Source organism: Pseudomonas sp. TWR2-1-1 (genome assembly GCF_049897045.1).
GTDB classification, from domain to species: domain Bacteria; phylum Pseudomonadota; class Gammaproteobacteria; order Pseudomonadales; family Pseudomonadaceae; genus Aquipseudomonas; species Aquipseudomonas versuta.
In genome coordinates this window covers 224,332-281,669 of record NZ_JAFCVM010000008.1, presented here as the reverse complement: position 1 = coordinate 281,669, position 57,338 = coordinate 224,332, and the positions used below count along the sequence as shown (strand labels likewise).

Below are 57,338 nucleotides of genomic sequence, written 5' to 3'. Positions count from 1 at the left end.
CTGGAAATGTTCAAGAAAAAAGCACCTAAAGCCAAAGAAGAGGTGCGCAAGCCATGAGCATGAACCTGGTTACTGTTCTTTATCTGGTTGCATCTATTTGTTTCATTCAGGCACTTAAAGGCCTGTCGCATCCAACCACTTCACGTCGCGGCAACTTCTTCGGCATGCTGGGCATGGGTCTGGCGGTCATTACCACCGTCGGCCTGATCTACAAATTGGGCGCAGAGATTGCGACCGCCGGCATCGGCTATGTGATTGTCGGCCTGCTGGTCGGCGGTACAGCTGGCTCGATCATGGCCAAGCGGGTCGAAATGACCAAAATGCCTGAACTGGTCGCCTTCATGCACAGCATGATCGGCCTCGCAGCCGTATTTATTGCCATCGCTGCCGTGGTAGAGCCGCAATCGCTGGGCATCGTCAAACATCTGGGCGACGCCATCCCTGCCGGTAACCGTCTGGAACTGTTCCTGGGCGCGGCCATTGGTGCAATCACCTTCTCCGGCTCGGTCATCGCCTTCGGCAAGCTCTCGGGCAAATACAAGTTCCGCCTGTTCCAGGGCGCACCGGTGCAGTTCAGCGGCCAACACAAACTGAACTTGGTACTGGGCCTGGCCACGCTGGCACTGGGCATCACCTTTATGCTGACCGGCAACCTCAATGCGTTTGCATTGATGCTGGCTCTGTCATTCGTGCTGGGCGTGCTGATCATCATCCCGATTGGCGGCGCCGACATGCCGGTCGTGGTCTCGATGCTTAACAGCTACTCCGGCTGGGCGGCTGCCGGCATCGGCTTCTCGCTGAACAACTCGATGCTGATCATTGCCGGCTCGCTGGTAGGTTCTTCGGGTGCGATCCTGTCGTACATCATGTGCAAGGCGATGAACCGCTCGTTCTTCAACGTGATCCTTGGCGGCTTCGGTGGCGCAGTGGATACGGCAGGTCCGGCGGGCTCGAAAGAAGCGCGCCCGGTGAAGTCCGGTTCGGCTGACGACGCCACGTTCCTGCTGATGAATGCTGACACCGTGATCATCGTCCCGGGTTATGGCCTGGCCGTGGCACGGGCTCAGCATGCACTTAAAGAGCTGACCGAGAAGCTGACCCATCGCGGCGTAACCGTGAAGTACGCCATTCACCCGGTGGCGGGTCGCATGCCCGGCCATATGAACGTACTGCTGGCCGAGGCAGAAGTGCCTTACGACCAGGTGTTCGAGATGGAAGACATCAACTCCGAGTTCGGCCAGGCCGACGTGGTGCTGGTACTGGGCGCCAACGACGTGGTCAACCCGGCAGCCAAGAACGATCCAAAATCGCCGATTGCAGGCATGCCGATCCTCGAAGCCTATAAAGCCAAAACCGTCATCGTCAACAAACGCTCCATGGCCAGCGGCTATGCCGGTCTGGATAACGAGTTGTTTTATCTGGATAAAACAATGATGGTCTTCGGCGACGCGAAGAAAGTTATTGAAGATATGGTTAAAGCGGTCGAGTAACATCCCCGCCACTGCAACACCGAGAACCCCGGCGCTGAATTGGCCGGGGTTTTTCTATTTATAAAGAACCCGACCAAAGGCTCTAAATCGGCCGCTGGCATTCGACCATGGTAGCGGGACGCAAGGCTCTGAAAATGAATAGACTGCGCCTCTTGCTTCCGTTGCCCGAGATAACAATCCATGTACCGTGAACGTATTCGCCTAAATTCCCTACACGATAAGGTCATGAGCGCCGCAGAAGCCGCCGCCCTTATCAAAGACGGCATGACCGTCGGCATGAGCGGTTTTACCCGTGCCGGCGAAGCCAAGGCCGTCCCTCAAGCATTGGCCGAACGCGCCAAGCTGTCGCCGTTGAAAATCACCCTGATGACCGGGGCCAGTCTGGGCAACGACCTCGACAAGCAATTGACCGAAGCAGGCGTACTGGCCCGGCGCATGCCGTTCCAGGTCGACAGCACCCTGCGCAAGGCCATTAACGCCGGCGAAGTGATGTTCATCGACCAGCATTTGTCCGAGACCGTCGAGCAACTGCGCAACAAGCAACTGCCCCTGCCGGACATCGCCGTTATCGAGGCCGTCGCGATTACCGAGCAAGGCCATATTGTTCCAACGACCTCCGTCGGCAACTCCGCCAGCTTTGCGATTTTCGCCAAACAGGTGATCGTCGAAATCAACATGGCGCACAACCCGAATCTGGAAGGTCTGCACGACATCTATATTCCGACCTACCGCCCGACACGCACACCGATTCCGCTGGTGAAAGTCGACGACCGCATCGGCAGCACCGCGATCCCGATACCGCCGGAAAAAATCGTCGCCATCGTGATCACCAACAAGCCGGACTCACCGTCCACGGTGTCCGAACCGGACAGCGAAACCGACGGTATCGCCTTCCACCTGATCAACTTCCTCAAGCAGGAAGTTGCAGAAGGCCGCATGTCCAACAACCTTGGTCCGCTGCAAGCAGGCATCGGCAACATCGCCAATGCGGTAATGTGCGGCCTGATCGACTCACCGTTCGAAAACCTGACCATGTACTCCGAAGTACTGCAGGACTCGACCTTCGACCTGATTGACGCCGGCAAGATGAGCTTTGCTTCGGGCAGCTCAATCACCCTGTCCAGCCGTCGCAATGCGGACGTGTTTGGCAACCTTGAGCGTTACAAGGACAAACTGGTACTGCGCCCGCAGGAAATCTCCAACCACCCGGAAATAGTCCGCCGCCTGGGCATCATCGGGATCAATACCGCGCTTGAGTTCGACATCTACGGCAACGTCAACTCCACCCACGTTTGCGGCACGCGGATGATGAACGGCATCGGCGGTTCGGGCGACTTCGCGCGCAACGCACACCTGGCAATCTTCGTTACCAAATCGATTGCCAAAGCCGGTGCGATCTCCAGCGTTGTGCCAATGGTCAGCCACGTCGACCATACCGAGCACGACGTCGACATCCTGGTCACCGAACAGGGTCTGGCTGACCTGCGCGGCCTGGCCCCGCGCGAGCGTGCTCGCGTCATCATCGACAACTGCGTACACCCTGACTTCCGTGAAGCGCTGAATGACTACTTCACCAAGGCCTGCGCAATTGGCGGCCACACACCGCATATCCTGCGTGAAGCCCTGAGCTGGCATATCAACCTGGAAGAAACCGGGAAAATGCTGCCGTAACACCCGTTCTAGACAGCCGCTGACAAACACACAGTTTTTCCGGCGGCTTTTTTAGGCATGAATTTCATAAAACTGTACTACTGTACCGGTCAATTACCCCTCACTCCCAGCCTTCTCTGTGCCGAAAACGCCAATTTCGCACCACTACAGTGCAGACAGGTACAGTTGTGCTCTTTTCTGGCCGTACAGCCCCCATAAACAGTTAACTGGCCCATCGCAATACAGTTGAACTGTATCTACTGCATCTAGACATGGAAGAGGATCATTGGCATCAGTTAAACCACTAGCCAATGCCGCCACAAGCGGAAGGATGCCGTCATGGAACGTACACTCAGTTCCGATCTGTTCAGCGAAAGCAACACTGTAAACACCCAGGCTTCCATGCCTTTGCGCGTACTTGCCAACCTGATGTTGTGGCAGCGCCGTATCTCCAGCCGCCATCAACTGGCTCGCCTGGACTCGCGTCTTCTGGCTGATGCCGGGATTAGCGAAGCACAGCGTTACGAAGAGCTGAGCAAGCCGTTCTGGCGCTAATGAGCGCTCGCTGGCCCTGACCACCGGTCCACTGCCAGCACCCAGAATTGAAAAACCAAAACCCGTCGCGGGTCACCGCTGACGGGTTTTGTCGTTTCCGGCACCTGGTTTAGAGCACGACGATGCCAACAGGTACAATTTGATAAAACCACAATTTATACCAGTACAGTTGCTCTATTGCCTGATCCAGAGCACTTGGCTTGCTCAAATAAGTAAAACGACCTTTGCTCTGCACACGCCTGCGCCTACTATTCGAGCCATAAACGTCTATTTTAATAAGCTCATGTTCTGGAGTATCACCATGTCCACTCTTCGCCTGCTTAGCGCCACCGCCTTGCTGACCCTTGCTGCAAGCGCCAATGCCTCCAGCTTTATCGTCACCACAGATGCTCTGGTAAACGCCCTCAAAGCCACGTCTGACCTGACGTCCGATGCCACCGGCTCATTCCGCGACAATAAAATCGTTCGTGCCGCCCGTGACGACGCTGCCAGCTTTGTTGCCAGCGAAGGAACCATCCGTGGCGTAAAACTCGAAAGCGCATTCGAAGCCATCCGCCAGCAAGCACCTCAGTTGCAAGCCACCGATGCCCAACTGGCTCAGGCCATCCTGACCATCTAAGCCAGCAGAAACCTTGTAGTCGCTGCCTCACGCTGCGATAGATTGCACAGCGCGCCCTGCCTTGAATAAAGAACCAAGGCCCTGCGGTCCTTACCGCAGCCTTCGCCAGCGACTACAAACCCCCGCCTCCCGCTGGCTCTACCCCGGCCATTACGCTAGCCTTGAGCCTCATTCAAACAGCCTCGAGACCCATGCGTTTTTCCTCTTTAGCTCTGCTTGTACTCTGCTGGACACACACCGCCCATGCCTTTGACCTGACCACGCAGAATGTGGTGCTCAGTGGCTACGTCACCAGTAAAGTGACGTCCGCGCCTTTTGATCACAAACTTATACGTGCCGCCCAGGATGATGCTGGCGTCTTTATTGCCAGTGACGGCCAACTGCGAGGCGCGCAGCTGGAATCTGCCTTGCGCTATCTGCGCCACCATCAGCCAGAATTGAGTGTCAGTGACCTTGAACTGGCAGAGGCAATTCTCGTCCAATAAACACCCGTGTCTTCTGGAGATATTTCATGCGTAGCCCTTTAATTGTCGCCACCCTGGGTCTGTTGCTGCTCGCCGATGTGGCGCAGGCTCAGACCGTTGTACAGACCAGTAACATCATCGTCCGCGCTTTTGGCCGAACCATCGACTTCACGTCGGACACCACCACCTCAATCCGCGACTCCAAAGTTGTGCGCGAGGCACATGACGACGCAGCTACCTTCGTTGCCAGTCAGGGTGACATCCGCGGTGCGCAGCTTGAGTCTGCCTTCAACACCCTGCGCGACCGTGTACCCGAAGCACGCAATGCCAGCGACCAGGTCCTTGCCGAAGCCATCCTCGCACTGTGAGCCGGCTAACGCGCTGGCTCGCCGTTTGTGGCCTGCTGCTTGCCAGCAGCGCCCAGGCCGCCTTGCATCTGCAACTCAAGACCGAAGGCCTGAGCCCGGCCGAACAGCAGGCCAGCCAGGCTCTGCTGGACGAAGCCATGCAGAGCTTGCCACCGCGTTTTATCGAGCAACTGGATCGGCAGATACTGGTGGGCTGGACCGATAACATGCCAAGCAACGCCTACGGCCAGGCGTCGCTGGTGTCAGAACTGGACCTCAATCGCAATCTGCTGACCGCGCTGACCGATGGCTCGGCAGCGACCCAACAGACCAACCGCCCCCACGGCACCGTGCGCCGGGAAATGCTCGCGACCGTGTTGCACGAACTGACGCACATCTACGACCGCGCCCGCCTCTGGCCCGCCGCAGAGCGCAGCCTGATCCAGCGCTGCACCCGGCAAAGCAGCAGCTCCGGGATCATTGGTCTGCCCGATCAATGCCGCGGTCAGACCGAACGCCGCTTTACCCTCAGTGATGACCCGCGACTGCTCGACCTGGCTGGCTGGCAGCAATATGTCGGGCGCCGTGGCGAACGCGAACAAGACAACCACCAGATCGTACGCAGCCCGGACCTTTACGAAGTCACCAACCCCAAAGAGTTCGTGGCGGTCAACATGGAGTACTTCCTCCTGGACCCGGCCTACGCCTGCCGTCGCCCTGCGCTCTATCGCTACTACAAGGAACATTTCGGCTGGGCCCCCACGGCCACGGACGAATGCCCCAAAGGCTTCGCCTTCCTCAATGCCGGCAACGACTTTGCCAAACAACCCCTGGGCACCGTCGACCCCGAGCGGGTCTACGCCGTCGACTACCTGCTGGCCGAAGCCAACCAGGAGTGGGCCAGCCGCTGGGGCCACAGCATGCTGCGCCTGGTGATCTGCGCCCCCGGCCGCCCGCGCGGTCCCGACTGCCGGCTCGACCTGCAAGAACACCTGGTCCTGTCCTACCGGGCATTCGTCAATGACGTACAGCTTTCAAGCTGGGACGGCCTGACAGGGGCCTACCCGTCACGGCTGTTTGTATTGCCACTGGCCCAGGTCATCGACGAATACACCAAGACCGAACTGCGCAGCCTGGCCTCGGTGCCGCTCAAGTTGAGCCGCCCTGAAATCGAAGAAGTGGTTGAGCACGCAGCCGAGATGCACTGGAGCTACGACGGCAACTATTACTTCATCTCCAACAACTGCGCGGTGGAAACCCTGAAACTGCTGCGCAGCGGTAGCGACAATAGCCAGCTCAAGGGCCTGGACAGCATCGTGCCCAATGGCCTGCTTGAAGTGCTCAAGGCGCGCGGGCTGGCCGACACCAGCGTGCTGGATGATCCGAAAGAGGCCCTGCGCCTGGGCTACCGGTTTGACTCCTACCGCGACCGCTATCAGGCGATGTTCGACGTGCTCAAAAGCCGTATGCCGATCAAACAGACCACAGTCGAAGACTGGCTGGCCCTGAACGCCGACGAACGCCGACCCTGGATCGAACAGGCTGATCTGCGCTCAAGTGCAGCACTGCTATTGCTTGAGCAAGCCAGCTTTCGTCGGCAACTGCTGCTGGCCCAGGACGAGGTCAAGCAAAAGTACCTGGGCGCACGCGGGCTAAAGGATGGCGGCATGGATAAAGCCAATAAAACGCTGCAGGAAATTCTCGCCAGCAGCGGCTTCCTCAGCCGTCCGGCCGAATTGCTCGGCAGCAGTGGTTATGGCCTGCCGCAAGCCAGGGAGTGGGAAATGCTCGAATCCGAAAGCAGCCAGCGCCAGCAGCAACTACTGCGCCTGACCACTGACCTGGACCAGGAAGTACGCAAGCTGCTTGAACCTGCCCGGGCCGCAGAAATTGCGGCCACCGAAGCCAACGTCAAACAGATTGGCGAGCACTTGCGGGCTATTCATAAAGCGTCGGGCGGGTTGCAACTGCCCTGATTCCCCCCTGTAGGAGCGAGCTGTTTTCAGCCACGCTGAAGAGCTCGCGAGCAAGCTCGCTCCTACAGGATTTGCCAGGCATGCATCTTACGCACCCGGCACAAAGTGCTTCTGAGCGGTGCCGTGGGCGATCAGGCGCGAGAGGTAGTTCATCTTTTGGGCATCCTGATCGACAAAGCGGAATGTCAGTTGCAACCAGTCACTGTCTGGCCTGGGCTCGTAAGCCACGATGGCATGCAGATACCCGTTCAGACGCGCAACCTCGGCGTTCTCGCCCTGCTCCAGGTCCAGCACTGCGCTGGCCAATACCTGTGGCAGCACTTCACCGCGTCGCACCACCAGCAGCGCCTCCTTAAGGCTCAGCGCCTTGATCACGCACGCCTGTGTACCGCTGGCCAGGCGCAGTTGCCCTTGACCCCGGCCTGTCGGGGTCTGAACCGCAGGCTTTGGTGCCGCCGCCACCGGACGCGCTACGGGAGCCGGCGAGACCACCTGGGCCTTGCCACCGGTCAATGCATTCAGCGAATCATTGCCCAGGGCGCTGCCCAACCGGGCCGGCGTACTGCTCATCGCGGCATCCAGCAAACCTGCCCTGGCAAAAGCCTTCTTCACCTTGGACAGCAATTGCTCGTTGGTGAAGGGCTTGCTGACGAAGTCTGACACCCCGGCCTGAATCGCCTGGATCACGTTCTCCTTGTCACCCCGGCTGGTGACCATGATGAACGGCAGTGTTCTCAGGTGGTCCTGTTCGCGGCACCAGGTCAGCAGCTCCAGACCGGACATCTCCGGCATTTCCCAGTCGCACAGCACCAGATCGAAAGTCTCGCGGGTCAACAAGGCCTGGGCTTTTCGGCCGTTGACGGCGTCTTCGATCCTGATGCCCGGAAAATAGTTACGCAGGCAGTTTTTAACCAGATCGCGAATAAACGACGCGTCATCCACCACCAGCACACGGGCCTTGCTCATCAGCTGCTCCTTTAAGATCCTGACAATCATGCGCGCAATAATGGCCATGCGCCACGATCGAGGGCTATCCCGGCGGCATTATCGTTGGCAAAGCGCCTGGAATATGAATGCCGAAAAGCAAAACGCCCGGCTCTTGGCCGGGCGTTTTTTTATCTCGGGCAATCTTATTTATCGTCAGGCGACTGCACAACATTAGCGTTATCAGCGCCGATGCCTTCAACTTCTTCGCGCATACGCTTGAGGCCCATGTGCCGCACGTCGGTGCCGCGCACCAGATAAATCACCAGCTCGGAGATATTGCGCGCGTGATCGCCAATACGCTCCAGCGAACGCAGGACCCAGATGATGCTCAGCACTCGCGAGATCGAACGCGGGTCTTCCATCATGTAAGTGGCCAATTCACGCAGTGCGGTCTTGTACTCGCGGTCGATGATTTTGTCGTACTGGGCGACCGACAGTGCAAGGTCAGCATCGAAGCGGGCAAACGCGTCCAGCGCATCGCGCACCATGTTGCGCACCTGATCGCCAATATGCCGCACCTCGACATAACCACGCGGTGCCTCGCCTTCTTCGCACAGCTGAATGGCACGGCGAGCGATCTTGGTCGCTTCGTCACCGATGCGTTCCAGGTCGATCACTGACTTGGAGATACTGATGATCAAGCGCAGATCAGATGCGGCCGGCTGACGACGGGCCAGAATGCGCAGGCACTCTTCGTCGATATTGCGCTCCATCTGATTGATCTGATCGTCAATCTCGCGCACCTGCTGCGCCAGGCCCGAGTCGGCCTCGATCAACGCCGTGACGGCATCATTGACCTGTTTCTCGACCAGGCCGCCCATCGCCAGCAAGTGACTGCGTACGTCTTCGAGTTCCGCATTGAACTGCGCGGAAATGTGATGGGTGAGGCCATCCTTTGAAATCATGTTTTGCTCCGCAGAAGCTGTGAGCCGCACGCTAGAAGCGGCTAGCCAAATGTGTCGTGTCGTCGAGCTGCCTTACCCGCAGCGCAAACTAGCCATACCGGCCCGTGATGTAGTCTTCGGTCTGTTTCTTGGCCGGGTTGGTGAACAAGGTGTCGGTGTCACCGTACTCAACCATCTTGCCCATGTACATGAACGCGGTGTAGTCCGAAACCCGGGCGGCCTGCTGCATGTTGTGGGTCACGATCACGATGGTGAACTTGGACTTGAGCTCATAGATCAGCTCTTCGACTTTGAGGGTCGAGATCGGGTCGAGTGCCGAGCACGGCTCATCGAGCAGCAGAACTTCAGGTTCCACTGCGATGGTACGGGCAATCACCAGACGCTGTTGCTGACCGCCGGACAAACCCAGCGCCGACTCGTGCAGACGGTCCTTGACCTCGTCCCACAGCGCCGCGCCCTTGAGCGCCCACTCAACCGCTTCGTCGAGCACGCGTTTTTTATTGATGCCCTGGATCCGCAGGCCGTAGACCACGTTTTCATAGATGGTCTTGGGGAACGGGTTGGGCTTCTGGAACACCATGCCGACGCGGCGACGCAGCTCGGCCACATCCTCGCCCTTGCGGTAAATGTTATTGCCGTACAGGTTGATCTCGCCTTCGACACGGCAGCCGTCCACCAGATCGTTCATCCGGTTGAAGGTGCGCAGCAGCGTGGACTTGCCGCAGCCCGACGGGCCGATAAACGCCGTCACCCGTTGCTTGGGGATGTTCAGGCTGACGTCGAACAGCGCCTGTTTTTCACCGTAGTAAAGATTCAGGCCCGGCACTTCAATGGCGACGGCTTCGTCAGCCAGGTTCAGGCTCTGCTTGCTGCGACCCAGGGCTGACATGTTGATGCCGTGGGTAGGGGATTCATGCTGCATGGGTTGCTCCATACGCTAAAAATTCATTTCGCTTACCTCTGGCCGCTTATCAGGGCCAGAGGTTTACATGATTATTGTGGGAGCCGGCTTGCCGGCGATCCGGACAACGCGGTGTACATCTGAACCGTCGCGATACCATCGCTGGCAAGCCAGCTCCCACATGACCCTTACGTGTATCAATCAGCTTTCCAGCGCCTTGTACTTCTCGCGCAGGTGGTTACGGATCCACACCGCCGACAGGTTAAGCGTTGCGATCACCAGTACCAGCAGCAGCGCGGTGGCGTACACCAGCGGGCGGGCGGCTTCGACGTTGGGGCTCTGGAAGCCCACGTCATAAATATGGAAGCCCAGGTGCATGATCTTCTGGTCAAGGTGCAGGTACGGGTAGTTGCCGTCCAGCGGCAGCGACGGCGCCAGCTTGACCACGCCCACCAGCATCAGCGGCGCCACTTCACCGGCCGCACGGGCCACGGCGAGGATCATGCCGGTCATCATGGCCGGGCTGGCCATCGGCAACACGATCTTCCACAAGGTTTCGGATTTGGTGGCACCCAGCGCCAGCGATCCTTCGCGAACGGTGCGTGGAATACGCGCCAGCCCTTCTTCAGTGGCCACGATCACCACCGGTACCGCCAGCAGTGCCAGGGTCAGCGAAGCCCACATCAGACCCGGCGTACCGAAGGTCGGCGCAGGCAATGCTTCAGCGAAGAACAACCGGTCAACCGAACCGCCCAGTACATACACAAAGAAACCCAGACCAAACACGCCGTACACAATGGCCGGGACCCCTGCCAGGTTGTTGACCGCAATGCGGATCACCCGGGTCAGGGTGTTTTGCTTGGCATATTCACGCAGATACACCGCCGCCAGCACACCGAACGGCGTCACGATCACGGCCATGATCAAGGTCATCATCACGGTGCCGAAAATCGCCGGGAAGATCCCGCCTTCGGTGTTGGCTTCACGCGGGTCCTGGCTGAGGAATTCCCAAATGTTGCTGAAATACATCCCCAGCTTCTGCCAGCTGTTCATCGCGTTCGGCTGGTAAGCCTTTACTACCTTGCCGATGCTGATTTCCAGCTCTTTACCATTGGCGTCGCGGGCCGTGAGGCTGTCGCGGTTGAACTGGGCATGCAAGTCACCCAACCGCTCCTCGATGGCCTTGTAACGGGCGTTCAGCTCGGCACGTTCGGACTCCATGTCCGCTTGCGCTTGAGGCGTGAGCTTGCCGTCCAGTTCCAGCTTGCGACCATGCAGGCGGATACGCTCCAGCCCGTAGTTGATCGCGCCGATGTCTTTCTTTTCCAGCTGGCTGAGTTGCGCCGCCAGCTCGTTGATCCGCTTGACCCGGCTTTGCAGCTCTGGCCAGGCCGCCGCACCTTCGGCGACCACCTTGCCGTTTTCTTTCACATTGACCAGGTAGCCGTAAAAGTTGCCCCACTCGCGGCGCTCGATGGCCATCAACTCCGGCGGCTTACTCTGGTTGGTCAGCCACTCACCGACCACCCATGTGAAGTCGTTGCCGTTCAGGTCACGGTTGCCGACCTTGATCAGCTCGCGCGTCATGAATTCAGGGCCTTGATCCGGCACTGGCAGACCGGCGCTTTTCAGCCGTTCGCGAGGCACTTCTTCCTTTTGCACCACTTCGCCGACCAGCACGTGATTGGCATCACCCGGCACGTTGTACTGCGCGTGCACCAGGTCCGCAGGCCAGAAATGACCCAGACCACGTACTGCGATGACCGACAGCAAGCCGATGGTCATGATGACCGCGATGGAAACCGCACCACCGCTGATCCAGACCCCGGGAGCGCCGCTCTTGAACCAACCTTTGAGGGAGTTCTGTTTCACAGACTTCTACCTTCCTTAAAGCGACGAATATTTCTTGCGCAGACGCTGACGAATCAGCTCGGCAACGGTGTTCATGACAAAGGTGAACAGCAGCAGCACCAGCGCCGAGAGGAACAGCACGCGGTAATGACTGCCACCCACTTCCGACTCCGGCATCTCCACCGCCACGTTTGCCGCCAATGTGCGCAAGCCTTCGAACAGGTTCATTTCCATGACCGGGGTGTTGCCGGTGGCCATCAACACAATCATGGTCTCGCCTACCGCACGGCCCATGCCGATCATCAGCGCCGAGAAGATCCCCGGGCTGGCAGTCAGGATGACGACGCGGGTCATGGTCTGCCACGGCGTGGCACCCAGCGCCAGCGAGCCCAGGGTCAGGCCGCGCGGCACGCTGAACACGGCGTCTTCGGCGATCGAGTAGATGTTGGGGATAACCGCGAAGCCCATCGCCAGACCCACCACCAGAGCGTTGCGCTGGTCGTAAGTGATGCCCAGGTCGTGGGAGATCCACAGGCGCATGTCACCGCCGAAGAACCAGGCTTCCATATACGGGCTCATGTACAGCGACAGCCAGCCCACAAACAGAATCACCGGGATCAGGATCATGCTTTCCCAGCCGTCCGGCACCCGCAGGCGGATCGACTCAGGCAAGCGGCTCCAGGTAAAGCCGGCCACCAGAATGCCGATTGGCATCAGCATCAGCAGGCTGAAAATCCCCGGCAAATGGCCCTCTACATAAGGCGCCAGGAACAGACCGGCGAAGAAGCCCAGGATCACCGTGGGCATCGCTTCCATCAGCTCGATCACCGGCTTGACCTTGCGGCGCAGGCTCGGAGCCATGAAGTAAGCGGTGTAGATCGCAGCAGCTACAGCCAGCGGTGCGGCCAGTAACATGGCGTAGAACGCCGCCTTCAACGTACCGAAGGTCAATGGCGCAAGGCTCATCTTCGGTTCGAAGTCAGTGTTGGCCGCCGTGGATTGCCACACGTATTTAGGCTCGTCGTAGTTCTCGTACCAGACCTTGCTCCACAACGCGCTCCAGGACACTTCCGGGTGCGGGTTTTTCAGGGTCAGTGGCAGCAGCTTGCCGCCCTCTTCCACAATGATGCGGTTGGCACGTGGCGACAACGCCATGATGCCCGGGCCTTCAGCAATTTTTTCGACCAGCAGGGTGCGATGCGCCGTGCTGTGGAACACGCCGATCTCTCCGGCAGCGTCCAGGGCCAGGAAGCCTTTGCGACGTTGTTCAGCCGTGATCTCGACAATCGGCGAGGTGCCCATCTGGAAGCTGCGGATGTGCTTGAAGCGTTGCTCGCCATCCGGGTCGCGCGCCATGAACCATTGGCTCAGTCCACCTTTGGAGTCGCCGAAGATCATCGAGATGCCCCCCACCAACTGGGTACTGGCCGTGATCTCGGTCGTTGCGTCGTCCGCCAGCTTGTAGCGCCCGTTAAGGCTCTTGTCGCGCAGGCTGAATACATCGGCTTGCGCCCTGCCGTTGACCACATACAGCCACTGTTGACGCGGGTCGACGTACAGCGCCTTGACCTGCTCGGTCATTTGCGGGAGGTCGATGCGGGTCTCGGAATTCGTGACCTCGCCGGTCATCATGTTTTCTTCGCGAGCCATCGACAGCACGTTCAACTGCGCACCGCTCGAACCCGCCAGCACCAGCGTCGAATCGTTAACGCTGAGGTTCACGTGATCCAGCGCACGGCCTTGGGGGTCGAGCGTAATTGGCGTTTCGCCATACGGGTATTCAATGGCCGGGGTGATGGTCTTTTTGTTATCCGGGTAGGTGACTCTGTAGCTATGACGGAACACCAGTGCCTGACCGTTGGACAAGCCCAGTACCACCACCGGATTACCCGGCTGGTCTTCACCGATCGACGTCACTTGCGTGCCCGCAGGCAACGGCAAGCTAACCCTCGACAGCTCATCGCCGGTCTTCGCGCTGAAGAACAGCACCAGGCCCTTGTCGGATACACGCATGCCGACCTGATTCTGCTCCTCAACGGAGAGCATCAGCGGCTTGCCGGCATCCTGCATCCACACCGGCGTCAGTGCCTGCCTGGCGTTCAGGTCTGCGCCCTGAAACAGCGGGAACACCACATAGCCGAGGAAGAAGAAAATCAGGGTGATTGCGCCGAGTACGGCAAGACCGCCGATAAATACATACCAGCGGGTCAGGTGATCTTTAAGCGCACGGATGCGGCGCTTGCGCTTGAGTTCGGGCGTATTGAAATCAATGCGCTTGGGAGCGGATGTCGTAGTCATTGGGGAATTGGCCAGATCATTCATGCGCACACCCTAGCGGTCCTGTATGACAGAAAGATGACAAAGCAGTGACGCAGAAAATCCGCCGCCCAATGGTGCTGGCAGCGGAGTGGAAATGAGGTGAATCAGGAACGCCTGTAGTCGCTGGCGCAGGCTGCGACGGGCTGCGTAGCAGACCCGTTTTTGAATATCGCAGCCTTCGTCAGCGACTACAGAGCTCTCGTTTATGCGCCTTCTTTCAAGCCCAGGTCAGCCAATGCTTTGGCAGCGACTTTGGCAGGCAGCGGGATGTAGCCGTCTTTCACGACCACTTCCTGGCCTTGCTTGGACAGAACCAGCTTGATGAACTCGGCTTCCAGCGGGTTCAGCGGCTTGTTCGGCGCCTTGTTCACGTACACGTAGAGGAAACGCGACAGCGGGTATTTGCCGTTCAGTGCGTTTTCTTCGCTGTCTTCAATGAACTCGGTGCTGCCCTTTTTAGCCAGAGGCACGGTCTTCACGCTGGCGGTTTTGTAACCGATGCCCGAGTAACCCACGCCGTTCAAGGAGCTGCTGATGGACTGCACCACCGAGGCCGAGCCCGGTTGTTCGTTCACGTTTGGCTTGTAGTCGCCTTTGCACAGGGCTTCTTCCTTGAAGTAGCCATAAGTGCCGGATACCGAGTTACGACCAAACAGCTGAACCGGCTTGTTCGCCAGATCGCCAGTCACACCCAGGTCGCCCCAGGTTTTTACGTCAGCTTTGGCACCGCACAAACGGGTCGACGAGAAAATCGCGTCAACCTGTTCCATGGTCAGGTGCTTGATCGGGTTGTCCTTGTGAACAAATACCGCCAGGGCATCAACAGCGACCGGAATAGCGGTCGGCTTGTAGCCGAACTTCTGCTCGAAGGCAGCCAGTTCGTTGTCCTTCATCTTGCGGCTCATCGGGCCCAGGTTAGCGGTGCCTTCAGTGATCGCAGGCGGTGCGGTCGAAGAACCGGCAGCCTGAATCTGGATGTTCACGTTCGGGTATTCTTTTTTGTAAGCCTCAGCCCACAGGGTCATCAGGTTCGCCAGGGTATCGGAACCAACGCTGGACAGGTTCCCCGACACACCGGTGGTCTTCACGTAGGGCTGAATAGCCGGGTCAACACCAGCGGCAACCGCATTGGCAGTCGCAACGCCAGCGGCAACAAAAGTCAGGGCCGCCATCACACGCTTCAGTTTCATGCCTTACTCCTAGCAAACGGGGTTAGATGAATCGGGGGCCAGTATCTTCAGGCCATGTGACTACTCTATGAACCGATTGTGACAATTGGATGAAAGGCCATCATTGGTTACAAATGATGGCCTTTTAAGGAGAGGCTAAAGATGTGGGGCGACGGGACCAACTCGATCAGCGGCCTTTCTTCCACAGGTAGGCGCCGACCAGCAGCCCCATGGTGCAGATGATTGCCACGTAGTACGCCGGGCCCATCGGGCTTTCTTTAAGCAGCAGGGTCACCGCCATCGGGGTCAGGCCACCGAAGATGGCGTAAGCCAGGTTGTAAGAAAACGACAGGCCGCTGAAACGCACTACCGCCGGAAAGGCTTTGACCATCACATAGGGCACAGCGCCGATGGTGCCTACAAACAAACCGCTCAAGGCGTACATAGGGAACAACCAGTCCGGGTGCTGCAACAGGCTGTGGTAGAAGGTCCACGAGGTGATCAGTAATCCGGCGCATCCCAGTACAAATACTCTGCCCGCCCCAAAGCGGTCGGCCAGTGCGCCCGAAGCAATGCAACCCAGGCTCAAAAACACGATGGCCAGGCTGTTGGCTTGCAACGAAGTCGTTGCAGAGAAGCCATACACGGTTTGCAGAACGGTAGGCGTCATCAAAATGACCACGATGATCCCGGCAGACAGCAACCAGGTCAGCAGCATCGAAACCACAATCGCGCTGCGATGATCACGCAACACGGTCTTGAGCGGCACCTCTGCAGCCAATGCCTTGCGCAGTTGCAACTCGGCGAACACCGGGGTTTCGTGCAACCAGCGCCGCAGATACACCGAGAACAGTCCGAACACACCGCCCATGAGGAAAGGAATCCGCCACGCGTAGTCGGCTACCTCAGCCGGGGTGTAGATCGTGTTGATCGCAGTGGCCATCAGCGAACCGAGCAAAATACCCGCCGTCAGGCCACAGGTCAGGGTGCCACAGGCGTAGCCCACATGGCGTGGCGGTACGTGCTCGGCCACAAACACCCAGGCGCCCGGCACCTCACCACCAATCGCCGCGCCCTGAATCACGCGCATCAGCAGCAACAGGATCGGCGCCCACATGCCGATCTGCGCATACGTGGGCAGCAAGCCCATGATTAGGGTCGGCACCGCCATCATGAAGATGCTCAGGGTGAACATCTTCTTGCGCCCCAGCAGGTCGCCGAAGTGCGCCATGACAATGCCACCCAGCGGCCGTGCCAGATAACCGGCAGCAAAGATGCCGAAGGTTTGCATCAGACGTAGCCACTCCGGCATGTCCGCCGGGAAAAACAGCTTGCCTACCACCGTGGCAAAAAATACAAAAATAATGAAATCGTAAAACTCCAGCGCACCGCCCAAGGCAGACAGCGACAAGGTTTTGTAGTCATTACGGGTTAACGGCCGCGATGGCGGTGCAGCACTGGAAGGCTCTGTGATCATGGGGTATTGCTTCTCTTATTAGGCTCGGCAAAATGCTGCAACGAAGCCGGCAGGGGCTGGGCAGGTTTTGAAAGATAACAAATTGTTTACAAAAGCACAGAGCTAGACGCACGCCGTGGTTAAAAAGCAGAATCCGGAGGTCGTCGGCCAAGCCCGTGATCGATATACTCGCTGGCCGCAAGAAACATTTTGAGACTTCTGAGGTTGCTGTGCGAAAACGTCCGCTGGGCATTCACTAGCCGATTTCGCAGAGTTTCCCTTGGCGCGGCTTATGAAGAACGTGACGAACGTAGTATGTTCGGGCTGAATCGTTTTTCTAAAGACGCTTATTCACCCGCAGTACACATGAAGAATCACGGGTCAGAGGCCCTCCGGCATGCTAGAGCTCGAACAGGAAGATCCAATCCCGCAAGGCGACCTGGCCTTGCAAATCACTGCCTTGCCACGTGAAACCAATGGTTTCGGCGATATTTTCGGCGGTTGGCTGGTTTCACAAATGGACCTGGCAGGCACCGCAATGGCCAGCAAGGTCGCCGGTGGCCGCGTGGCCACGGTTGCGATTGATCGCATGGCGTTTCTGGTGCCGGTGGCCGTCGGAGCCCAATTGTCGTTTTACACCCAGGCACTGGAAATCGGCCGTAGCTCGATCCAGATGATGGTTGAGGTGTGGAGCGATGACCCGCTGTCCAGCGAATGGCGCAAAGTGACCGAGGCTGTATTTGTGTTCGTTGCCATTGATGGCAGCGGCCGCACGCGCTCCGTTCCGCCGCGCCGTTAAACCTCGCCGCGCTTTGCCTGTCTACTGCTGCCCTAGCCACTGAAATAGAGAGCCTGCCATGCACCACATAGAGTCAGTCACCCTGGATGAACTGGAGTGCTGGCACTTCCAGCATGGTCAGGCCCAACTGTTGATCGCCAAACAGGGCGCGCAGGTACTCAGTTATCAGATTGGCGATGAGCCTCCGATCATCTGGCTCAACGAAAAAGCACAGTACAAAGCAGGCAAAGGCATCCGCACCGGTGTCCCCGTGTGCTGGCCGTGGTTTGGCAACTTTGAACGCAACCCGCAAAGCGTGAAGGCCATGCGTCAGTCTGACGAGCCGGCAACGGCCCATGGCCTGGTACGTACCCGAGAGTGGGAAGTGCTGGAGATCGATGATGCCGGCGAAGCCTTGCATATTGAGCTTGGCTTGCCCCAGATCGAAGGCGGCCTGCCCGGCTGGCCACACGATGTAGCACTGACCCTGAGCATTCGCCTGGACACGCAACTGCACATCAGCCTCACCAGCCATAACCGCAGTGACATTCCGGTGAGCATCAGCCAGGCGCTGCACAGTTACTTCGCCGTCAGCGACGTGCGCAAGGTGCATGTTGAAGGGCTGGACGCACTGACCTATATCGACACGCTGCAAGACTGGAAACAGATCCGCCAGAACGGCGATTTGACCTTCAGCGGCGAAACCGACCGCATCTACCTCGACGCCCCGCAACAGCTGAGCATTGTCGATCCCGACTGGCACCGCAGCCTCCAGCTCACCAGCCGCGGTTCACGCACGGCGGTAATCTGGAACCCGTGGATCGAGCGGGCCAGGCAGTTTGACGACATGGCCGATGATGGCTGGCAGCGCATGCTCTGCATCGAAACCGCCAACGTGATGGATGACGTCATTACCCTGGAGCCGGGGGCGAGTCATACGCTGGGTGTGAGCATTGCGAGCAAACGCCTGAAACCCTGAACCTGTAGGAGCGAGCTTGCTCGCGAGCTTTTTAAACAGCTCGCGAGCAAGCTCGCTCCTACAGTTAGGTTGCGACCCCCTTACAAATCCGCTTCAACCACTACCCGCACCTTGCTCGCGTCCAGCGCATAGGCTGCATCCGCCAGGTCATTACTGACCGTCTCAACCTTCAGCGTACCCATCACCCATAACGGCGTGTAGATGTCGTCCAGCTTCAAGCCTTTGGGGTAGCGCACCAGTACCAGCTGATTAGGCGGCGGTGGCGGTACATGGATGCAGGCGCCCGGGTATGGCACCAGGAAAAACAGGGTGCTACGCCCCTTGGCATCGGTTTCCAATGGCACGGGATAACCGCCCAGACGGATGTTTTTACCGTTCATGGCAGGCACAGTTTTGCTGGAATACATCACCGCCGGCAGGCCTTTGCTCTGCTTCAAACCACCCTTGGCGGTAAACGTACCATTGGCCTCGGGCGAGTCATGGTCGATTTCGGGCATTTGTTCGAGGGCTTTTTGATCCGACTTTGGCATCAGGTCGAGCCAGTCGGTTTCGGGCAGTTCTGCCGCATGTACCAGGCCACAGCCCAGCAAAAGAAAAGTCAGTAGAAAACGGCGCATGAAAGGCTCAATAAAAGAGGGATTAAAACGCCGGGTATTCTAGCCCTCTCTGCGTCTGACGCAGAGAGAACCCAAGCGTCTTGTCAGCTCTTTTTCGACACCATGCCGTAGATCACCAGCAGGATAACCGCACCGACCACCGCACCAATAAAGCCGGCACCCTCACCTGCCTTATAGATACCCAGTGCCTGGCCGCCGTAAGTTGCTGCCAGCGAACCGCCGATACCCAACAGGATGGTCATGATCCAGCCCATGCTGTCGTCACCCGGTTTCAGGAAACGGGCCAGCAGGCCAACGATCAAGCCGATAAAAATGGTTCCGATGATGCCCATGGACGCTTCCTCTCTGTAGATGGCGTAGACCCAAGCCTAGTCAGCACTTTGGGATCACGCCATCAGAGAGTGGCGGGCATCGAATGGTTCCCGCCAATTAACGATTTACGCCTGATCGATCAACGCTTCAACGCGCTGAATTTGCGCTTTGAGCGTGGCCATGTCCGCACAGCGCAGATTGGCGTGACCCACCTTGCGGCCGACCTTGAAGGCCTTGCCGTAGTGATGCAAATGGCAGTCGGCAATCGCGATCACCTTCTCAACCGGCGGCACGCTGCCAATAAAGTTGAGCATTGCGCTCTCACCGACTTTGGCCGTCGAACCCAACGGCAAACCGGCAATGGCCCGCAAATGGTTTTCGAACTGGCTGCACTCGGCGCCTTCAGTGGTCCAGTGCCCGGAGTTGTGTACACGCGGAGCAATTTCGTTGGCCTTGAGGCCACCGTCGACTTCAAAGAACTCGAACGCCATCACGCCGACGTAATCGAGTTGCTTGAGCACGCGGCTGGAGTAGTCTTCTGCCAGCGCTTGCAACGGGTGATCGGTGCTGGCGACGGACAGCTTGAGAATGCCGCTGTCGTGAGTGTTGTGAACCAGCGGATAGAACCGGGTCTCGCCATCACGACCGCGTACAGCGATCAGCGACACTTCGCCAGTGAAGGGTACAAAACCTTCCAGCAGGCAGGCGACACTGCCCAGCTCGGCAAACGTACCCTCGACATCGGCCGCAGTGCGCAGCACTTTCTGGCCCTTGCCGTCATAACCCAGGGTGCGGGTTTTGAGCACTGCCGGCAGACCGATGCTGGCCACCGCGGCGTCCAGATCCGCCTGGGACTGGATGTCGGCAAAGTCCGGAGTCGGAATCCCCAGATCCTTGAACATGCTCTTTTCGAACCAGCGATCACGGGCGATGCGCAGCGCTTCGGCACTCGGATACACCGGTACGAATTGCGACAGGAATGCCACGGTCTCGGCCGGAACGCTTTCGAACTCAAACGTCACCAGGTCGACTTCATCGGCCAGTTGGCGCAAATGATCCGGGTCGCTGTAGTCCGCACGCAGGTGTTCACCCAGTGCAGCTGCACAGGCATCAGGGGCCGGGTCGAGGAAAGCGAAGTTCATGCCCAGCGGAGTGCCCGCCAGAGCCAGCATGCGGCCCAGTTGGCCGCCACCGATTACACCGATTTTCATCGTCAAAAACCTCAGGCTTCGCGCGGGTCTGGATTGTCCAGAACGCTGTCTGTCTGCTCAGCACGGAATGCTTTCAATACGGTATGGAACTGCGGGTGCTTGGCGCCCAGGATGCTTGCCGACAATAGCGCCGCGTTGATCGCGCCCGCCTTGCCGATAGCCAGTGTGGCAACCGGAATGCCTGCAGGCATTTGCACGATCGACAGCAGCGAATCAACGCCCGACAACATCGCCGACTGCACCGGCACACCGAGTACAGGCAAGTGGGTTTTGGCCGCACACATGCCTGGCAAGTGAGCTGCGCCACCGGCCCCCGCGATGATGACCTCGATCCCGCGGCCTTCGGCCTCTTCGGCATACTGGAACAGCAAGTCCGGAGTGCGGTGGGCAGAGACCACTTTAACTTCGTAAGGAATGCCGAGTTTTTCCAGCATATCGGCGGTGTGGCTGAGGGTGGACCAATCGGACTTGGAGCCCATGATCACGCCTACCAGTGCACTCATCGTCGCGCCTCTTCTCTTGGGCGCCCGCAGGCGCGTCAAAAAACAACAAGCCACGTGGGGAAACCGACGTGGCTTGTTATAGGAATTAAGGCCGGTCAAGCCAGCCGAAGGCCGCGCAGTATACCCAAAAAGGTAAAGAAAACGCATATTCCCCGACCATATGTCTTTCACGGTGAAATCTGCTTCGACGCCCGGTTTTATTGACTTTAAGGTCAGACAATAAAACCCCTCGGGCACCGGCTAAATCGGCATTGGCGCGGGTGCCGTAGGGTTTTCCAGCTTGCGCCACAACAAGCGCACGTTGGCCTTGCGCACCAGGGCGCAGCGGTACAGGCGGATCTCCAGCGGCACGTGCCACTGCGGGCCACCGCAGATCACCAATTCACCACGCTCAAGCTCCGCCCGAACGCTTAACCGCGGCACCCAGGCTATGCCCAGCCCTTCAAGCGCCATGCTTTTAAGGCTGTCGGCCATGGCGGTCTCATAAATAGTGGTAAAGCGCAGGCTGCGCTGGCGCAGCAACAAATTTACCGAACGTCCCAGAAATGCTCCGGCGCTGTAGGCCAGCAACGGCACACTGGCTTCGCCTTCCAGGTCATACAGCGGGTTACCGTCGGCGTCGGCGGCACACACCGGCAGCATTTCGGTATTACCCAGGTGCAAGGACGGGAAAATCTCCGGATCCATCTGCAAAGCCGCATCGGGGTCGTAAAAAGCCAGCATCAAATCGCAGCCGCCCTCACGCAAAGCATGCACAGCATCTCCGACGTTAGTCGCAACAAGGCGTGTGGCGATGTTCAACCCTTCGTTACGCAACTGGGCGATCCAGCGCGGGAAAAACCCCAGCGCCAGGGAGTGTGCGGCAGCCACCTGCATGACCTCGCCCTGCCCGCCTTCCAGGTGATGCAAGTGACGCAAAACTTCGCCGAGCTGTTCGACCACGGTGCGCGCCGTGACCAAAAACAGCTGACCGGCCGCAGTCAACTCCACCGGGGTGCGGGAACGATTCACCAAGGTCAGGCCCAGTGCCGCTTCAAGGCTGCGAATACGCCTGCTGAAGGCTGGCTGGGTCACAAAGCGACGCTCCGCCGCCTGGGAAAAACTGCGAGTGGCGGCCAGGGCACTAAAGTCCTCTAACCATTTACTTTCGAGATTCATCGAGTCCTCCCGGACGCGCACCAAATTGGGTCACACGTTCGACGCGGCCGTCGCGTCACGTCGTCATTATGCCGTTTATGCATAGGATAGTGTTTAAAGGCATTGGCCCAATTTTGTCTGCAAGCCTAGCATTCGCAGCGTTCCGGCTCAGACCGGGTCCTTATCGAGATGATTTCTATCATGTCCTCCGCTGCATCTTTCCGCACTGAAAAAGACCTGCTTGGCGTACTCGAAGTACCCGCTCAAGCGTATTACGGCATCCAGACCCTGCGAGCGGTGAACAACTTCCGTCTCTCCGGCGTTCCGATTTCGCACTACCCGAAGCTGGTCGTGGCCCTGGCCATGGTCAAGCAAGCCGCAGCTGACGCGAACCGCGAGCTGGGCCATCTGAGCGAAGCCAAGCACGCTGCCATCAGCGAAGCCTGCGCCCGCCTGGTCCGCGGCGATTTCCACGATGAGTTCGTGGTGGACATGATTCAGGGCGGCGCTGGCACTTCAACCAACATGAATGCCAACGAAGTCATCGCCAACATCGCGCTGGAGGCCATGGGCCACCAGAAGGGCGAATACCAGTACCTGCACCCGAACAACGACGTGAACATGGCACAGTCGACCAACGACGCTTACCCGACGGCCATCCGTCTGGGCCTGCTGTTGGGTCACGATGCACTGCTGGCCAGCCTCGACAGCCTGATTCAGGCGTTCGCAGCCAAAGGCGTTGAGTTCAACCACGTATTGAAGATGGGCCGTACCCAGCTGCAAGACGCAGTACCCATGACCCTGGGTCAAGAGTTCCGCGCGTTTGCCACCACGTTGAGTGAAGACCTGGCCCGCCTGAAAACACTGGCACCAGAGTTGCTGACCGAAGTGAACCTGGGCGGTACTGCGATTGGTACCGGCATTAACGCCGACCCGCGCTACCAGCACCTGGCCGTGACCCGTCTGGCAACCATCAGCGGCCAGCCGCTGGTGCCTGCTGCCGACTTGATCGAAGCCACTTCAGACATGGGCGCCTTCGTCCTGTTCTCCGGCATGCTCAAGCGTACCGCGGTCAAACTGTCGAAGATCTGCAACGACTTGCGCCTGCTGTCCAGCGGCCCGCGTACCGGCATCAACGAAATCAACCTGCCGGCGCGTCAGCCAGGCAGTTCGATCATGCCAGGCAAGGTCAACCCGGTAATCCCGGAAGCCGTTAACCAGGTGGCCTTCCAGATCATCGGTAACGACCTGGCACTGACCATCGCGGCTGAAGGCGGCCAGCTGCAACTGAACGTGATGGAGCCGCTGATCGCGTTCAAGATCTTCGACTCGATCCGCCTGCTGCAACGCGCCATGGACATGCTGCGCGAGCATTGCATCGTCGGCATCACCGCCAACGAAGCTCGCTGCCGTGAACTGGTCGAACACTCGATTGGTCTAGTGACTGCGCTGAACCCTTACATCGGCTATGAAAACGCCACCCGCATCGCCCGTATCGCCCTTGAAAGCGGCCGCGGCGTGCTGGAACTGGTGCGCGAAGAAGGCTTGCTCGACGACGCCATGCTCGACGACATCCTGCGCCCGGAAAACATGATTGCTCCGCGTCTGGTGCCTCTCAAGGCCTGATGCAGTAACACGCTCAACGCTCACCAGGTCGAGGGACTAGACACCTCTCACCTTTTGAGGGCTTGCAGATACGTCTGCAGGCCCTTTTTTTTGCCCAGATTTTGTGGGAGCCGGCTTGCCGGCGATGGCATCACGTCGCTGCACCTGATAACTGCGCAACCTGCATCGCCGGCAAGCCGGCTCCCACAAAGGACAAACAAAGAGGGCAAAGACGACAGGATATGAGGCCTTTTCAGACGACTCGTACATGAAAAATCAATCACTTATGCAGACGCTTCAAAGACTCCTAGGTATAGTGCCGGCCCTCTTCCCGTGCGTGGGCCCTGCAACAGCGGCCACCGACAGTGCGGAAACAGCATCGTAAACCAAGCAGCAACATGGCCAGGGCCCCCTTGATCGCCTAGTTTTATGCCCTGTCTTGCCGGGCGTAATGCGCGATCCCGATCCAGCCGTGTTGCCTACAGATAAAAACAGCGAGGAATAATCCATGCTTGAAGTCATCAATGACTTCCTCTCAGGGAAAGTGCTAATCGTGCTTATGGTCGGGCTCGGTGGTTACTTCACGATCCGCTCGCGTTTCGTTCAGTTTCGCTACTTCCTGCACATGTTTTCGGTCTTCAAAGACAGCCTGCGCAGCAGCGCCGGCGAACTCAGCTCGTTTCAGGCATTGATGCTGAGCCTGGCGGGCCGTGTGGGTGCAGGCAACATCGCCGGCGTCGGCATTGCCGTGACCCTCGGTGGTCCGGGTGCCGTGTTCTGGATGTGGGTGACCGCGCTGGTCGGCATGTCCAGCAGCCTGATCGAATGTTCGCTGGGCCAGCTGTACAAGCGTCGCGACGCGGAAGGCCAACTGCGCGGTGGCCCGTCCTTCTATATGAAGTACGGCCTGGGCAAAGTCTGGATGGGCAAGCTGATGGCCGTCCTGCTGCTCATTACCTTCGGTTTTGCCTTTATGGGCCTGCAAGCCCACGCTGTGACTCACTCGCTGCAAGATGCCTTCGGCTTTGAGGTCAATTACTCCGGCCTGGCCATCGCCATCCTCCTGGGGCTGGTGTTTATCGGCGGTATCAAACGTATCGCTTCGGTAGCCGACCTGCTGGTACCGGTCAAAACCCTGGCCTACATTGCCGTCACCCTCTATGTGATCGTGCTGCAATTCGATCACGTGCCGGCCATGCTCGGCCACATCGTCAAGAGCGCCTTCGGTCTCGACCCGGTGTTCGGCGGTCTGATCGGCAGTGCGATCGTGATGGGCGTCAAACGTGGCGTATTCGCCAACGAAGCCGGTCTGGGCAGCGCGCCGAACGTAGCCGCCGTGGCCGATGTTGACCACCCGATCGCCCAGGGCGTGGTTCAGGCATTCAGCGTATTCCTCGATACTTTCGTGATCTGCACCTGCACCGCGCTGCTGATCCTGCTGTCCGGCTTCTATACCCCGGGCTTTGAAGGGGACGGCATTGCCCTGACCCAGAACTCCCTGGCTGCCGTTGTCGGCGAATGGGGCCGCGTGTTCATCAGCGTGGCACTGGCGTTGTTCGTCTTCACCTCGATGCTCTACAACTACTATCTGGGTGAAAACAACCTGCGCTTCCTGGTCGGTGAGAGCCGCAAGGCGCTGATCGGTTATCGCGTGCTGGTACTGGTGCTGATTTTTTGGGGGTCGATCGAAAACCTGCAAACCGTCTTCGCCTTCGCCGACATCGCCATGACCATGCTGGCGTTCGTCAACCTGGTTGCCCTGGCGATGCTGTTCAAGATCTGCATGCGCGTGCTCAAGGACTACGACGACCAGCGTCGCGCCGGGATCAAGACACCGGTGTTCGATTCCAGTAAATTCCCGGATCTGGATCTGGACCTCAAGGCCTGGCCGCCACGACCGGCCGCCACGAGCGAAGAAACAAAACGCTGACACTCACGCGGCGGTTCTTATCAGAACCGCCGCGTTTTTGCTTATGGAGACTCATAAATGACTGCAGCCACTCATCACATAGCCCAGCGCGTCATGGTGCTCTACACCGGCGGCACCATCGGCATGCAAGCCAGCGCCAACGGCCTGGCCCCGGCATCGGGCTTTGAAGCGCGCATGGCTGAACACCTTGCCAGCCAGCCACAGCTGCAAGTACCGCAGTGGCGCTTTCGCGAAATGAGCCCGCTGATCGACAGCGCCAACATGACGCCCGCCTACTGGCTGCGCCTGCGCACCGCGATCATCGAAGCTGTCGAACAGGATGACTGCGATTCAGTATTGGTCCTGCATGGCACCGATACCCTGGCCTACAGCGCTGCGGCGATGTGCTTTCAACTGCTGGGGTTGCCGGCACCGGTATTGTTCACCGGTTCCATGCTGCCAGCGGGCGTGCCCGACAGCGATGCCTGGGAAAACGTCAGCGGTGCCTTGAGCGCACTGGGACGAGGTCAGCCCCATGGCGTGCAGCTGTACTTCCATGGCGCGCTCCTGGCACCGACACGCTGCGCCAAAGTGCGCAGCTTCGGGCGCAACCCGTTTGTCGCGCTCAAGCGTAATGGCGGCGCACCCAAGGCCAATACCTTGCCGGGTGAGCTGCTGTACCGCCATCCACGGCACGAGGCCAGTGTCGGCGTGCTGCCGCTGGTGCCGGGGATTGGCGCGGCGCAACTGGATGCCCTGCTCAATAGCGGGATTGAGGCCCTGATACTCGAATGCTTCGGCAGCGGTACCGGCCCCAGCGACAACCCGGCCTTCCTCGCCAGCCTGCAACGGGCACAGCAAAACGGCATCGTGGTGGTCGCCATTACCCAATGCCATGAAGGTGGTGTGGAACTTGACGTGTACGAAGCAGGCAGCCGCTTGCGTGAAGCCGGCGTGCTCTCGGGCGGCGGCATGACTCGAGAAGCCGCGCTCGGCAAGCTGCACGCATTGCTGGGGGCAGACCTGCCCCTGGTAGAAGTACGCCAGCTGGTTGAACTGGATGTGTGCGGCGAGCTGGCGTAAACAGCCCCCTTCCATCTGTAGGAGCGAGCTTGCCTCGCGATCTTTTAAAAAATCAAAAGATCGCGAGGCAAGCTCGCTCCTACAGAGTCAGGGTACAGAGCTACATCGGGATCAATTTCACACCCCGGCACACAATTTGCTCACTTCCTGCACCCCCATGCAGGAAGCGAACATGCTGCACTCCCATCTCACCACCCTCAACGCTGTATCACTGGTGCTCAGTACCTTCGAGGCCGAAGGCCTGCCGTGCGAAGCATTGTTGGCAGGCAGCGGCATTCGGGCCGCCGATCTGAGCCGCGCCGACACACGTATTACCGCCAGCCAGGAAATGCAGGTGTGCGCCAACGCCGTGGCCTTACGCCGTGAAATAGGCCTTGAACTGGGGCGGCGCATGCACGTGTCGTCTTACGGCATGCTGGGCTATGCCCTGCTCACCAGTGCCACCTTAGGTGACGCTTTACGTCTGGCCCTGCGCTATCCGGCGCTGCTGGGAACACTTTTTGAGCTCAGCCTTAAGGTCGAGGGCGATCAGGTCTGGTTCTGCGCGGACCACTATCATGAAAATCCGCAGCTGGCCGTCTTCAATGCACAACTTTGCCTGGTGTCATTGACCGTTATTTGCCAGGACCTGCTGGGTCAGCCCTTACCGCTGCTGGCCGCCCGTTTCGCCCACAGCAAGCCGGACTATCACGCCAGCTACGCCAGCACCTTCGACTGCACGCGCACATTCGAGGCTCAGGACAATGGCTTTGCCTTTGCCAGACACTGGCTTGACCACCCTCTGCCGCTGGCCGATGCCATCACTCACCAAGCAATGGCTGAGCGCTGCCGTAAACAAAACCTGGAGTTCACCGGGCGCCAGTCCTGGCTGACACGCATCCGCCAGTTGCTCGCCGCCCAGCTGCATGCAGCACCGGGCCTCGAAGGCCTGGCAGAGCAAATGAACTGCTCGCCACGCACGTTGCGCCGGCACCTGCATGACGCCGGATGCAGCTATCAGGGGCTGCTCGACGAACTGCGTTTTGAGCGCGCCAAGCTGTTACTCCACGAAACCGAATGGCCGATTTATCAGATTGCCGAAACCCTGGGCTTTAGCGAAACCGCGAGTTTTCGCCACGCATTTGTACGCTGGAGCGGGGTCGCCCCCAGCCAGTTTCGCGCGTAAAAAACCGTAGGAGCGAGCTTGCTCGCGAGCTCTTCATCGCGACATGGAAGAGCTCGCGAGCAAGCTCGCTCCTACAGGTTGTGTGGGGTCAGGGGGCAATTGCGGTCAGTGATTTGGGCCATATCTATCCTCTTTTGGCCGTTCCTGCCGTTCTCTGAAACTTGCGGTGCCGCAAAACTGTAGAACACCGCCCGAGTCTACGGAGAACAAGGACAATGCTGACCATCTACTCAGACGATCATCATCTGCATCATGGCCGCTGTGAATTGATAGACGGGCAATTGATGCCCTGCTTTGAAATGCCCTCCCGCGCCGACCATATTCTGCAGCGCGTTCAAACCCGCGAGCTGGGGCCGGTGCAAGCCCCGCAAGACTTCGGACGTGAGCCGATCCTGCGTGTGCACAGTGCGGCGTATCTGGATTTTTTCGAAGGGGCCTGGGCGCGTTGGGCCGAGCATGGCCGTGACGGCGATTTGATGCCCTACACCTGGCCTGCCCGCACCCTGCGTGCCGTGGTGCCTGTCAGCCTGCATGGCCAGCTCGGCTATTACAGTTTCGACGGTGGCGCCCCGATTACTGCGGGTACCTGGCGCGCAGCCTATAGCGCCGCCCAGGTTGCACTCACCGCTCAAGCCGCCATCCAGAACGGTGTTCACTGCGCATTCGCCCTGTGCCGACCACCGGGACACCATGCCGCCAGCGACTTGATGGGCGGTTATTGCTACCTCAACAATGCTGCGATTGCCGCTCAGGCCTTCCTTGACCAGGGTCGTAAAAAGGTGGCGATCCTCGACGTGGACTATCACCACGGCAACGGCACGCAGTCGATTTTCTATGAGCGCAGCGACGTGTTGTTCACTTCAATCCACGGTCATCCCGAAGCCGAGTTTCCGTTCTTTCTGGGGTATGCAGACGAGCTGGGCGAAGGTGCAGGTGAAGGCTTCAACTTCAACTACCCGCTGGCGGCCGGTTCGGCATGGGATCGCTGGAGCGCGGCACTGGAACTGGCCTGCACCGAAATCGAAGGTTACGACGCCGATGTGCTGGTGATTTCCTTGGGTGTGGACACGTTCAAGAACGACCCCATTTCCCAGTTCAAGCTCGATAGCCCCGACTATCTGCGCATGGGCGAACGCATTGCACGCCTGGGCAAACCGACGCTGTTCGTGATGGAGGGCGGCTACGCGGTAGAAGAAATCGGGATTAATGCAGTCAATGTGCTTGAGGGTTTCGAAAGCGCCCGATGAGCCCCCGGACCTGTAGGAGCGAGCTTGCTCGCGAGCAAGCTCGCTCCTACATCCAGATCTTGCCCAGGCGGGCCAGCGCTGCCTTGATATCGGCCTCGGGTACCGCGGCAAAACCCAGCACCAGCCCCGCGCGTTTATCCACAGGCTCACTCGAGCCTTGCAACCAGTAACTACTCAAACCGTTGATTTCCACCTCGGCCTCTTTGGCATGAGCCAGCAGTTGCTGCTCGCGCTCAAGATTTATGACGGGCACGGTCACATGCAAGCCCGCGGCAATACCCGGCATCGGCCCCACCCCTGCGATCCCCTGAGGCCAGTCAGCCAGCAATGCATTACGCCGACTCAAGGCGGCACGACGCATGCGCCGGATATGTCGCTGAAAGTGCCCGGCAGCCATGAACTCCGCCATCACGGCCTGAGTACTGACTTCCGAATGCCGCATGTCCAGGGAGCGGCGCCGGGCAAATGGCTCAATCAAACCCTTGGGCAATACCAGATACCCCAGACGCAAGGCCGGGAACACCACCTTGCCGAAGGTGCCGACATAGATCACCCGCCCCTGACGGTCCAGTGCCGCCAACGGCGCCAGCGGGGCCCCGCAATAACGGTACTCGCCGTCGTAATCGTCTTCGATGATCCAGCCCTGATTACGCTCGGCCCAGTCCAGCAGTTCAAGGCGCCGGGCCAGGCTCATGGTCACTCCTGTCGGGTACTGATGGGACGGCGTCACGTAGGCCAGCCGACAATTGCTCAGGTGCGCCAGTGCCGAGCAATCCATACCATCCTGATCGACCGCGATGCCCTGCATTTTCGCCCCCGCAATCGCAAAGGCATGTGCCGCTGCGCGGTAGCCGGGATTCTCGACGGCCACCCCGTCGCCAGGCTCGACCAGCAGCTGTGCACAAAGGCTAATTCCCTGCTGCGCGCCACTGGTGATCAAAATTTGCTCAGATGAGCACGATAAACCGCGGGAGGTGCGCAAATAGGCCGCTATCAACTCGCGCAGGCGCTCATCCCCTGCCGGATCGCCATAACACAGTTGCTGCAAGTCCGGCTTACGCCAAAAAGCCGCCTGCAGCTTGCTCCAGACCTCGAAAGGGAATAAGTCAAAAGCTGGCACCCCCACCCGAAATGCCCGTGGAACGCCCCCCGGAGGAAGGTCAAGAGAGTGTTGGCCAACCCTCTCCAAAGCGGTGCTGTGGATAACTTTACTGGACGTAACCACAGGTAAATCACCCTGTTTTGTGGATAACCCTGGGGATAAGCCTGTTGAAAAGCCTGTGGACAAGTTGGTGGACAACTTTTTCCGGGGGAGTGCTTTTTCCGGCAGTTGCGCAACATAAGTGCCATCACCGATCCGCCCCTCGATAAAGCCCTCGGCATATAGCTGATCGTAAGCCCGTACCACGCTGTTTCGCGAAATACCAAGGGCCGCTGCCAGATCGCGACTCGCCGGCAACCGCGAGCCACTGCCCAGGCGGCCATCCAGTACTCGCTGGCGCAATGCCTGATAGAGCTGACGGCTCAGGCCTTTTTTTGGATCAAGCTCGATACCGGCAGGGTTGAAGGCGATGGACAGCGCTGAATCCGACATGAATTGGACCTACGAAAATGACCATTAATGGCTCTTACAACGAGCCATTAGCCTGCCTAGGATGCAGGCATTCGCCAAGGAAAATCTCTATGTACGTGCCCCGCGCCTTCGCAGAAAGTGATATCCGCATACTGCATCAACAGATGCAGGCCACGCCGTTGCCGGTGCTGGTCACCCATGGCAGCCAGGGCCTGCTCGCCAGCCATGTACCGCTGTTGTTAAACCCGGACGAAGGCCCCAACGGCACGCTGTATGGCCACCTTGCCCGCGCCAACCCCCATTGGCAGGTATTGGCAGAAGGTGCCGAGGCGCTGGTTATTTTTGCCGGGGAGCAGGCTTATATCAGCCCGTCCTTCTACCCCAGCAAAGCTGAGGACGGTAAATCCGTACCCACCTGGAACTACCTTGCCGTTCACGCCTACGGCCAGGCCGAGGTATTCGATGATGCCGAGCGCCTGCTGACGCTGGTCAGTCGCCTGAGCAGCAAGCACGAAGCCAGCCGACCCGAGCCGTGGGCCGTCAGCGACGCTCCCAGGGATTACATCGACAGCATGCTCAAGGCGATTGTGGGTTTCAGCCTGCCAATCTCACGCCTTAACGGTAAACGCAAACTCAGCCAGAACCGCAGCACCGCCGACCAGCTCGGCGTGCGTAATGGACTGCTGGCCACCAACAACCCGCAAGACCACGCCCTCGCTCAATTAATCGCTAAGGAATAGCAACATGGCTCAGCCACTGCAGATCAAACCCGCCACCGCCGCCGATCACGATCAATGGCTGCCGCTCTGGCAGGCGTATTTGAGCTTTTATAAAACCGAACTGCCCGCCGAGGTCAGCCAGTCAACCTGGGAGCGCTTTCTCGACCCGGCCGAGCCGACCCATCTGGCGCTGGCCTGGAAGGACGACGAGGCGGTGGGCATGGTGCAGTTTATTTATCACCGCTCCAACTGGAGCATTGGTCACTCCTGCTACCTTCAAGACCTGTTTGTCAGCCCCCAGGTACGCGGCACCGGTGCGGGGCGCCGGTTGATCGAGCATGTATACGCCGCGGCCAAAGACAATCAGTGCGCCAAAGTTTACTGGTTGACCCAAGAGAGCAACGCGACCGCCATTCAGCTTTATGAGCGAATGGCCGAGCGTCCGGGCTTTATTCTATTTCGCAAAGCCTTGTCATAAAAAGGAACGCGCAATGCCTGAAGATCTACAACATTGGCAGCCAGCCAGAACGCCGGATACACGAACACTTGAAGGGCGCTTCATTCGTCTGGAAAAGCTCGACCCGGCGCGTCATGGCGATGAATTATGGCTAGCCTTACAAGGCCCCGAAGGTGATCCCAAACTATGGGATTACTTGCCGTACGGACCTTTCAATGAACGCCCGGCATTTGATGCTTGGCTGCAGAACAACGCGGCAAGCCGCGATCCGCACTTCTATACCGTTGTCGACCAGATCAGTGGCCAGGCCCAGGGCACCATCAGCCTGATGTGCATAGTTGCCGAACACGGGCGCATAGAGATCGGCCACGTCACTTTCGGCGCCCCAATGCAGCGTTCGCCGAAAAGTACCGAAGCGGTCTACCTGCTGGCCAAGGAAGCCTTCGCGCTGGGCAATCGACGCCTGGAGTGGAAGTGCAACAATGACAACGCCAGATCCAAACGTACCGCAGTACGACTTGGGTACACATATGAAGGCGTATTTCGCCAGCATATGGTGGTCAAAGGCAAGAATCGTGATACCACGTGGTACAGCATTATCGGTACGGAATGGCCAGCTATAGCCGCCGGCTTCGAAAAATGGCTGGCACTGGATAACCAACCCGAAAGCGGCCAGATCAAGTCTCTGGAAGAATGCAGGGCAGCAACTGTATAAATTTTGATCAGAGCGCCCGACAAGGACTGCCGGGCATTTTTGTGTCTGGAAGGGGTTAAAACTTTGCGGGTTTTTGACAGGGTCATTTCTGCCCCCCCTTTTTTTGGCGGTGAGCTGACAAGCCTCGCGAGCAAGCTCGCTCCTACAGGGGGGGGACCTTGAATCCCGGGCAAAAAAAAGGGGAGCACATGCTCCCCCGAGGTTTAAAGCGTTTGGATCAAAGGCAGTATCAGGCTTCGATTTCGATCAGGATTTCGCCCGGGTTAACGCGATCGCCTTTGATCACATGAATGAGGAGGATCTTGCCGGCGATGGCGGCCTGTACTTCGGTCTCCATTTTCATCGCTTCGGTAATCAGTACCGATTGGCCAGCCTTGACGGTGTCGCCCACCTTGACCAGAACATCGACAATGTTGCCCGGCATGGCAGTGCTGACGTGCCCCGGCTCGCTGGCCTGCTTGCGCTTGCTGGAGGCGCTGCCGACGAACTGGTTGAGCGGCTCGAACACCACTTCTTCTGGCATGCCGTCGATGGACAGGTAGAAGTGGCGCTTGCCCTCAGCCTTGACGCCCACACCGGTGATGTCGACGCGGTAGCTCTCACCGTGCACGTCGATCACGAACTCGGTAGGTACGCCTTCACCGCCCGCACTGCTCACGCCACCCGCCTCAGGGATCGGCAGCAACACTTCCGGAGCCAGGGTGCCGGCTGCGCGTTCTTCAAGGAACTTGCGACCGATATCCGGGAACATCGCATAGGTCAGTACGTCTTCTTCGGACTGGGCCAGCGCACCGATTTCGCCACGCAACTTGACCATTTCCGGCTTGAGCAGATCCGCAGGACGCACGTCGATCAACTCTTCGTTACCGATGGCCTGACGACGCAGTTGCTCGTTGACCACGCCCGGCGCCTTGCCGTAGCCGCCCTGCAGGTAGAGCTTCACTTCGTTGGTGATGGTTTTGTAGCGCTCGCCGGCCAGTACGTTGAAGAACGCCTGGGTGCCGACGATTTGCGAGGTCGGGGTAACCAGCGGCGGGAAGCCCAGGTCTTCACGAACACGCGGGATTTCGGCCAGCACTTCGCTCATGCGATTCAGGGCGCCCTGCTCTTTGAGCTGGTTGGCAAGGTTGGAGATCATCCCGCCCGGCACCTGATTGACTTGAACGCGAGTGTCGACCGCGGTGAATTCGCTTTCAAACTGGTGGTACTTCTTACGGACGGCGTAGAAGTACAGACCGATTTCCTGCAGCAGTGCCAGGTCGAGACCGGTGTCGTATTCGCTGCCTTTAAGGGCGGCAACCATCGACTCGGTACCCGGGTGGCTGGTGCCCCATGCGAAGCTGGAGATCGCGGTGTCGATGTGGCTGGCACCGTTTTCGATGGCCTTGAGCTGGCACATGGCGGCCAGACCGGCGGTGTCGTGGGAGTGGATAAAGATCGGCAGGCCAATTTCAGCCTTCAGTGCCTTGACCAGTTCGCCCGTGGCGTATGGCGTCAGCAGGCCGGCCATGTCCTTGATCGCCACCGAGTCGCAACCCATGGCTTCCATCTGCTTGGCCTGGGCCACAAACGCTTCAGTGGTATGCACAGGGCTGGTGGTATAGGCGATGGTGCCCTGGGCATGCTTGCCGGCCGCTTTGACCGCCTCGATGGCCACGCGCAGGTTACGCACGTCGTTCATGGCATCAAAGATGCGGAATACGTCGATGCCATTAACGGCCGCTTTAGCGACAAAGGCTTTGACCACATCGTCGCTGTAGTGGCGGTAGCCCAGCAGGTTCTGGCCCCGCAACAGCATTTGCAGACGAGTGTTGGGCAAGGCTGCGCGCAGCTGGCGCAGACGCTCCCACGGGTCTTCTTTAAGGAAGCGTACGCAGGCATCAAAGGTAGCGCCGCCCCAGACTTCCAGGGACCAGTAGCCGACTTTGTCGAGCTTGTCGCAAATCGGCAGCATGTCTTCAGTGCGCATGCGGGTGGCCAGCAGCGACTGGTGGGCATCACGCAGGATGGTGTCGGTTACAAAGATCTTATTGGACATGAAAATATTCCTCACAGGCCTGCGTGGGCGGCAATGGCGGCGGCGATGGCCAGGGCCAGCTCTTCGGGTTTGCGCTTGATCGAGTAGTTGGTCAGTTCAGGATGGCTTTCTACGAAGCTGGTGTTGAACTGGCCACTGCGGAATTCCGGGTTACGCAGGATTTCCTGGTAGTACGCAGCGGTGGTTTTGACCCCTTGCAGACGCATGTCGTCGAGAGCGCGCAAACCACGGTCCATCGCTTCTTCCCAGGTCAGCGCCCATACCACCAGTTTCAGACACATGGAGTCGTAATACGGTGGAATGGTGTATCCGGTATAAATCGCCGTGTCAGTACGTACGCCAGGCCCGCCGGGTGCGTAGTAACGGGTGATCTTGCCGAAGCTGGGCAGGAAGTTGTTTTTCGGGTCTTCAGCATTGATCCGGAACTGCAGGGCAAAGCCGCGGTGCTGAATGTCTTCCTGCTTGATCGACAACGCCAGGCCGGAGGCGATGCGAATTTGTTCGCGAACAATGTCGATGCCGGTGATTTCTTCGGTGATGGTGTGTTCCACCTGCACCCGGGTGTTCATTTCCATGAAGTACACCTCGCCCTCAGCGAGCAGGAACTCCACGGTACCGGCGTTCTCGTAACCCACTGCCTTGGCCGCGCGCACGGACAGGTCGCCGATGTAGGCACGCTGTTCCGGGGTCAGTTGAGGGCTTGGGGCGATTTCGATCAGCTTCTGGTTGCGGCGCTGGATCGAGCAGTCGCGCTCGAACAGGTGCACCACGTTGCCGAAACTGTCGCCAAGAATCTGCGCCTCGATGTGCTTGGGGTTAACGATGCATTTTTCGAGGAACACTTCAGCCGAGCCAAAGGCCTTGGTGGCTTCGGAGATAACCCGGGGGAAAGCCTGTTCTAGCTCTTCGCGGCTGTTGCAGCGACGAATCCCGCGACCGCCGCCACCAGACGTAGCTTTAAGCATCACCGGGTAACCGATGCGCTCGCCTTCGACCAATGCTTCGTGGATGTCGGCAACGTTGCCTTCAGTGCCCGGGGTAACCGGTACGCCGGCCTTGATCATGCTACGGCGCGCTTCGGTCTTGTCGCCCATGCGGCGAATGACTTCGGCGGACGGACCGATAAACTTGATTCCGCGCTCGGCACAAATATCAGCCAGCTCGGCGTTTTCTGACAGAAAACCGTAACCGGGATGCAAGGCATCGCAACCGGTTTCCACGGCCAGGTTCACCAGCTTGCGCGGGTTGAGATAGCCGGCCAGAGGGTCTTCGCCAATGCTGTGCGCTTCATCGGCGCGCTTGACGTGCAAGGCATGCCGGTCAGCTTCGGAATAGACCGCTACAGAGCGAATACCCATCTCGGCACAGGCACGCACGATGCGGACGGCGATTTCTCCGCGGTTGGCGATCAGGATCTTTTTTATCACTTGGAGTTTTCCTAAAGCCTATGGAACAAACGACCTGCTAGACCAGGTCGGCACGTGTCCAAATGTGTCTGAACCGTTGTAGGGCCACACTAGACCCACGCAGAGATAAACAAAAATCAATATTTCTTGGGTCATGCATAAGCAAAGACTTATAGTCAGATCACTTGCCGCTCTGGATAACTCATAAAAAATGCGTAAGTCATTGATGCGTATAACTTTTCGACAACTTCAGGTATTTAACGAAGTCTGCGATCTACGCTCTTACAGCCGCGCTGCGGAAGAAATGTCTCTTACCCAGCCTGCTGTCAGCCTGCAAATTCGCCAGCTTGAAGAGCTTGTCGGGCAGCCATTATTCGATTACGTCGGTAAAAAGCTGTACATGACCGAAGCGGCTGAAGCGCTTCAGTTGGCCAGTCGGGATATTTTCGGGCGCCTCGAAAGCCTCGATATGCAGCTCTCCGACATGCTGGGCTCACTGCAAGGGCAACTGAAACTGGCGGTCGAATCGAGTGCCAAATATTTCGTCCCGCACTTGTTTGCCGCATTCAAGCGCCAGCACCCGGAAGTCAATTTGCAGCTCACGGTAGTCAATCGCGCGCAGGCGGTGCGCAGGCTGTCGGACAACCGCGACGATTTGGTCATTATGTCGATGGTGCCGCAAGACATGGGCCTGGAGTTTCTGCCGTTTTTGAATAACCCGATTGTTGCCGTGGTGCCGGCGGACCATCCGCTATGTGCTCTAGGCCCGTTACGCTTGCAGGATCTGGAGCCCTACACGCTGCTGATGCGCGAGCAGGGGTCTGGTACGCGCATGGCCTGCGAAGAATATTTCAAGGAAAAGCGCGTTCACTTCAATCAGACACTGGAAGTGGCATCGAACGAATCCCAGCGTGAATGCGCAGTGGCCGGGTTGGGCGTGGCGCTGTTGACCCGCCACGCCGTCAGCCTGGAGCTGGCGACCGGCCTGCTGTGCGAGCTGCCGGTCGAAGAGTTGCCGCTGTATCGCAGTTGGTGCGTGGTGCAGGCCAAAGCCAAACGCCTGTCACCGGTAGCCCATGCATTTTTGGGTTTTATCCGCAGTGAGCGCCTGCAAATCAGCGCGCTGGTTGAGCGTTTCGACGGTCACTTGCCGCAGACGCCTGCCAATAATTGAGCGCATTGAGGTCGGGGTAATCGGCGGTTTCCATACTCAGCTGGCGCTGATTGGTAAGGTCTTCGATCGCACGACGGAAGGCCATGCGACGCTGGTCTTCTTGCTGACGGCGAGTTTTGACGGCGCTGTTGCGTTCTTCGTAAGGCTGAGCCATTTCGAGTCTCCCAAGGCGTGTACGGGAGCTTCACGATGGACTTTGTTTATGACGACTTGGCGAAAGCGCGATGACAGGGGGATGAAAGCTGAAAATAAACCTGCAGGAGCGAGCTTGCCTCGCGATCTTGAAAGCTCAAAAGATCGCGAGGCAAGCTCGCTCCTATAAAGATTGTTCGACGCTTAGTCGTCGTTACTTTTCAACGATTTGGGCGACAGACGCAAACTGCGAAGGCTGCGTTTTACGCTTTTAAGGTGGTTGACCAGACTCGGGCCACGGGCCATGGCAACCCCCATCGCCAGCACGTCAATCACCACCAGGTGAGCAATACGCGACGTCAGCGGGGTATAGATTTCGGTGTCTTCGTGAACGTCGATCGCCAGGTTGATGGTCGAAAGCTCCGCCAGGGGCGTTTGGCTTGGACACAACGTGATCAGGCTTGCCCCACTTTCACGGACCAGATTGGCCGTGATCAGCAGGTCTTTGGAGCGGCCGGACTGAGAAATGCAAATTGCCACGTCTGTGGGCTTCAGGGTTGCGGCCGACATCGCCTGCATGTGCGGGTCAGAGTAGGCGGCAGCGGTCAGCAGCAGACGGAAAAACTTGTGCTGGGCATCTGCCGCTACAGCGCCGGACGCACCAAAACCATAGAACTCAACCCGCTGCGCTTGCGACATCGCCGTCACGGCTCGCTGCAGCGCCACCGGGTCGAGCTTTTCGCGCACGTCCATCAAGGTGTGCAGCGTGGTGTCGAAAATTTTCAGGCTGTAATCAGCAACCGAGTCGTCTTCATGAATCGCAAACTGACCAAAACTGGCACCGGCGGCCAGGCTTTGCGCCAGCTTGAGCTTCAGGTCCTGAAACCCGGAACAGCCAATCGCGCGGCAAAAACGCACGATCGTAGGCTCGCTGATGCCGACGCTGTGAGCCAGGTCAGCCATGGAACTGTGCATTACAGCCGCAGGATCAAGCAGCACGTGATCGGCGACCTTGAGTTCCGATTTACGTAACAGGTGGCGTGACTGGGCGATATGTTGCAGCAGGTTCAAAGGGCAGGACTCGGTCTGTAAGCGGCGGACGCCGGGGATGTAGCAATCTTGTAGTTATACTACAAGAATTCGCTTTCTGCCCAACCAATACATCGCCCTGCTCCAGCACTTGCCGCCATGTAGCTCTTTTGCGCACTACAAAATGACTACACCGCTACGCAGTAAATCGCCTAATGCCGTGGCGTTTACCGGACGGCTGATCAAGTAACCCTGAATCTCGTCACATTGCCGGCTCTTGAGAAACGCAAGCTGCACCTCGTCTTCAACACCTTCAGCGACCACCTTGAGGTCCAGACTGTGAGCCATTGCAATAATCGCGACGGTAATGGCTTCGTCTTCGCTGCAACGCCCTACACCGCGAATAAAAACTTGATCGATTTTCACGTAATCCACCGCAAACCGCTTGAGATAACTGAGCGATGAATAGCCGGTGCCGAAGTCATCAATCGCCAGCTTCACCCCCAATTCGTGTAGCTGCTGGAAGGTCGTGATGACGTGCTCAACATTGTCGAGCAACTGGCTTTCAGTTAATTCAAGCTCCAGGCAATGCGGCGCCAACCCGGTTTCTTCGAGCACCTGGCGCACCAGACTGACCAACTTGCCCTGACGCAACTGATGGCCCGACAGGTTGACAGAAACACGGATCGGCGCCAGCCCGGCATGCTGCCACTCACAGGCCTGACGACAGGCTTCACGTAATACAAACTCGCCGATGGCACCGATCAGGCCGGTTTCTTCAGCCAGCGCGATAAAATCGCTGGGCGGCACACTGCCCAACTGCGGATGATCCCAACGCACCAGGGCTTCGGCTGCATGCAGGCGCCCCGTACGCAGGCACAGCTTGGGTTGATAGAAAACGTTGAGCTGGCCTTCGGCAATGGCTTTGCGTAGCTGGTTTTCAAGCTGCAAGCGCTCAAGGGTGCTGTGCTGCCGGCTGTGACTAAAGAACTGAAAAGTACCGCCCCCCACATGCTTCGCCTGCTCCATGGCCTGACTGGCCTGGTTGACCAGGGTCGCGATATCCCGTGCGCTGTCGGGCAGCAGGCTGATCCCCATTGAGGCGCTAATTACCAGTTCATGGCCATCAATCATCAGCGGCCGGCCGAGTTTGCTCAATAACCGGGTGGCGACCCGCGCCAGACTGGTCAGGCTGGCATAGGTATCGAACAGGACGGCAAACTCATCGCCCGACAGGCGTGCAATCGTGTCGGCCTCGGGCAAGGCCTTGGTGATGCGCTCGGCCACTTGCTGCAGCACCTGGTCTGCCAGCTCATGCCCCAGACTGTCATTGAGCAGCTTGAAGCGGTCGAGGTCGATGTGCAGCAGTGCCAGGTTGCGCGAACCCTGACGCACCCGCTGACTGGCTTCTTCAAGGCGTTCCTTGAACAAGAGGCGATTGGCCAGCCCGGTGAGCTCATCAAAATGGGTGAGGTGGCGCACCCGCATTTCAGAGATACGCCGTGCCGAAAGGTCGCTGATAAAAGCCACGATATGACTGACGCTTGCGGCCCTGTCGCGCACCACTTTGAGTTGCAGCCACTGCGGGTAAAGTTCGCCGTTTCTGCGGGTTTCAACCAGCTCCCCCTGCCAGCTGTCATGCTGGTTCAGTGAAGTCTGAATAACGGGGAAATGACGATGTGCATCCCGGCTACAGGCCAACTCATCGACCCGGCGCCCGACCAGTTCTTGTACCTCATACCCGCTGATCCGGCTAAAGGCCTGGTTGACCGCCAGCATTTTGTAAGCCGGGTCGAGAATCACGATGCCTTCACCGGCCGCTTCAAATACCGTCGCCGCCAGACGCCGCTGTTCCACTTCACGAGCCAGGTCCATGTTGAGTTGCTTACTCAGGACGTTGGCTTGCTGCAGGTCCTCAATCAACCCCTGGTGATGCCGACGACGTATCTGTCGACTCTGGTTCACTTTCCAGCCGAGCACACTCATCAGCGCCAGAAAAATACCGGAGCCTATGCCGATAGAACTACCCAGCGAGCTAAAACCCTGAATCATCGGCAAAATTCTTATAAGTGGTGGATGAGCCAAAAAGTTGACCGAGCATACACAAGCAACGCCAGCTACCAAATAGAGGAAAACAGTGGCGCGAATTGAGCCGTTCAGCGCACTCACTCAAGGGGGGCTTTTTCAACACCGCAGGCAAAGCAATGCCCGGCGGTCAAACTGAACGGGATTGGGGTTTGCCCGGTTTGTCTGCGCCCCCTAGAATGGCCCGATGCGCGATGATCTCTCTCTCTTGTTAAATTCCCTCAACGATGCCCAACGTCAGGCCGTCACGGCCAGTGTCGGGCGTCAGTTGGTTCTGGCCGGCGCAGGTTCCGGCAAAACCCGTGTGCTGGTGCACCGTATCGCCTGGTTGATCCAGGTCGAAAACGCGTCCCCTCACTCCGTACTGTCGGTGACGTTCACCAACAAGGCCGCTGCCGAGATGCGTCACCGCATCGAACAGTTGATGGGTATTAACCCGGCCGGCATGTGGGTTGGCACCTTCCACGGCCTGGCTCACCGCCTGTTGCGTGCTCACTGGCAGGAGGCCGGGCTGAGCCAGACCTTCCAGATTCTCGACAGCGATGACCAGCAACGCTTGGTCAAGCGCGTGATTCGTGAACTGGGCCTTGATGAACAGCGTTGGCCGGTGCGCCAGGCGCAATGGTTTATCAACGGCCAGAAGGACGAAGGCCTGCGCCCTAAACATATTCAGGCCAGCGGTGATTTGTTCCTGTCCACCATGCGCAATATTTACGAGGCCTATGAGGCCGCGTGCCAGCGCGCGGGAGTCATCGACTTTTCCGAGTTGCTGTTACGGGCCCTCGATCTGTGGCGCGATAACCCGGGGCTGCTGGCGCATTATCAAAAGCGTTTCCGTCACATTCTGGTGGACGAATTCCAGGATACCAACGCCGTTCAATACGCCTGGCTCAGACTGCTGGCCCAAGGCGGCGACAGCCTGATGGTAGTGGGCGATGACGACCAGTCTATTTACGGCTGGCGCGGCGCCAAGATTGAGAACATCTATCAGTACTCAACCGACTTCCCCGACGCTGAAACCATTCGTCTGGAACAAAACTATCGCTCCAGTGCCGGTATCCTCAAAGCGGCCAACGCCCTGATTGCCAACAACACCGGGCGTATGGGCAAAGAGCTGTGGACCGACGGCGGCGAAGGCGAAGCGATCAATTTGTACGCGGCCTTCAATGAGCACGACGAAGCACGCTATGTAGTCGAAACCATCGAAAGCGCTCTGAAAACCGGCCTGTCCCACAGCGATATCGCCATTTTGTACCGCTCCAACGCCCAGTCGCGGGTGCTTGAAGAAGCCTTACTGCGCGAGCGTATTCCATACCGTATTTATGGCGGCCAGCGCTTTTTCGAACGCGCCGAGATTAAAAACGCGATGGCTTACATGCGCCTGCTTGAAGGCCGTGGCAATGATGCAGCCCTGGAGCGGGTGATTAACGTTCCTGCTCGCGGTATTGGCGAAAAAACCGTCGAGGCCATTCGCGAGCATGCACGCCATAGCGATGTGTCGATGTGGGAAGCCATGCGCCAGCTCATCGCCAACAAAGCTCTGCCCGGGCGCGCTTCTGGCGCCATCGCCGGTTTTATCGAGCTGATCGAAAGCCTTTCGGCAAAAGTCATGGAGATGCCGCTGCATCTGATGACCCAGACCGTCATCGAGCAAAGCGGGCTGATTGCCTACCATCAGGCGGAAAAAGGCGAAAAAGGCCAGGCCCGGGTAGAGAACCTTGAGGAACTGGTAAGCGCAGCCCGCAACTTCGAAAACAATGACGAAGACGAGGAGCTGTCGCCATTGGCCGCATTCCTGGGGCATGCGTCGCTGGAAGCGGGCGACACCCAGGCCGAAGAGCACGAAGACGGCATTCAGCTGATGACGTTGCACAGTGCCAAAGGTCTGGAGTTCCCGTACGTCTTCCTGGTGGGCATGGAAGAAGGCCTGTTCCCGCACAAGATGAGCCTGGAAGAGCCGGGCCGTCTTGAAGAGGAGCGTCGCCTGGCTTACGTAGGCATTACCCGGGCCATGCATAACCTGGTAATGACCTACGCGGAAACCCGACGCCTCTACGGTGCCGAGACCTACAACAAGGTTTCGCGTTTCGTTCGTGAAGTGCCGAAGGGGCTGATTCAAGAGGTACGGCTATCCAACAGCGTCAGCCGTCCTTTTGGCGGCGGTCAAAAGCAAAGCGCCAGCGGCCTGTTTGGAGGTTCGGAGATCCCGGAAACAGAATTCAAACTCGGCCAGTTGGTCAAGCATGCGGTGTTCGGTGAAGGCGTCATCCTCAACTTCGAGGGCGCAGGCGCACAGGCGCGGGTGCAGGTGAACTTCTCCGAGGGCAGCAAGTGGCTGATGATGGGCTACGCCAAACTTGAAGCTGTCTGACAGACGTCCTACAGCTATTCAGGAATAAGGTAAGGTTAACCCTATGCTCTTGTGGGATCTGGCTACCAGCTCCCACAAGATATTTGCCATTTTCCTGCACTGATAAAATTCACGCCTTACAGCCAAACAGGCAAAAGCCCGAAACACTTCACCGCTAGCCAGTCACACCTCACCTGTGCAACATGGCGCGCGTGTTATCCACAAATGGGAACCCCTTATGAAACGTTTTCTTAGCATCGCCATGGCGCTGTGCATCGGTTTGACGATGAGTCTCGACGCGAACGCCAAGCGCTTCGGTGGCGGCAAGAGCTTTGGTTCGGCCCCTAGCCATCAAGCGCGCCAGGCCGCTCCAGCCGCAGCCCCTGCTGCTGCCGGTGCTGCGGGCGCAGCTGCTAAAGCCGGTGGTGCTTCGCGCTGGCTCGGCCCTCTGGCAGGCCTCGCCGCAGGCGGTCTGCTGGCCTCCATGTTCATGGGCGGCGGCTTCCAGGGCATGCAGTTCTTCGACATCCTGATCATGGCGGTCATCGCCTTCCTGATCTTCCGGTTCATTGCCGCCCGTCGCCGCAAGCAACAGGCTGACATGATGGCCCCGGCTGGCCACGCACCAATGCAACGCGAAGCGTTCGATGCCAAGCCTGCGGCTCCATCGATCTTCGGTGGTGGTTCGGCTGCACCTGCAGCACGCCCGGTAATCAACGCCCCGGCCTGGTTCAACGAACAGAGCTTCCTTGAAGCTGCGCGCAACCATTTCCAATCCCTGCAACAGCATTGGGATGCCAACGAGATGGACAAGATTGCCGAGTTCGTAACACCGCAAATGCTCGACTTCCTCAAACGCGAACGCGCGGACCTGGGTGATGGCTTCCAGTCGACTTACATCGATAATCTGACCGTGCAACTGGACGGCCTGGATGATCGTGCAGACAAAACCATCGCGACCCTGACCTTCAGCGGCCTGTCGAAAACTTCACGTTTTGATCAGGGCGAAGCCTTCAGCGAAAGCTGGAACATGGAACGTCAGCAAGGCGATAACCAGCCTTGGCTGGTTGCCGGTATCCGCCAGAACGGCTGATCCCACAGGCATCACAGGTTGTAACCAAAGCCCCGGACTTGTCCGGGGCTTTGCATTTCACGATTGCACTTATAACGAGCTACTGTATAAAGCGCGTCATATAAACCGCGCCATAGAGTATGAGGATTGAGGTCGTGGAAGAGATCATCGAAGAGCTACGTGAAAAAAATGAGCCGGTCCCGGTTCCGCTGGAACTGCCAGATGAAGACCAGCTGGTGGAAATCGAGGAACAACTGTTCATTGATATCCCGTTTGTGTTCAGAGAGTTTTTGCTGACCGTCAGTGACGTGGTGTATGGCAGCCTGGAGCCGGTCACCGTGACTGATCCGCAGTCCCATACCTACCTTCCTGAAGTGGCAGCAACCGCTTGGGATGCAGGTGTTGATCGCAGCCTGATCCCAATTTGTCAGGATGGCGACGACTACTACTGCGTGGAAGAAGACGGCACTGTAGTGCTGTGGTCCGGCGAAGAAGAACTGGTCACCGAAGAGACCTGGGAATCCGTCTGGCACTGGGCACGGGACGTTTGGCTGGAAAGCTGATACCTGTCCCCCTGGTTATTTTGCAGGAACGAGCTTGCTCGCGTGGGCATCTGCACGGTTTTTCAGTGCACCGCCAGCATCGCGAGACAAGCTCGCTCCTGCAGAGCCGGATTATCTAGTGGCCGCTCTCTTTGTGATTGTCCAGGGTCTCCAGTAGCGCCACCTGCATGCGCGTATGAATCCGGATAAACCAGCGCCACAATACGGCCGCAACGCCCGCAGCCACCACCGCAATCACTATCAGCAGTTCATTGGTCGGCAGGATGCTCGCCGACAGCGCTGACAGCAGCAGAAAAATGACCAGCAACGACAAAATCGGGATCACTTCAGAAATCACCCGACGCACACGCTGCGTATGTCGCCCCGCCATTTCGGGTTTGACCCCCATCTCTGCCAACAACATCGAGAGCGCTTTAAGCTTGCGATAGGCCGCGATCAAAAACGGCAGTGACAGCAACAAAGCCGCACCCCAGATCATGCCTTTTTGCCAGCTCGGCTCCAGAATCCAGCCCTGAAAATAACGCCCGATTCGCGGCGCGAAAAATCCGCCAGTAAAAAAAATAGCGATGACCAACGCCAGGTTCACCCCCACCTGGAGCAATATTTTCCGGATCATGGCCGCCAGTAACGCGCCCTCTCCCTGCGGTTGAATACTGCGCAGCCATTCGCCATACAGTCCGAAAACCCGGGACAGCCGATTGGGCATGACCTGTGCCAGTTTGTGCGAGAGCGGATCTGCTGCCCGAATAAGGTAAGGCGTCATCAAGGTGGTGAGCACCGACACAGCGACCGCTACGGGGTACAAGAAGCTGCTGGTGACCTGCAATGTCATCCCCAGCGCCGCAATGATGAAAGAGAACTCCCCAATCTGCGAAAGCCCCATCCCGACCCGCAATGAGGTACGTCCGTCGTTACCTGCGATAAACGCACCCAGCCCACACGAAAGCATCTTGCCCAGCACCACAGCGATGGTAATCACCACGATCGGCAGTGCGTATTCCAAAAGGATGGCGGGGTCGAGCATCAGCCCGATGGCGACGAAAAAAATAGCGCTGAACAAATCACGTACCGGTTCGATCAAGCGCTCTATTTTCAGCAACTGACGAGATTCGGCCATGATTGCGCCAATCAAAAAGGCGCCGAGCACCATGCTGTATTCCAACTTGACCACCAGCAGGCAAAAACCAAAACAAAGCCCCAGCACGGTGATCAGCAACATCTCATTACTTTCGAACCTGGCGACATAGGCCAGCACACGCGGCACCAACAAAATACCGATCACCAGCGCCACGATCATGAATAACGACAGTTTGCCGACGGTCGAGAACACTTCTTCCGGGCTGACGCTGCCGCTGACGGCAATGCTGGACAACAGCGCAATAATCCCGATACCTAAAATATCCTCAACAATCAGCACGCCAAAAATCAGCTGCGCGAAGCGCTCGTTTTTCATCTTCAGGTCGTTAAGGGCTTTAACGATGATAGTGGTCGAGGAAATGGCCAGAATTGCGCCCAGAAACAGCGAGTCCATGGTGTTCCAGTCGAACCAGCGACCAATTTCGTAGCCGATCCAGATCATCAGCGTTATTTCCATAAACGCCGCAATGAAGGCCGTAGCCCCGACCTTGAACAGTTTGCGCAGGCTGAATTCCAGCCCCAGACAGAACATCAAAAAAATCACCCCGAGTTCAGCCAGGGTCTTGATCGTCTGCTCGTCGTGGATCAAGCCAAACGGCGGGGTGTGCGGACCGATAATAAAACCCGCAACGATGTAACCCAGCACTACCGGCTGCTTGAAACGGTGGAAAAGGATGGTCACCACGCCTGCAACCAGCATGATGACTGCCAAATCCTGGATGAAACTGATGGCATGCATGGCTTGACGCTCCCTGTTTAATTTTCACCAAGCAACAAGACGACAGACACAGCTAGTTACGCTGTGAGTGTCGTCCGTTTTAAATGTAGGAATTACCCGATTGACAGGCTTTTGCAGGTTAACACCGCGACTTCAAGCTGAAAGGCGGTGCAATATATGGAAACAGATACACATAAGCGTGACGGCAGCCAAAACGGCAGCGTCCCGTTATTAACTGTTTCACAATTCGACAAGTATCCGCAGAGATACCCATTTCACTGCTGCAACACTACCGCGAGCCTGCTGCTATGGAACCCGGAAACGCCCAACTGTCGATGACGGTCCTGATGACCCCGGATATGGCCAATTTTTCTGGCAATGTCCACGGCGGAACCCTGCTCAAGTACCTCGATGAAGTCGCTTACGCCTGCGCCAGCCGCTATGCGGGTCGCTATGTAGTCACCTTGTCGGTGGATCAGGTTATTTTTCGTGAACCCATTCACGTCGGCGAGTTAGTCACCTTCCTCGCGTCGGTCAACTACACCGGCAACACCTCGATGGAAGTCGGGATTAAAGTGGTTACCGAAAATATCCGTGAGCGTTCTGTGCGCCACACCAACAGCTGTTTCTTCACCATGGTAGCTGTGGACGACGACCGCAAACCGGCAGCCGTACCGCCTTTGCAGCCAGTCAACAGCGAAGACAAACGCCGCTTTATCCAGGGCAAGCAACGTCGCCAGATCCGCCAGGAACTGGAACTGCGCTATAGAGAGTTGAAACACGAAGGGGTGTAACCCGTGACAGCACTCTGTGGGAGCTGGCTTGCCAGCTGCCACAGATGATCGATGAAGTGCCTACAGACTGATCGGCACAGCCTCAAACCGCACGCGCGGATGGGCTATGCGGTCCTGGGCCCGAATCAGCTGCAGCTCGTAGCTTGTACAGGCCTGGGTCTCGAGCAACACCTCGTGCACCGCCGCCGCCGTGAACTCAAACGCAGCCACCAGGCTGTCACCCAGCAACACTCGCGCCAGGAACAACCCGGACGTCAGGTCGCCAACCCCCACAGGCTGACGCGGGAAGGCCAACAGTGGACGGCGCAAGTGCCAACTGCCCTCAGCAGTCACCAGCAGCATCTCGAAACTCTCAGCCGGTTTGCCGGGATAAGACAAATGCTTGACCAGCACCGCTTTCGGGCCGCGCGCCAGCAGACTGCGGGCCATCGCCAGGCAGTCGAACAGTGATTGCGGCTGACGACCGCAAAAACTGTCCAGCTCCAACTGATTCGGACATAAAAAATCCGCCATCGCTGCAGCTTCTTCGAGCAGGAAATTACTGACTTCCTCAGGCACGATGCAGCCTTTTTCAGGGTGCCCCATCACCGGATCGCAGAGGTACAGCGCATTGGGGTTGACCGCCTTTATGCGCGCCACACCACTAAGAATCGCCCGCCCTTGCGCGGCACTGCCCAGGTAGCCGGACAAGACCGCATCGCAATTGCCCAACTCACCGATTGCGGCAATACCGTCGACCAGCGCAGGAATTTGTTCGGGAGCCAACACTTCCCCGGCCCACTGACCATACTGTGTGTGATTGGAGAACTGCACCGTGTTCAAAGGCCATACGTTCACCCCGACACGCTGCATGGGAAACACAGCGGCGCTGTTGCCTGCATGGCCGAAAACCACGTGGGATTGGATGGCGAGTAAATGAGGTGTACGTTTCATGCCGGATTCCAGACTGCGGGTGGATTCAAGCCACGCAGTATGCGACTAAACGTAACCTGTACGACAGGCTGAAGACGCAGTTAAGCTGAACCTCATCTGCTGGAGCGCACGTAATGCTGACCCTTGGAAATATGTTTGTGCTGATGCTGCTGGCAACTGGCGCTGCCTGGCTGTGGCACAACCACGGCCTGCGCGAACGGGCACTGGAGCGGGTCAAACAGCACTGCAAAAAGCTTGATATCGACCTGCTGGATGAAAACGTCGCGCTTAAAAAAATCGGCCTGGTACCCGATGCCAACGGCCGCAAACGCCTGGCACGCGTCTATGACTTTGAATTCACGGTAACCGGTGAACAACGTCACACCGGGACCATCACGCAATTCGGTGCCCATAGCGCAAAAATCGAACTGCCACCCTACCCGTTCAAAACTGAGCCTGAAGCTGAACCTCGCGAGGTCAACAGCGCTCAGGTGATCGAACTCAGCCAATGGCGTCAGGAACACAGCAAAACCCGTCACTGACCCTTGATGGCTGACGAAGCACCCGCAGGAGTCGCCAAAAACAACTCCTGCCGTTAGCCACTCCCTTCAAGACATCGCAGGCAACAGGCCTGTGGATAACTTTCCAAAAACCAGCCTAAAACCCTCTAAATAGACACTTCGGGCGAATTTAAGCCGGGGATAATTCATGCGCGAAGCGTGGATTGTAGGACAACTTTACCAACACAAAACGTGCCCGAAATGCCCTATTTACGGGCTAAACAAAAAAAAGACCTGCGCAAAACACTACTCAAGGCAGTTTTTTAGCCCGAAAAGCAATGAATTCAGATCCTGTTGCTGATCGAAAATCAGTTCAATGCGTGAATCCCTGCACCATTCACTGGATTTCCAGGCTGCAACGCAGTTATCCACAGAATTGGTTGAGAACCAGCCCCCAGAACCATGAATAACCAGCTTTGCACGGCGCCAATTCAGGCTTTCCAACCATAGTTGCAGCCGACTCAAGGAAAATTGCCGGGACGGATGCCAGCGCCACCCCACACTCCATCCTTCAGGCTGAAGTTGAGTCATTACAATCGGGGTTTCGGGGCTCGAAAATACCTGTCCAATATGACTAATATCTTTATAAATCAAAGACTTATCCACAGCATGAGAATCACTCATAGTGGCTACAGGCAGCGTATTTAAAGGGATCCGGCCCTGCTCGACCCATAGGATCGGGCACTTTGGCAGGCCATATGCAATCCGCTCACGTTGCTCATTTGGCACACTATTAGATTTATTCATGACCACTAATCCGGCAAATTCCAGAGCCGTTTGCTGGGTTTCGGGCAGGGATTTTCCCTGAGCCAGCGCTTGTGCATCGAGCACCATGACACAGGGCTGCAACGCTAAAACACCAAGCCACGGAGCCTGGCTGAGTTGCTTCAGAATTTGTGCTGGATGCCCAAGACCAGAGGGTTCGATAAACAACCGGTCGGGCCGGGCCTTGCGTAAAAGACGACTCAGGCCTATTTGAAAAGGTGCGCCATTGACACAGCACACGCAGCCGCCAGCCACTTCGGCAATAGCGATAGCATCGTCTTCCTGGCTCATTAAAGCCGCATCAAGACCAATCTGACCAAACTCATTAACCAGCACCGCCCAGCGTTCGTGCGCAGGCTTTTGCGTCATCAGGTGCTGAATCAGACTGGTTTTGCCGGCTCCTAGCGGGCCGGCAATCACGTGGGTAGGAATGTTGTGCAACATCATCGCCAGCTTCTGTGTTGATCGAAGCAAACAATATGCCTCAGGCCAGCCAATCGAGGGTCAAAATCAGCCGTCGCTCCCCGGCAACCACTGCCGGTGAGCGATGGATCAGGCCAGTGCCCTCATTGCCCTGCCATTTTTCGCCTTTGAGCAAAGCCACTTCACCCGTATTTATTTGCTCAACCATCGAGCCGTCCGCTGGTTCTGCAAGTGCCTGGCCCAGATTACGACGCGCCATCACGCCTTCCTTCAGCCACTGGCTCCCTTTCCCCGCGTAGGTGGTAATAAGTCGTACAGGCACATGGTCTACATGAAACCGCGGACACATCGCCTTATCCAGGGCCCTGAGACGCAGCCCAATGCGTTTTGCGCCCAACAGACAGGCGTACGCACTAACCAGCCAGGAAATGTCAGCAATAAAGCTCTCGTAGCCCTCCAGATCGTTAAACCTGGAGGCAAGGCCTGTGAGGTTCGGCCGTGTTTTTTCATCGGCCATTTCAAGTACCAAGGCGTCGGCCAATGGCTCATTCAGCGAGAGCAATAAAGTGGAAAAATCGCCGATATGCACCGGTAACTGACGCTGCCAAATTGTCAGATTGACGCCATCTTCAAGAATTCTCGTCATGACATCCGGGGTCTGGCCCCGCACATCACTGACCAAAGGCTGGGCAATACGAGCGAGCGTTCTCATCACACCGCCACCTCTTCATGCCATTGACCGAACGGGTCTTTCAGCTGTTTCCATTGCTCGACCCCCAAAGACATTTCTTGATCATCAAGCAAACAGGCATCGAGTTCCGCGGTCAGCAGCGCAAAGTCGATATGCTGGCCGATGAAGACCAGTTCCTGGCGGCAATCTGCGGTGTCCGGAAGCCATTTTTGCAGGATTTCAGCCTTGGCTTGCTCATCCTGTGGCCATTGGTCGCGCGGTACGAAACGCCACCAGCGTCCGGCAAATCCATAACGCATCAAGCCCCCAGCCTGCGACCAGCTGCCCGCGTCCTGAAATTTGCTGGCAAGCCAGAAAAAACCTTTTGAGCGCAGCAACTTACCGTTGGTCCAGGGACGATCAATGAAATTAAAGAATCGTTCAGGGTGAAAGGGTCGCCGCGCGCGATAGGCAGTCGACGCAATCCCGTATTCTTCAGTTTCCGGAACATGCTCGCCGCGTAACTCTTGTAACCAGCCCGGGGCCTGGGCTGCCCGTTCAAAGTCGAAACGTCCGGTATCGAGAATTTTTTTCAGCGGCACTTCACCCATCACCATCGGAATGATTTCGGCCTGAGCATTCAGGCGCTCAAGAATGGCGATTAATTCCCGACGGGCGGTACTGCTGATGAGATCAATTTTGCTGATCAAGATAACGTCGGCGAACTCAATCTGCTCAATTAGCAGATCGGTTATTGAGCGCTCATCGTCTTCGCCCAAAGTCTCACCTCGGGAGGCAAGACTTTCTGCTTCCTGATAATCCTGCAAAAAATTCAGACCATCGACCACCGTAACCATGGTGTCCAGACGTGCGATATCGGCCAGGCTTTGACCTGAATCGTCTCGAAAAGTGAAGGTTTCGGCCACAGGTAACGGTTCTGAAATGCCTGTTGATTCGATCAATAAATAATCAAACCGCCCTTCTTTGGCCAATTTACTGACTTCCTCAAGAAGGTCTTCGCGAAGCGTGCAGCAGATACAGCCATTGCTCATTTCTACCAATTTTTCTTCGGCACGATTGAGCGTCACATCACGCTGAACCTCGCCACCATCAATGTTGATTTCACTCATGTCATTGACGATGACGGCCACACGCAAGTTGTCGCGGTTACGCAAAATATAATTTAGCAGGGTGCTTTTTCCTGCTCCGAGAAATCCGGATAGCACAGTCACCGGCAAACGTTCAGGCATGGGAATTCCTCATCAGGGTTGGCAGGTCAAAGCGCCCGCTTGTTGGCAAGACCGATTCTGGCCGCCGATAATGATACATTATAACAATGCAAATCATTAGAATTGTTATCTTGTAACAACACCCTTCCTCTCGACGGAATCCCCTATGAATGCCCTAAGCCTTCCGGACATCGCTTCACAAAACGCTCGACAAGCCCTCCCCCTGGAATGGGTCGGCATGTGCGGGGTTGCACTGCCCGTTGTCATTAAGGGTCAGCAGCACGCCGCAACTGCCGATGCAGGGGTTAGCCTGGATGACGGCGAGGCTCGCGGAATCCATATGTCGCGCCTTTATCTAGCGCTAGAAGTTCTCGAGTCGCAGGAGCTGAACCCTCTACTTTTTAAAAAAATTCTGCAGCAATTTCTCGACAGTCACGACGATTTATCGATCTGTGCTTACCTGAAAATTCACAGCCATGTACTGCTAAAACGACCGGCACTGGTCAGCCCTTTAAGTGGCTGGAAGAGTTACCCGGTGAGTATTGCTGCGTCTCTGAAAAACGGAATGTTCCACGTGGAACTAAAAATTGAGGTGACCTATTCATCCACATGCCCGTGCTCAGCGGCATTGGCACGTCAGTTAATCCAGCAACAATTCGCCAATGACTTTTCCAACAAACCACTGCAACACACAGAAGTTTTAACCTGGCTAGGCAGTACACAGGGCATCGTTGCGACGCCCCATAGCCAAAGAAGTACCGCCTGCATCCGGGTTCTTCTCAACACCGAGCTACAGAACTTTCCGATCGACATGATCATTAATGAAGCCGAACGGGCCTTGGGTACTGCGGTACAAACCGCGGTAAAACGAGCAGACGAACAAGCCTTTGCTCTGGCCAATGGACAAAACCTGATGTTTTGTGAAGATGCTGCCCGGCGTTTGAATGTCGCGCTTAAGACCGCTCCCGGGGTGAAAGGCTTCAAGCTGAAAGTGGTTCACGCCGAAAGTCTGCACAGCCACGACGCAGTCGCTGAAAGCCGCTGGAACTGGAGAGCCTGATGATCCGTAAAAATCCATCCGGCGATTTACCGCAAATAGCAGAGTCCGCATACGTCGACAGAACCGCCATCATCTGCGGCAAAGTGGTGATCGGCGAAAATGTATTTGTCGGGCCCTATGCTGTTATCCGCGCCGATGAAGTCGACAAGGACGGCGGGATGCAACCCATCAGCATCGGCGCCAATTCCAATATTCAGGATGGTGTGGTCATTCACTCAAAGTCCGGAGCGGCCGTGACCATTGGTGAAAACACTTCGATAGCGCACCGCTCCATCGTCCACGGACCATGCCGAGTTGGCGATCGAGTGTTCATCGGATTCAACAGTGTGCTGTTCAACTGTGAACTGGGTGACGGTTGTGTTGTGCGGCATAACTCGGTCGTCGATGGCCGCGACCTGCCGCAAAACTTCTACGTACCGTCCACGACACGTATCGGACCAAACACTGACCTGAGCCAGTTTTCACCCGTCAGTGTCAGTGCGTCGGAATTCTCAGAGGACGTAGCGCGCACCAACGTAGATCTGGTGCGCGGCTATAAAGCGCTGCAAAACGAGTTTTGATCAGGTGCGCGGTTTGACTGTTCCACAGTTTTGTCCGAGCCAGACCGCGCGCGTATCCATGCTGCCCTTTTGCTGAATGCCCGTCGCGTTGAAGGTGCCATTCACCTGGGTGGTGAATTCACGATCGCTAGAGAATGTTGCTATGCCCGCGCCCTGGGCTTTTGGGCAACTAAAGCGGAACTTCCATTTATTTCCACTACGCTCAGTGATCTGCTGATTACATCCTGACTTGGGATCAGTCAGCGGAATCTCATCCGATTTGACCTGATCGGGCGTGAGACAAACCCGAACGCCTTTGCCGCCCATCGTAAGGCCCTGGTTCTCGAGCTGGGCCTTTTGCTCCGGCGTCAGCATGTTCTGTAATTGACCTAACATTACCTGCAGGTCTGGCAGTTGCTGACCGTCTACCTGCATATTGCTGGAGGTTAGTTCCCACAGACCCGGTTGCAGCATCTGGGCATGGGCCGCTACGGGGATCGACAAACCACAGGCCATAAATAGCCCAAGCAGACGAACATTCATCAAGTAACTCCTACGGAATTGTCCGCATTAGACGTCAAAAATTGAAGGGCGTTGCACGCGCAACTAAATAGGGACATTCATAACAGAACATGGTCTGTTAGTAGTTACAACGTTGGACATTGAGGAGCAAGGATACGCATGGATTATCTAGGCCCACACGTTTTTGGATACCTGATTTTATTGATCCACAGCCTGGGCTTGATTGCCGCAGTGCATGCAGTACTGACTGTCAGAACGGCGCAGGGCTCGATTGCCTGGGCCATGTCCCTATTCTTTATTCCCTACTTCACACTGATCCCGTATCTGATTTTTGGCCGCAGCACGTTCGACGATTACATTCGGGCCCGGCGTGAAGCCAATCAGGAAATGCGTGAAGCCATCTCCGATCTCAACTGGCGCCCCTGGGTTGAGGAAGCCCTTGCCGCACGCAGTTCCAAGGCCTACACCTCGTTGCGGGCCATGCCAAAACTGGGGCGCATGCCGTGCCTGGCGAACAACACCGTACGTTTGCTGATTAATGGCACCGCTACTTTCGATGCAATATTCAAAGCCATTCGCGAAGCAAAACAGGTCGTACTGGTTCAGTTCTTTATCGTCCATGACGACGACATCGGTATGAAGCTGCACGCACTGCTGCTGGAAAAGGCCGCCCAAGGGGTTGCTGTCTATTTGCTCTATGACAGCATTGGTAGCCATTCCCTGCCCAAAAGCTACGGCGAAAGTCTGCGCGCTGGCGGCGTGCAAACCTATGCGTTCGCCACCCATGGCGGGTGGATCAGCCGCTTCCAGGTGAACTTCCGTAACCATCGCAAAGTCGTGGTGGTCGATGGCGTGAAAGGTTTCGTCGGCGGGCACAACGTAGGCGATGAATATCTGGGCGCCAAACCGCCGCTATCTCCGTGGCGCGATACCCATGTCGAAGTCAGCGGTCCTGTGGTGGCCTGTCTGCAGGAATCATTTGCCGAAGACTGGTTCTGGGCCGCACGCAAATTGCCGCCCTTGATCCTGCCGCCAAGTTATCCGGACGGTGGCGTACTGTGCCAGTTCCTGGCCAGCGGGCCGGCGGACCCCTACGAAACCTGTTCGCTGTTTTTCGTTGAGGCCATACACGCAGCCAATCAACGGGTGTGGATAACAACGCCCTACTTCGTGCCTGATGAAGCGGTGTTCTCGGCCTTGAGACTCGCGGTACTGCGCGGGGTCGATGTGCGAATCCTGATACCGTCCCGCCCGGACCACAAAATTGTTTACGCAGCATCCAGCCTGTATGCCTTTGAAGCAGTGCGCGCAGGGGTACGGATCTTTCGTTACCAACCGGGTTTTGTGCATCAAAAGGTGGTGCTGGTGGACAACGAAATCAGTGCCATAGGCAGCGCCAATATGGACAACCGTTCGTTCCGCCTCAACTTTGAAGTCATGCTGTTAACGGTTGACCAGGCGTTCGCCAGTGAAGTGGAGCACATGTTGCTTGATGACTTCGCCCTGGCCCGAGAAATTACCGAGGCCGACATCAAGGCTACCCACCGCCTGCAACAACTGGCCATGCGCGTTGCCCGACTGGTATCTCCGGTCCTGTAAAAAAGGCCGTGTCGCTTTGCGCGGCACGGCCTTTTCTAACTGCTGAAAAATCTTAGCTGTAAATATCCGCACGAGTAGGTGGCAATTCAAGGGTGCCATCCGCGTGGGGTTTGGTCGCCAGTATCTGGTCGATATTGATCCAGCCGTGGGCAAACGCGTAGGCACAGCCCGCTAGATACAAGCGCCAAATGCGCAGGATTTGTTCAGGAACCATCTTTGCTGCGACGTCGAGATTGTCTTCCAGGCGCTGACTCCAATGCCCAAGCGTGCGCGCGTAATGCAGACGCAGACTTTCAACATCGACCACTTCCAGCCCGGCCTCACTAATCTCGGCAGTCATCATCGACAGATGCGGCAACTCGCCATTGGGAAATACATAGCGCTCGATAAAGTCTCCGGCGCCACGCCCAACAGGACGTCCGTCTGTGTGTTTGGCGGTAATACCGTGGTTCATCACCAGGCCACCTTCACGCACAGCGTTGGACAATATTTCGCAGTACTCACGCAGGTTTGCATGCCCCACGTGTTCAAACATCCCCACACTGACGATTTTGTCGAACCGGCCATCCTGTGGCAGATCCCGATAATCCAGCAGCTGCAGGTCAACCTTGTCTTGCAGGCCTTCGGCGTTGACGCGTTCTCGCGCCAGCTTCAATTGCTCTTTGCTCAAGGTAATGCCAAATACCTTGACCCCGAACTCGCGCGCTGCAAATCGCGCCAGGCCGCCCCAACCGCAACCTACATCAAGTAAGTACTCGCCGGGCTTTAGCCGCAACTTGCGGCACAGAAGCCGGAACTTCGCTTGCTGCGCTTCATCCAGGCTCTCTTCACCGGTTTCGAAATAGCCACAGGAATAGGCCATGTCGCGGTCAAGCCACAGCTGGTAGAAGTCGTTCGACAGATCGTAATGGTAGGAAATGGATGCAGCATCAGTGGCTTTATCGTGATGAATGCGAGATGGCGTAGTGTCTTCTTCCTCGACAAGTGCCTGACTCAATTCATCACATACGCGTATGACTTCGCTAATGGACCCCTCCAGTTCGAGGCGTCCTTCAACAAATGCGCTACCGAGAAGGTCAAGGCTGGGGTGGGTGAACTCAGCAACCAGTGCTGGATCCTTGACCACAATCGTAACGCTGGGCGTTGGTCCAAAACTAAACTCGTGACCGTCCCAAAGCCTCAGGCGTAATGGAAGCTGCAGTTTCTGTAAGGCCGGTGGAAGTTGCGCGAGCATCTGTAGTCCTCCTTCATTTCAGACGTAAGAACATAGGGTAGTCCATCCTTGGAATCTGGCTGCCCTATGGCTTTAAAGGTAGATGCCAGAGCCCGGGCTTGCCCATTAATTGTGAGTGTCCGGCCCTATCAATGGTTCATGAAATCTCAACAAACGACCTGCATTACCCAGCACCAACAACGTACTGAGGTTATGCAACAGCGCTGCAATCATCGCCCCGGCCGCGCCCAGCCAGCCGAACGCAGCGGCGGCAACGATGGCCAGGGTCCAGCCCAGACCGATAACCACATTGACCTGCAGGGTGTGACGGCATTCGCGGCTCAACCGCACGCATGTGCCCAAGCGCCGCAAATCACTGCCAATCAGTACGATGTCAGATGAGGCCAGCGCGATGTCAGCACCGCCAGCACCCATTGCTACACCCACCACTCCCGCCTTGAGCGCCAATGAATCGTTGATACCATCGCCCACCACCATCGGCCGAAAGCCTCTGTCGATTTCGCTCAACACCCGAGTCAGTTTATCTTCAGGCAACGCCTGAGCCTGGACTTCACTGATGCCCACCGCGTGCGCCAGATGTTCAGCCACACTCTGACGGTCACCGGTCAGCAACACCCGTCGCCCAAGC

Annotated in this window: 53 protein-coding genes (2 of these 53 only partly in view); 27 read left to right on the top strand and 26 right to left on the bottom strand. The window is 57.5% G+C overall.

Annotation, left to right across the window (positions count from 1 at the left end):
- The 8 genes from ACP7BO_RS20370 to ACP7BO_RS20335 all read left to right on the top strand — a co-directional run.
- Positions 1–57, top strand: the final stretch of a protein-coding gene (locus ACP7BO_RS20370) for an NAD(P) transhydrogenase subunit alpha (RefSeq protein ID WP_003438157.1). It extends 267 nt beyond the left edge of the window; 57 of the gene's 324 nt are visible here — the last part of the coding sequence; its start codon lies off the left edge, out of view; its stop codon occupies positions 55–57.
- Entirely contained in the window at positions 54–1,490 is a 1,437-nt protein-coding gene (locus ACP7BO_RS20365) for an NAD(P)(+) transhydrogenase (Re/Si-specific) subunit beta (protein WP_426212350.1), read from the top strand. The genes ACP7BO_RS20370 and ACP7BO_RS20365 overlap by 4 nt, the downstream gene beginning before the upstream one ends.
- A gap of 180 nt (positions 1,491–1,670) precedes the next feature.
- Positions 1,671–3,161, top strand: a complete 1,491-nt coding sequence (locus tag ACP7BO_RS20360; protein WP_060696279.1) for an acetyl-CoA hydrolase/transferase family protein — start codon at positions 1,671–1,673, stop codon at positions 3,159–3,161.
- 318 nt (positions 3,162–3,479) lie between these two features.
- Positions 3,480–3,695, top strand: a complete 216-nt coding sequence (locus ACP7BO_RS20355) for a DUF1127 domain-containing protein (RefSeq protein WP_060696280.1) — start codon at positions 3,480–3,482, stop codon at positions 3,693–3,695.
- Positions 3,696–3,996: 301 nt separating this feature from the next.
- A complete protein-coding gene (locus ACP7BO_RS20350) occupies positions 3,997–4,314 on the top strand; it encodes a DUF2388 domain-containing protein (protein WP_073509865.1) in 318 nt (105 codons plus the stop codon).
- 191 nt (positions 4,315–4,505) lie between these two features.
- On the top strand, positions 4,506–4,799 hold the full coding sequence (locus ACP7BO_RS20345) for a DUF2388 domain-containing protein (RefSeq protein WP_073509866.1): 294 nt from the start codon (positions 4,506–4,508) through the stop codon (positions 4,797–4,799).
- Between the two features lie 26 nt (positions 4,800–4,825).
- Complete coding sequence (locus ACP7BO_RS20340; RefSeq protein WP_397455261.1) at positions 4,826–5,146, top strand: DUF2388 domain-containing protein; 321 nt, start codon at positions 4,826–4,828, stop codon at positions 5,144–5,146.
- Positions 5,143–7,101: a DUF4105 domain-containing protein gene (locus tag ACP7BO_RS20335; RefSeq protein ID WP_397455262.1), complete on the top strand. Its 1,959-nt coding sequence runs from the start codon at positions 5,143–5,145 to the stop codon at positions 7,099–7,101. Before ACP7BO_RS20340 ends, ACP7BO_RS20335 begins: the two co-directional genes overlap by 4 nt.
- Before the next feature lie 87 nt (positions 7,102–7,188).
- Here ACP7BO_RS20335 and ACP7BO_RS20330 read toward each other — a convergent pair whose 3' ends face one another.
- From ACP7BO_RS20330 to ACP7BO_RS20300, 7 genes are all read right to left on the bottom strand, one after another.
- Positions 7,189–8,067: a response regulator gene (locus ACP7BO_RS20330; protein ID WP_426212345.1), complete on the bottom strand. Its 879-nt coding sequence runs from the start codon at positions 8,065–8,067 to the stop codon at positions 7,189–7,191.
- 164 nt (positions 8,068–8,231) lie between these two features.
- A complete protein-coding gene (phoU, locus tag ACP7BO_RS20325; RefSeq protein ID WP_060696292.1) occupies positions 8,232–8,993 on the bottom strand; it encodes a phosphate signaling complex protein PhoU in 762 nt (253 codons plus the stop codon).
- Positions 8,994–9,081: 88 nt separating this feature from the next.
- Complete coding sequence (gene pstB / locus ACP7BO_RS20320; protein ID WP_060696293.1) at positions 9,082–9,915, bottom strand: phosphate ABC transporter ATP-binding protein PstB; 834 nt, start codon at positions 9,913–9,915, stop codon at positions 9,082–9,084.
- Positions 9,916–10,095: 180 nt separating this feature from the next.
- Positions 10,096–11,766: a phosphate ABC transporter permease PstA gene (gene pstA / locus ACP7BO_RS20315; RefSeq protein ID WP_060696294.1), complete on the bottom strand. Its 1,671-nt coding sequence runs from the start codon at positions 11,764–11,766 to the stop codon at positions 10,096–10,098.
- Positions 11,767–11,781: 15 nt separating this feature from the next.
- A complete protein-coding gene (locus tag ACP7BO_RS20310; protein ID WP_426212361.1) occupies positions 11,782–13,815 on the bottom strand; it encodes an ABC transporter permease subunit in 2,034 nt (677 codons plus the stop codon).
- Between the two features lie 452 nt (positions 13,816–14,267).
- A complete protein-coding gene (locus ACP7BO_RS20305) occupies positions 14,268–15,254 on the bottom strand; it encodes a phosphate ABC transporter substrate-binding protein PstS (RefSeq protein WP_060696296.1) in 987 nt (328 codons plus the stop codon).
- A gap of 166 nt (positions 15,255–15,420) precedes the next feature.
- A complete protein-coding gene (locus ACP7BO_RS20300) occupies positions 15,421–16,710 on the bottom strand; it encodes an MFS transporter (protein ID WP_397455272.1) in 1,290 nt (429 codons plus the stop codon).
- A gap of 376 nt (positions 16,711–17,086) precedes the next feature.
- On the opposite strand from ACP7BO_RS20300, the gene ACP7BO_RS20295 reads away from it, so the two are divergent.
- Together ACP7BO_RS20295 and ACP7BO_RS20290 are read left to right on the top strand one after the other, a co-directional pair.
- Positions 17,087–17,488 (top strand): acyl-CoA thioesterase, encoded by a 402-nt coding sequence (locus ACP7BO_RS20295; RefSeq protein ID WP_003438129.1) that lies wholly within the window; start codon positions 17,087–17,089, stop codon positions 17,486–17,488.
- Between the two features lie 58 nt (positions 17,489–17,546).
- Entirely contained in the window at positions 17,547–18,446 is a 900-nt protein-coding gene (locus tag ACP7BO_RS20290) for a D-hexose-6-phosphate mutarotase (protein ID WP_426212341.1), read from the top strand.
- An 80-nt stretch (positions 18,447–18,526) separates the two neighbouring features.
- Here the strand turns inward: ACP7BO_RS20290 and ACP7BO_RS20285 are convergent, their stop codons facing one another.
- The 5 genes from ACP7BO_RS20285 to ACP7BO_RS20265 form a co-directional block, all read right to left on the bottom strand.
- Complete coding sequence (locus ACP7BO_RS20285) at positions 18,527–19,063, bottom strand: DUF3299 domain-containing protein (protein WP_397455274.1); 537 nt, start codon at positions 19,061–19,063, stop codon at positions 18,527–18,529.
- An 83-nt stretch (positions 19,064–19,146) separates the two neighbouring features.
- The gene (locus tag ACP7BO_RS20280; protein WP_060696300.1) at positions 19,147–19,395 is read right to left on the bottom strand and encodes a GlsB/YeaQ/YmgE family stress response membrane protein; all 249 of its coding nucleotides are present in this window, start codon (positions 19,393–19,395) and stop codon (positions 19,147–19,149) included.
- Positions 19,396–19,500: 105 nt separating this feature from the next.
- Complete coding sequence (locus tag ACP7BO_RS20275; protein ID WP_060696301.1) at positions 19,501–20,586, bottom strand: 5-(carboxyamino)imidazole ribonucleotide synthase; 1,086 nt, start codon at positions 20,584–20,586, stop codon at positions 19,501–19,503.
- 11 nt (positions 20,587–20,597) lie between these two features.
- Positions 20,598–21,089, bottom strand: coding sequence for a 5-(carboxyamino)imidazole ribonucleotide mutase (gene purE, locus ACP7BO_RS20270; RefSeq protein WP_003438120.1), 492 nt, complete (start codon positions 21,087–21,089; stop codon positions 20,598–20,600).
- A 240-nt stretch (positions 21,090–21,329) separates the two neighbouring features.
- Entirely contained in the window at positions 21,330–22,247 is a 918-nt protein-coding gene (locus ACP7BO_RS20265) for a LysR substrate-binding domain-containing protein (protein ID WP_426212338.1), read from the bottom strand.
- Positions 22,248–22,427: 180 nt separating this feature from the next.
- On the opposite strand from ACP7BO_RS20265, the gene aspA reads away from it, so the two are divergent.
- The 5 genes from aspA (at position 22,428) to ACP7BO_RS20240 (ending at position 29,235) form a co-directional block, all read left to right on the top strand.
- The gene (gene aspA / locus ACP7BO_RS20260) at positions 22,428–23,852 is read left to right on the top strand and encodes an aspartate ammonia-lyase (protein ID WP_397455275.1); all 1,425 of its coding nucleotides are present in this window, start codon (positions 22,428–22,430) and stop codon (positions 23,850–23,852) included.
- A gap of 487 nt (positions 23,853–24,339) precedes the next feature.
- Entirely contained in the window at positions 24,340–25,761 is a 1,422-nt protein-coding gene (locus tag ACP7BO_RS20255; protein WP_397455276.1) for an alanine/glycine:cation symporter family protein, read from the top strand.
- 57 nt (positions 25,762–25,818) lie between these two features.
- Complete coding sequence (locus tag ACP7BO_RS20250; protein ID WP_426212335.1) at positions 25,819–26,823, top strand: asparaginase; 1,005 nt, start codon at positions 25,819–25,821, stop codon at positions 26,821–26,823.
- 172 nt (positions 26,824–26,995) lie between these two features.
- Positions 26,996–27,988: an AraC family transcriptional regulator gene (locus tag ACP7BO_RS20245; RefSeq protein WP_397455278.1), complete on the top strand. Its 993-nt coding sequence runs from the start codon at positions 26,996–26,998 to the stop codon at positions 27,986–27,988.
- Positions 27,989–28,203: 215 nt separating this feature from the next.
- Entirely contained in the window at positions 28,204–29,235 is a 1,032-nt protein-coding gene (locus tag ACP7BO_RS20240) for a histone deacetylase family protein (RefSeq protein ID WP_426212333.1), read from the top strand.
- A 46-nt stretch (positions 29,236–29,281) separates the two neighbouring features.
- Here ACP7BO_RS20240 and ACP7BO_RS20235 read toward each other — a convergent pair whose 3' ends face one another.
- On the bottom strand, positions 29,282–30,829 hold the full coding sequence (locus ACP7BO_RS20235) for a PLP-dependent aminotransferase family protein (protein WP_426212331.1): 1,548 nt from the start codon (positions 30,827–30,829) through the stop codon (positions 29,282–29,284).
- Positions 30,830–30,918: 89 nt separating this feature from the next.
- On the opposite strand from ACP7BO_RS20235, the gene ACP7BO_RS20230 reads away from it, so the two are divergent.
- From ACP7BO_RS20230 to ACP7BO_RS20220, 3 genes are read left to right on the top strand one after another with little or no spacing between them, the layout of a single operon-like run.
- Positions 30,919–31,548, top strand: coding sequence for an FMN-binding negative transcriptional regulator (locus tag ACP7BO_RS20230; RefSeq protein WP_426212329.1), 630 nt, complete (start codon positions 30,919–30,921; stop codon positions 31,546–31,548).
- A 4-nt stretch (positions 31,549–31,552) separates the two neighbouring features.
- On the top strand, positions 31,553–32,005 hold the full coding sequence (locus ACP7BO_RS20225) for a GNAT family N-acetyltransferase (protein WP_426212327.1): 453 nt from the start codon (positions 31,553–31,555) through the stop codon (positions 32,003–32,005).
- 13 nt (positions 32,006–32,018) lie between these two features.
- Positions 32,019–32,699, top strand: a complete 681-nt coding sequence (locus tag ACP7BO_RS20220) for a GNAT family N-acetyltransferase (RefSeq protein WP_397455285.1) — start codon at positions 32,019–32,021, stop codon at positions 32,697–32,699.
- A gap of 229 nt (positions 32,700–32,928) precedes the next feature.
- On the opposite strand, the gene oadA is transcribed toward ACP7BO_RS20220, so the two are convergent.
- Together oadA and ACP7BO_RS20210 are read right to left on the bottom strand one after the other, a co-directional pair.
- Entirely contained in the window at positions 32,929–34,737 is a 1,809-nt protein-coding gene (gene oadA / locus ACP7BO_RS20215) for a sodium-extruding oxaloacetate decarboxylase subunit alpha (protein ID WP_426212324.1), read from the bottom strand.
- An 11-nt stretch (positions 34,738–34,748) separates the two neighbouring features.
- On the bottom strand, positions 34,749–36,164 hold the full coding sequence (locus ACP7BO_RS20210; RefSeq protein ID WP_060696312.1) for an acetyl-CoA carboxylase biotin carboxylase subunit: 1,416 nt from the start codon (positions 36,162–36,164) through the stop codon (positions 34,749–34,751).
- A 190-nt stretch (positions 36,165–36,354) separates the two neighbouring features.
- Here ACP7BO_RS20210 and ACP7BO_RS20205 point away from each other — a divergent pair, with 190 nt between their 5' ends.
- The gene (locus ACP7BO_RS20205) at positions 36,355–37,317 is read left to right on the top strand and encodes a LysR family transcriptional regulator (RefSeq protein WP_426212322.1); all 963 of its coding nucleotides are present in this window, start codon (positions 36,355–36,357) and stop codon (positions 37,315–37,317) included.
- Here the strand turns inward: ACP7BO_RS20205 and ACP7BO_RS20200 are convergent.
- The 3 genes from ACP7BO_RS20200 to ACP7BO_RS20190 form a co-directional block, all read right to left on the bottom strand.
- Complete coding sequence (locus tag ACP7BO_RS20200; RefSeq protein WP_426212320.1) at positions 37,259–37,471, bottom strand: PA3496 family putative envelope integrity protein; 213 nt, start codon at positions 37,469–37,471, stop codon at positions 37,259–37,261. The genes ACP7BO_RS20205 and ACP7BO_RS20200 overlap by 59 nt on opposite strands.
- Positions 37,472–37,653: 182 nt before the next feature.
- Positions 37,654–38,520, bottom strand: a complete 867-nt coding sequence (gene hexR, locus ACP7BO_RS20195) for a transcriptional regulator HexR (protein ID WP_060696314.1) — start codon at positions 38,518–38,520, stop codon at positions 37,654–37,656.
- A gap of 135 nt (positions 38,521–38,655) precedes the next feature.
- A complete protein-coding gene (locus ACP7BO_RS20190; protein ID WP_426212318.1) occupies positions 38,656–40,530 on the bottom strand; it encodes a putative bifunctional diguanylate cyclase/phosphodiesterase in 1,875 nt (624 codons plus the stop codon).
- 220 nt (positions 40,531–40,750) lie between these two features.
- On the opposite strand from ACP7BO_RS20190, the gene uvrD reads away from it, so the two are divergent.
- The 3 genes from uvrD (at position 40,751) to ACP7BO_RS20175 (ending at position 44,548) form a co-directional block, all read left to right on the top strand.
- Positions 40,751–42,934 (top strand): DNA helicase II, encoded by a 2,184-nt coding sequence (uvrD, locus tag ACP7BO_RS20185; protein WP_426212316.1) that lies wholly within the window; start codon positions 40,751–40,753, stop codon positions 42,932–42,934.
- A gap of 217 nt (positions 42,935–43,151) precedes the next feature.
- Positions 43,152–44,006 carry a Tim44 domain-containing protein gene (locus ACP7BO_RS20180; RefSeq protein ID WP_397455292.1) on the top strand — a complete coding sequence of 285 codons (855 nt, stop codon included), beginning with the start codon at positions 43,152–43,154 and terminating at the stop codon, positions 44,004–44,006.
- 134 nt (positions 44,007–44,140) lie between these two features.
- On the top strand, positions 44,141–44,548 hold the full coding sequence (locus ACP7BO_RS20175; protein WP_397455293.1) for an SMI1/KNR4 family protein: 408 nt from the start codon (positions 44,141–44,143) through the stop codon (positions 44,546–44,548).
- Between the two features lie 115 nt (positions 44,549–44,663).
- Here the strand turns inward: ACP7BO_RS20175 and ACP7BO_RS20170 are convergent, their stop codons facing one another.
- The gene (locus tag ACP7BO_RS20170) at positions 44,664–46,424 is read right to left on the bottom strand and encodes a cation:proton antiporter (RefSeq protein ID WP_060696318.1); all 1,761 of its coding nucleotides are present in this window, start codon (positions 46,422–46,424) and stop codon (positions 44,664–44,666) included.
- 287 nt (positions 46,425–46,711) lie between these two features.
- Between ACP7BO_RS20170 and ACP7BO_RS20165 the strand changes: the two genes are divergently transcribed.
- Positions 46,712–47,197: an acyl-CoA thioesterase gene (locus ACP7BO_RS20165; RefSeq protein ID WP_397455294.1), complete on the top strand. Its 486-nt coding sequence runs from the start codon at positions 46,712–46,714 to the stop codon at positions 47,195–47,197.
- Positions 47,198–47,257: 60 nt separating this feature from the next.
- On the opposite strand, the gene pdxY is transcribed toward ACP7BO_RS20165, so the two are convergent.
- The gene (pdxY, locus tag ACP7BO_RS20160; RefSeq protein WP_060696320.1) at positions 47,258–48,130 is read right to left on the bottom strand and encodes a pyridoxal kinase PdxY; all 873 of its coding nucleotides are present in this window, start codon (positions 48,128–48,130) and stop codon (positions 47,258–47,260) included.
- Positions 48,131–48,243: 113 nt separating this feature from the next.
- Between pdxY and ACP7BO_RS20155 the strand changes: the two genes are divergently transcribed.
- Complete coding sequence (locus ACP7BO_RS20155; RefSeq protein WP_060696321.1) at positions 48,244–48,651, top strand: DUF3301 domain-containing protein; 408 nt, start codon at positions 48,244–48,246, stop codon at positions 48,649–48,651.
- A 264-nt stretch (positions 48,652–48,915) separates the two neighbouring features.
- Here ACP7BO_RS20155 and ACP7BO_RS20150 read toward each other — a convergent pair whose 3' ends face one another.
- The 3 genes from ACP7BO_RS20150 to zigA are packed head-to-tail and all read right to left on the bottom strand — an operon-like array spanning position 48,916 to position 51,777.
- Positions 48,916–49,878 (bottom strand): CobW family GTP-binding protein, encoded by a 963-nt coding sequence (locus ACP7BO_RS20150; RefSeq protein ID WP_426212359.1) that lies wholly within the window; start codon positions 49,876–49,878, stop codon positions 48,916–48,918.
- Positions 49,879–49,918: 40 nt separating this feature from the next.
- Positions 49,919–50,569 carry a DUF1826 domain-containing protein gene (locus ACP7BO_RS20145; protein WP_426212311.1) on the bottom strand — a complete coding sequence of 217 codons (651 nt, stop codon included), beginning with the start codon at positions 50,567–50,569 and terminating at the stop codon, positions 49,919–49,921.
- Complete coding sequence (zigA, locus tag ACP7BO_RS20140; RefSeq protein WP_426212309.1) at positions 50,569–51,777, bottom strand: zinc metallochaperone GTPase ZigA; 1,209 nt, start codon at positions 51,775–51,777, stop codon at positions 50,569–50,571. The genes ACP7BO_RS20145 and zigA overlap by 1 nt, the downstream gene beginning before the upstream one ends.
- 145 nt (positions 51,778–51,922) lie before the next feature.
- Here zigA and folE2 point away from each other — a divergent pair, with 145 nt between their 5' ends.
- On the top strand, positions 51,923–52,816 hold the full coding sequence (gene folE2, locus ACP7BO_RS20135; RefSeq protein WP_426212307.1) for a GTP cyclohydrolase FolE2: 894 nt from the start codon (positions 51,923–51,925) through the stop codon (positions 52,814–52,816).
- On the top strand, positions 52,816–53,376 hold the full coding sequence (locus ACP7BO_RS20130; protein WP_073509885.1) for a DapH/DapD/GlmU-related protein: 561 nt from the start codon (positions 52,816–52,818) through the stop codon (positions 53,374–53,376). Before folE2 ends, ACP7BO_RS20130 begins: the two co-directional genes overlap by 1 nt.
- Here the strand turns inward: ACP7BO_RS20130 and ACP7BO_RS20125 are convergent, their stop codons facing one another.
- Positions 53,377–53,898: a DUF3617 domain-containing protein gene (locus tag ACP7BO_RS20125; RefSeq protein ID WP_060696326.1), complete on the bottom strand. Its 522-nt coding sequence runs from the start codon at positions 53,896–53,898 to the stop codon at positions 53,377–53,379.
- Between the two features lie 138 nt (positions 53,899–54,036).
- Here ACP7BO_RS20125 and cls point away from each other — a divergent pair, with 138 nt between their 5' ends.
- Positions 54,037–55,476 carry a cardiolipin synthase gene (cls, locus tag ACP7BO_RS20120; RefSeq protein WP_073509887.1) on the top strand — a complete coding sequence of 480 codons (1,440 nt, stop codon included), beginning with the start codon at positions 54,037–54,039 and terminating at the stop codon, positions 55,474–55,476.
- A 52-nt stretch (positions 55,477–55,528) separates the two neighbouring features.
- On the opposite strand, the gene cfaB is transcribed toward cls, so the two are convergent.
- On the bottom strand, positions 55,529–56,710 hold the full coding sequence (cfaB, locus tag ACP7BO_RS20115; protein WP_397455301.1) for a C17 cyclopropane fatty acid synthase CfaB: 1,182 nt from the start codon (positions 56,708–56,710) through the stop codon (positions 55,529–55,531).
- A gap of 105 nt (positions 56,711–56,815) precedes the next feature.
- On the bottom strand, positions 56,816–57,338 hold the 3' end of the coding sequence (locus ACP7BO_RS20110; RefSeq protein WP_426212303.1) for a cation-translocating P-type ATPase. Its footprint extends 1,391 nt past the window's final position; 523 of the gene's 1,914 nt are visible here — the last part of the coding sequence; the start codon falls outside the window, past its right edge; its stop codon occupies positions 56,816–56,818.

Coding starts and splice junctions, on each gene's coding strand:
- ACP7BO_RS20365 (WP_426212350.1), top strand. CDS start 54: ATGAGCATGAACCTGGTTACTGTTCTTTATCTGGTTGCATCTATTTGT.
- ACP7BO_RS20360 (WP_060696279.1), top strand. CDS start 1,671: ATGTACCGTGAACGTATTCGCCTAAATTCCCTACACGATAAGGTCATG.
- ACP7BO_RS20355 (WP_060696280.1), top strand. CDS start 3,480: ATGGAACGTACACTCAGTTCCGATCTGTTCAGCGAAAGCAACACTGTA.
- ACP7BO_RS20350 (WP_073509865.1), top strand. CDS start 3,997: ATGTCCACTCTTCGCCTGCTTAGCGCCACCGCCTTGCTGACCCTTGCT.
- ACP7BO_RS20345 (WP_073509866.1), top strand. CDS start 4,506: ATGCGTTTTTCCTCTTTAGCTCTGCTTGTACTCTGCTGGACACACACC.
- ACP7BO_RS20340 (WP_397455261.1), top strand. CDS start 4,826: ATGCGTAGCCCTTTAATTGTCGCCACCCTGGGTCTGTTGCTGCTCGCC.
- ACP7BO_RS20330 (WP_426212345.1), bottom strand. CDS start 8,067: ATGAGCAAGGCCCGTGTGCTGGTGGTGGATGACGCGTCGTTTATTCGC.
- phoU (WP_060696292.1), bottom strand. CDS start 8,993: ATGATTTCAAAGGATGGCCTCACCCATCACATTTCCGCGCAGTTCAAT.
- pstB (WP_060696293.1), bottom strand. CDS start 9,915: ATGCAGCATGAATCCCCTACCCACGGCATCAACATGTCAGCCCTGGGT.
- ACP7BO_RS20310 (WP_426212361.1), bottom strand. CDS start 13,815: ATGCAGGATGCCGGCAAGCCGCTGATGCTCTCCGTTGAGGAGCAGAAT.
- ACP7BO_RS20305 (WP_060696296.1), bottom strand. CDS start 15,254: ATGAAACTGAAGCGTGTGATGGCGGCCCTGACTTTTGTTGCCGCTGGC.
- ACP7BO_RS20300 (WP_397455272.1), bottom strand. CDS start 16,710: ATGATCACAGAGCCTTCCAGTGCTGCACCGCCATCGCGGCCGTTAACC.
- ACP7BO_RS20295 (WP_003438129.1), top strand. CDS start 17,087: ATGCTAGAGCTCGAACAGGAAGATCCAATCCCGCAAGGCGACCTGGCC.
- ACP7BO_RS20290 (WP_426212341.1), top strand. CDS start 17,547: ATGCACCACATAGAGTCAGTCACCCTGGATGAACTGGAGTGCTGGCAC.
- ACP7BO_RS20285 (WP_397455274.1), bottom strand. CDS start 19,063: ATGCGCCGTTTTCTACTGACTTTTCTTTTGCTGGGCTGTGGCCTGGTA.
- ACP7BO_RS20280 (WP_060696300.1), bottom strand. CDS start 19,395: ATGGGCATCATCGGAACCATTTTTATCGGCTTGATCGTTGGCCTGCTG.
- ACP7BO_RS20275 (WP_060696301.1), bottom strand. CDS start 20,586: ATGAAAATCGGTGTAATCGGTGGCGGCCAACTGGGCCGCATGCTGGCT.
- purE (WP_003438120.1), bottom strand. CDS start 21,089: ATGAGTGCACTGGTAGGCGTGATCATGGGCTCCAAGTCCGATTGGTCC.
- ACP7BO_RS20265 (WP_426212338.1), bottom strand. CDS start 22,247: ATGAATCTCGAAAGTAAATGGTTAGAGGACTTTAGTGCCCTGGCCGCC.
- aspA (WP_397455275.1), top strand. CDS start 22,428: ATGTCCTCCGCTGCATCTTTCCGCACTGAAAAAGACCTGCTTGGCGTA.
- ACP7BO_RS20255 (WP_397455276.1), top strand. CDS start 24,340: ATGCTTGAAGTCATCAATGACTTCCTCTCAGGGAAAGTGCTAATCGTG.
- ACP7BO_RS20250 (WP_426212335.1), top strand. CDS start 25,819: ATGACTGCAGCCACTCATCACATAGCCCAGCGCGTCATGGTGCTCTAC.
- ACP7BO_RS20245 (WP_397455278.1), top strand. CDS start 26,996: ATGCTGCACTCCCATCTCACCACCCTCAACGCTGTATCACTGGTGCTC.
- ACP7BO_RS20240 (WP_426212333.1), top strand. CDS start 28,204: ATGCTGACCATCTACTCAGACGATCATCATCTGCATCATGGCCGCTGT.
- ACP7BO_RS20235 (WP_426212331.1), bottom strand. CDS start 30,829: ATGTCGGATTCAGCGCTGTCCATCGCCTTCAACCCTGCCGGTATCGAG.
- ACP7BO_RS20230 (WP_426212329.1), top strand. CDS start 30,919: ATGTACGTGCCCCGCGCCTTCGCAGAAAGTGATATCCGCATACTGCAT.
- ACP7BO_RS20225 (WP_426212327.1), top strand. CDS start 31,553: ATGGCTCAGCCACTGCAGATCAAACCCGCCACCGCCGCCGATCACGAT.
- ACP7BO_RS20220 (WP_397455285.1), top strand. CDS start 32,019: ATGCCTGAAGATCTACAACATTGGCAGCCAGCCAGAACGCCGGATACA.
- oadA (WP_426212324.1), bottom strand. CDS start 34,737: ATGTCCAATAAGATCTTTGTAACCGACACCATCCTGCGTGATGCCCAC.
- ACP7BO_RS20205 (WP_426212322.1), top strand. CDS start 36,355: ATGCGTAAGTCATTGATGCGTATAACTTTTCGACAACTTCAGGTATTT.
- ACP7BO_RS20200 (WP_426212320.1), bottom strand. CDS start 37,471: ATGGCTCAGCCTTACGAAGAACGCAACAGCGCCGTCAAAACTCGCCGT.
- ACP7BO_RS20190 (WP_426212318.1), bottom strand. CDS start 40,530: ATGATTCAGGGTTTTAGCTCGCTGGGTAGTTCTATCGGCATAGGCTCC.
- uvrD (WP_426212316.1), top strand. CDS start 40,751: ATGCGCGATGATCTCTCTCTCTTGTTAAATTCCCTCAACGATGCCCAA.
- ACP7BO_RS20180 (WP_397455292.1), top strand. CDS start 43,152: ATGAAACGTTTTCTTAGCATCGCCATGGCGCTGTGCATCGGTTTGACG.
- ACP7BO_RS20170 (WP_060696318.1), bottom strand. CDS start 46,424: ATGCATGCCATCAGTTTCATCCAGGATTTGGCAGTCATCATGCTGGTT.
- ACP7BO_RS20165 (WP_397455294.1), top strand. CDS start 46,712: ATGGAACCCGGAAACGCCCAACTGTCGATGACGGTCCTGATGACCCCG.
- pdxY (WP_060696320.1), bottom strand. CDS start 48,130: ATGAAACGTACACCTCATTTACTCGCCATCCAATCCCACGTGGTTTTC.
- ACP7BO_RS20155 (WP_060696321.1), top strand. CDS start 48,244: ATGCTGACCCTTGGAAATATGTTTGTGCTGATGCTGCTGGCAACTGGC.
- ACP7BO_RS20150 (WP_426212359.1), bottom strand. CDS start 49,878: ATGTTGCACAACATTCCTACCCACGTGATTGCCGGCCCGCTAGGAGCC.
- ACP7BO_RS20145 (WP_426212311.1), bottom strand. CDS start 50,569: ATGAGAACGCTCGCTCGTATTGCCCAGCCTTTGGTCAGTGATGTGCGG.
- zigA (WP_426212309.1), bottom strand. CDS start 51,777: ATGCCTGAACGTTTGCCGGTGACTGTGCTATCCGGATTTCTCGGAGCA.
- folE2 (WP_426212307.1), top strand. CDS start 51,923: ATGAATGCCCTAAGCCTTCCGGACATCGCTTCACAAAACGCTCGACAA.
- ACP7BO_RS20130 (WP_073509885.1), top strand. CDS start 52,816: ATGATCCGTAAAAATCCATCCGGCGATTTACCGCAAATAGCAGAGTCC.
- ACP7BO_RS20125 (WP_060696326.1), bottom strand. CDS start 53,898: ATGAATGTTCGTCTGCTTGGGCTATTTATGGCCTGTGGTTTGTCGATC.
- cls (WP_073509887.1), top strand. CDS start 54,037: ATGGATTATCTAGGCCCACACGTTTTTGGATACCTGATTTTATTGATC.
- cfaB (WP_397455301.1), bottom strand. CDS start 56,710: ATGCTCGCGCAACTTCCACCGGCCTTACAGAAACTGCAGCTTCCATTA.